General features: G+C 60.2%; 38 protein-coding genes and 1 pseudogene (2 of these 39 only partly in view). 10 read left to right on the plus strand and 29 right to left on the minus strand.

From position 1 onward, the window contains the following. The 4 genes from HDC30_RS00535 to HDC30_RS00550 form a co-directional block, all read right to left on the minus strand. Positions 1-427 carry the 5' portion of a hypothetical protein gene (locus HDC30_RS00535; protein ID WP_007967008.1) on the minus strand. 110 nt of this gene lie to the left of the window's left edge, so only the first 427 of its 537 coding nucleotides appear in the window; it begins with the start codon at positions 425-427; its stop codon lies off the left edge, out of view. A 66-nt stretch (positions 428-493) separates the two neighbouring features. Next, positions 494-2416 (minus strand): PAS domain-containing sensor histidine kinase, encoded by a 1923-nt coding sequence (locus HDC30_RS00540; RefSeq protein ID WP_183779877.1) that lies wholly within the window; start codon positions 2414-2416, stop codon positions 494-496. 76 nt (positions 2417-2492) lie between these two features. After that, positions 2493-4784, minus strand: a complete 2292-nt coding sequence (locus tag HDC30_RS00545; RefSeq protein WP_183779879.1) for an ATP-dependent DNA helicase — start codon at positions 4782-4784, stop codon at positions 2493-2495. Then, complete coding sequence (locus tag HDC30_RS00550) at positions 4781-6433, minus strand: VRR-NUC domain-containing protein (protein WP_183779881.1); 1653 nt, start codon at positions 6431-6433, stop codon at positions 4781-4783. Before HDC30_RS00550 ends, HDC30_RS00545 begins: the two co-directional genes overlap by 4 nt. Before the next feature lie 205 nt (positions 6434-6638). On the opposite strand from HDC30_RS00550, the gene HDC30_RS00555 reads away from it, so the two are divergent. Beyond that, positions 6639-6863, plus strand: coding sequence for a YgdI/YgdR family lipoprotein (locus HDC30_RS00555; protein ID WP_183779884.1), 225 nt, complete (start codon positions 6639-6641; stop codon positions 6861-6863). Between the two features lie 118 nt (positions 6864-6981). On the opposite strand, the gene HDC30_RS00560 is transcribed toward HDC30_RS00555, so the two are convergent. The 14 genes from HDC30_RS00560 to HDC30_RS00625 form a co-directional block, all read right to left on the minus strand. Then, positions 6982-7356: a hypothetical protein gene (locus HDC30_RS00560; protein ID WP_183779887.1), complete on the minus strand. Its 375-nt coding sequence runs from the start codon at positions 7354-7356 to the stop codon at positions 6982-6984. 256 nt (positions 7357-7612) lie between these two features. Beyond that, positions 7613-9466 carry a polyurethanase gene (locus HDC30_RS00565; protein ID WP_183779890.1) on the minus strand — a complete coding sequence of 618 codons (1854 nt, stop codon included), beginning with the start codon at positions 9464-9466 and terminating at the stop codon, positions 7613-7615. A 216-nt stretch (positions 9467-9682) separates the two neighbouring features. Continuing rightward, positions 9683-11371 (minus strand): polyurethanase, encoded by a 1689-nt coding sequence (locus HDC30_RS00570; RefSeq protein ID WP_183779893.1) that lies wholly within the window; start codon positions 11369-11371, stop codon positions 9683-9685. Between the two features lie 56 nt (positions 11372-11427). Beyond that, positions 11428-14514 (minus strand): autotransporter serine protease, encoded by a 3087-nt coding sequence (locus HDC30_RS00575; protein ID WP_183779911.1) that lies wholly within the window; start codon positions 14512-14514, stop codon positions 11428-11430. A 196-nt stretch (positions 14515-14710) separates the two neighbouring features. Continuing rightward, a complete protein-coding gene (locus HDC30_RS00580) occupies positions 14711-17662 on the minus strand; it encodes an autotransporter serine protease (RefSeq protein WP_183779913.1) in 2952 nt (983 codons plus the stop codon). A 190-nt stretch (positions 17663-17852) separates the two neighbouring features. Continuing rightward, the gene (locus HDC30_RS00585) at positions 17853-19223 is read right to left on the minus strand and encodes a TolC family outer membrane protein (protein WP_041064167.1); all 1371 of its coding nucleotides are present in this window, start codon (positions 19221-19223) and stop codon (positions 17853-17855) included. A 2-nt stretch (positions 19224-19225) separates the two neighbouring features. Continuing rightward, positions 19226-20575 (minus strand): HlyD family type I secretion periplasmic adaptor subunit, encoded by a 1350-nt coding sequence (locus HDC30_RS00590; RefSeq protein ID WP_183779915.1) that lies wholly within the window; start codon positions 20573-20575, stop codon positions 19226-19228. Continuing rightward, on the minus strand, positions 20572-22347 hold the full coding sequence (locus HDC30_RS00595; protein ID WP_027612782.1) for a type I secretion system permease/ATPase: 1776 nt from the start codon (positions 22345-22347) through the stop codon (positions 20572-20574). Before HDC30_RS00595 ends, HDC30_RS00590 begins: the two co-directional genes overlap by 4 nt. A gap of 172 nt (positions 22348-22519) precedes the next feature. Beyond that, positions 22520-22942, minus strand: a complete 423-nt coding sequence (locus tag HDC30_RS00600; protein WP_183781282.1) for an AprI/Inh family metalloprotease inhibitor — start codon at positions 22940-22942, stop codon at positions 22520-22522. Positions 22943-23034: 92 nt separating this feature from the next. After that, positions 23035-24498, minus strand: coding sequence for a serralysin family metalloprotease (locus tag HDC30_RS00605; RefSeq protein ID WP_183779918.1), 1464 nt, complete (start codon positions 24496-24498; stop codon positions 23035-23037). A gap of 461 nt (positions 24499-24959) precedes the next feature. Beyond that, a complete protein-coding gene (locus HDC30_RS00610; protein ID WP_103367035.1) occupies positions 24960-26045 on the minus strand; it encodes a polyamine ABC transporter substrate-binding protein in 1086 nt (361 codons plus the stop codon). A gap of 56 nt (positions 26046-26101) precedes the next feature. Then, positions 26102-26446 carry a cupin domain-containing protein gene (locus tag HDC30_RS00615; RefSeq protein ID WP_183779920.1) on the minus strand — a complete coding sequence of 115 codons (345 nt, stop codon included), beginning with the start codon at positions 26444-26446 and terminating at the stop codon, positions 26102-26104. Positions 26447-26477: 31 nt separating this feature from the next. Continuing rightward, complete coding sequence (locus HDC30_RS00620; protein WP_183779922.1) at positions 26478-27884, minus strand: FAD-binding oxidoreductase; 1407 nt, start codon at positions 27882-27884, stop codon at positions 26478-26480. Between the two features lie 52 nt (positions 27885-27936). Continuing rightward, entirely contained in the window at positions 27937-28752 is an 816-nt protein-coding gene (locus HDC30_RS00625; protein ID WP_183779924.1) for an AraC family transcriptional regulator, read from the minus strand. 263 nt (positions 28753-29015) lie between these two features. Here HDC30_RS00625 and HDC30_RS00630 point away from each other — a divergent pair, with 263 nt between their 5' ends. Next, on the plus strand, positions 29016-29288 hold the full coding sequence (locus HDC30_RS00630) for a DUF1652 domain-containing protein (RefSeq protein WP_025109621.1): 273 nt from the start codon (positions 29016-29018) through the stop codon (positions 29286-29288). Between the two features lie 59 nt (positions 29289-29347). Here the strand turns inward: HDC30_RS00630 and HDC30_RS00635 are convergent, their stop codons facing one another. After that, on the minus strand, positions 29348-31822 hold the full coding sequence (locus tag HDC30_RS00635; protein WP_183779928.1) for a UvrD-helicase domain-containing protein: 2475 nt from the start codon (positions 31820-31822) through the stop codon (positions 29348-29350). Positions 31823-32101: 279 nt separating this feature from the next. On the opposite strand from HDC30_RS00635, the gene HDC30_RS00640 reads away from it, so the two are divergent. Continuing rightward, positions 32102-32797: a pirin family protein gene (locus HDC30_RS00640; RefSeq protein ID WP_027612774.1), complete on the plus strand. Its 696-nt coding sequence runs from the start codon at positions 32102-32104 to the stop codon at positions 32795-32797. 183 nt (positions 32798-32980) lie between these two features. On the opposite strand, the gene pgm is transcribed toward HDC30_RS00640, so the two are convergent. The 4 genes and pseudogenes from pgm to HDC30_RS00660 form a co-directional block, all read right to left on the minus strand. Next, a complete protein-coding gene (gene pgm, locus HDC30_RS00645; RefSeq protein ID WP_183779931.1) occupies positions 32981-34627 on the minus strand; it encodes a phosphoglucomutase (alpha-D-glucose-1,6-bisphosphate-dependent) in 1647 nt (548 codons plus the stop codon). A 96-nt stretch (positions 34628-34723) separates the two neighbouring features. After that, positions 34724-36124: pseudogene (locus tag HDC30_RS00650) on the minus strand (PLP-dependent aminotransferase family protein). Between the two features lie 48 nt (positions 36125-36172). Next, positions 36173-37642, minus strand: coding sequence for a hypothetical protein (locus tag HDC30_RS00655; RefSeq protein WP_183779934.1), 1470 nt, complete (start codon positions 37640-37642; stop codon positions 36173-36175). 549 nt (positions 37643-38191) lie between these two features. Then, a complete protein-coding gene (locus tag HDC30_RS00660) occupies positions 38192-39214 on the minus strand; it encodes a zinc-dependent alcohol dehydrogenase family protein (RefSeq protein WP_027612770.1) in 1023 nt (340 codons plus the stop codon). Between the two features lie 269 nt (positions 39215-39483). Between HDC30_RS00660 and HDC30_RS00665 the strand changes: the two genes are divergently transcribed. Then, positions 39484-40413, plus strand: a complete 930-nt coding sequence (locus tag HDC30_RS00665) for a LysR family transcriptional regulator (protein WP_007963542.1) — start codon at positions 39484-39486, stop codon at positions 40411-40413. A 16-nt stretch (positions 40414-40429) separates the two neighbouring features. On the opposite strand, the gene HDC30_RS00670 is transcribed toward HDC30_RS00665, so the two are convergent. The 3 genes from HDC30_RS00670 to HDC30_RS00680 all read right to left on the minus strand — a co-directional run bounded on the left by HDC30_RS00670 (position 40430) and on the right by HDC30_RS00680 (position 44591). Next, positions 40430-41608 carry a sugar transporter gene (locus HDC30_RS00670; protein ID WP_183779937.1) on the minus strand — a complete coding sequence of 393 codons (1179 nt, stop codon included), beginning with the start codon at positions 41606-41608 and terminating at the stop codon, positions 40430-40432. Between the two features lie 245 nt (positions 41609-41853). Then, positions 41854-43182 (minus strand): hypothetical protein, encoded by a 1329-nt coding sequence (locus HDC30_RS00675; protein ID WP_183779940.1) that lies wholly within the window; start codon positions 43180-43182, stop codon positions 41854-41856. 2 nt (positions 43183-43184) lie between these two features. Beyond that, the gene (locus HDC30_RS00680) at positions 43185-44591 is read right to left on the minus strand and encodes an McrB family protein (protein ID WP_049827894.1); all 1407 of its coding nucleotides are present in this window, start codon (positions 44589-44591) and stop codon (positions 43185-43187) included. 295 nt (positions 44592-44886) lie between these two features. Between HDC30_RS00680 and mexE the strand changes: the two genes are divergently transcribed. The 3 genes from mexE to HDC30_RS00695 are packed head-to-tail and all read left to right on the plus strand — an operon-like array spanning position 44887 to position 50765. Next, complete coding sequence (mexE, locus tag HDC30_RS00685) at positions 44887-46140, plus strand: multidrug efflux RND transporter periplasmic adaptor subunit MexE (RefSeq protein ID WP_027612756.1); 1254 nt, start codon at positions 44887-44889, stop codon at positions 46138-46140. Positions 46141-46155: 15 nt separating this feature from the next. Beyond that, the gene (locus HDC30_RS00690; RefSeq protein ID WP_183779943.1) at positions 46156-49344 is read left to right on the plus strand and encodes an efflux RND transporter permease subunit; all 3189 of its coding nucleotides are present in this window, start codon (positions 46156-46158) and stop codon (positions 49342-49344) included. Next, complete coding sequence (locus HDC30_RS00695; RefSeq protein WP_027612754.1) at positions 49344-50765, plus strand: efflux transporter outer membrane subunit; 1422 nt, start codon at positions 49344-49346, stop codon at positions 50763-50765. Before HDC30_RS00690 ends, HDC30_RS00695 begins: the two co-directional genes overlap by 1 nt. 58 nt (positions 50766-50823) lie before the next feature. Here HDC30_RS00695 and HDC30_RS00700 read toward each other — a convergent pair whose 3' ends face one another. From HDC30_RS00700 to HDC30_RS00710, 3 genes are read right to left on the minus strand one after another with little or no spacing between them, the layout of a single operon-like run. Beyond that, on the minus strand, positions 50824-51804 hold the full coding sequence (locus HDC30_RS00700; RefSeq protein ID WP_027612753.1) for an HlyD family secretion protein: 981 nt from the start codon (positions 51802-51804) through the stop codon (positions 50824-50826). Between the two features lie 4 nt (positions 51805-51808). Beyond that, entirely contained in the window at positions 51809-52009 is a 201-nt protein-coding gene (locus HDC30_RS00705) for a DUF1656 domain-containing protein (protein WP_027612752.1), read from the minus strand. After that, a complete protein-coding gene (locus HDC30_RS00710) occupies positions 51999-54134 on the minus strand; it encodes an FUSC family protein (RefSeq protein ID WP_183781285.1) in 2136 nt (711 codons plus the stop codon). Before HDC30_RS00710 ends, HDC30_RS00705 begins: the two co-directional genes overlap by 11 nt. 172 nt (positions 54135-54306) lie before the next feature. Between HDC30_RS00710 and HDC30_RS00715 the strand changes: the two genes are divergently transcribed. The 3 genes from HDC30_RS00715 to HDC30_RS00725 all read left to right on the plus strand — a co-directional run. Next, the gene (locus HDC30_RS00715; protein WP_183779946.1) at positions 54307-55362 is read left to right on the plus strand and encodes a tetratricopeptide repeat protein; all 1056 of its coding nucleotides are present in this window, start codon (positions 54307-54309) and stop codon (positions 55360-55362) included. A gap of 140 nt (positions 55363-55502) precedes the next feature. Continuing rightward, positions 55503-57005: an ATPase domain-containing protein gene (locus HDC30_RS00720; protein WP_183779950.1), complete on the plus strand. Its 1503-nt coding sequence runs from the start codon at positions 55503-55505 to the stop codon at positions 57003-57005. Beyond that, positions 57002-57671: the start of an ATP-binding protein gene (locus tag HDC30_RS00725; protein WP_183779953.1), read on the plus strand. Its footprint extends 1001 nt past the window's final position; only the first 670 of its 1671 coding nucleotides appear in the window; the start codon lies at positions 57002-57004; its stop codon lies beyond the right edge, outside the window. The genes HDC30_RS00720 and HDC30_RS00725 overlap by 4 nt, the downstream gene beginning before the upstream one ends.

Below are 57671 nucleotides of genomic sequence, written 5' to 3' on the forward strand. Positions count from 1 at the left end.
AGCCCTTGTGGCTCGACTCCATTTCACTGAACAGCGGCGACTCGTCGTAAGCCATGCCCATGATCGGCTCGCTGCGTAACAACTCGCTCTGCTTGTAGTGCCAGTGATCGATGATGTCGTACGCCGCCCGTATCCCCGGCCAGGCGTTGAGCGAGCTGAGCAACCCGAGCAGCGCGAGAAACGGCGGCACCACCAGCGTGAACAATTTGCCCCATTCGGGGTTGAGGTTGGCCATGCACGAAGCAAAGGCAATCACCAGAAACGACTGCGCCGCCAGATAGGCATCGGTGCGGTTGGCGAGGATGCTGGTTTCGTACTGGATTTCCTTGCGATAGAAGTCCAGCCGTTCCTTGGGTGAGCCGAACATCTTGGCGTCGTGTTCAGTCAGGTGCTCTTCAGCGCTGGGCTCAGTCAGTATGCGAGGCAAGGGACGCGCACTCCGTGGCGGGGAAACCTTTTAGAAGGCCCTCGCCACGGACAAGTTCAGGCGGATTCACTTCATCGACTGCGCGATGATTTCCACCAGATTGAGCTGGGTGAACGGCTTGGGCAGACGCGGCAATTGCGCGGCAAAGCCTTCCAGACGTTCGGCGTAACCGGTGGCCAGAATGATCGGCAGATCCGGCTTGAGCAAACGCACCGCATGCGCCAGTTGCGCGCCGCTCATCTGCGGCATGGCCATGTCGGTGATCATCAGATCGATGACTTCGCCCTGCTCGAACAACGCCAGCGCCCTGGCACCGGACGTGGCGCTGATCACGCGATGGCCAAGGTCTTCGAGCAGCAGCGTGGTGCTGGTCATCACCAGCGAATCGTCGTCCACCACCAGAACGCTGAGGCGCGGCACCAACACCGGTTTGACCGCCGGGTAGAGGTTTTTTGCCGTCTCCCCGGCCAGCGCCACCGGTATCCACATTTCAGCGCGGGTGCCATGGCCTTTTTCGCTCTTGAGAATGAAACGGCCGCCCAGTTGCTCGATAAAGCCATGCACCATCGACAGGCCCAGCCCGGTGCCCTTGCCCACGCCCTTGGTGGTGAAAAACGGATCCCTGGCCGAACCCAGCGTGGCTTCGTCCATGCCCTCGCCCGTGTCGATCACGCTCAGGCACACATAGTGCCCGGCCGCCATTGACGAATGGCTTTGCTCAAGCACGACTTCCGGCTGCGCGGTAATGCACAGGCTGCCACCGTCGACCATGGCGTCGCGGGCGTTGGTCGCCAGATTGAGCAACGCCAGTTCCAGTTGGTTGCTGTCGGCCAGCACCGGTTGCAGATCCTCGGGAAAGCGTGTCTCGATGCGAATCCCCGGGCCTATCGAGCTGCGCAACAGTCCGGTGATGCCTTGCACCAGTAGCGGAATATCGACCGGCTCGGTCTTGAGTTCCTGACGGCGGGCGAACGCCAGCATGCGTTGGGTCAGCGATACGCCACGCAACGCACCCTGCGTGGCGTTTTCCAGCAGACGACTGTTTTTCGGGTCGTCACCGATGCGTTTTTGCAGAATCTCCAGATTGCCCAGAATCACCGTCAGCAGATTGTTGAAGTCATGGGCGATGCCGCCGCTGAGCTGACCGATGGCCTGCATCTTCTGCGCCTGAAACAGCGCTTCGCGGGTCTTTTCCAGCGCCACTTGCGACTCATGGGCTTCGGTGACATCGCGGGTGATCTTGGCAAACCCGAGCAGCGTGCCGGTTTCGCCGCGAATGGCATCGACCACCACGTGGGCCAGAAACCGCGTGCCATCCTTGCGCATGCGCCAGCTCTTGTTCTCGAAACGGCCCTCGCGGGTGGCAATCTCCAGTGCCCGTTGCGGTTCGCCGGCCACACGGTCTTCCGGGGTGTAGAAAATCGAAAAATGCTGGCCGATGATTTCTTCCGGCTGGTACCCCTTGATCCGCTGGGCGCCCTGATTCCAGTTGCTCACACGACCTTCGGGGCTGAGCATGTAGATCGCATAATCGGTGACACCCTGCACCAGCAGGCGAAACTGCTGTTCGCTTTGCTTGAGGGTTTCCTCAGCCATCTTGCGGTCGGTCAGGTCACGGGTGATCTTGGCATAGCCGAGCAGTTTGCCGTTGGGATCAATGATCGGATCGATGACTACATGGCACCAGAAGCTGGTGCCATCCTTGCGCACCCGCCAGCCCTCGCCTTCAAAGCGTCCTTCGCGCAGAGCCGTGTCGAGCGCGCGTTGCGGCAGGCCCGCCACACGATCATCGGCGGTATAGAAGCGCGAGAAATGCTCGCCGAGAATCTCCGCCTCTTCGTAGCCCTTGAAGCGTTTCGCGCCGGAGTTCCAGCTGGTGATGATGCCGTCTGGATCGATCATGTAAATCGCATAATCGACCACCGCATCGATCAGCAGACGAAAACGCATCTCCTCGATCGCGGCAGTTTTGCTCGGGTTGTCACTCATCAGGTTCACCGCTGGTTTTCATTAGCGCAAGTATGCGGCAATCCGGCGCCATGGGAAGGTGCAAACGCGCGTCAATTCACGACGTGAACAAAGTACTCGTTGCGCACGAGTCTGTATCGAGCGACCACCAGCGTGGCAGCAGTTGCTGAATGCGCGGTTCGGCGAAGCGGTCATCGATCAGCATCACCACGCCACGATCTTCACGGGTGCGGATCACCCGCCCGGCGGCCTGCACCACTTTCTGCACGCCCGGATACAGATAGGTGTAGTCGTAACCGGCGCCGAAAATCGCCGCCATGCGCCGTTTCAACTGTTCATTGACCGGGTTGAGCTGGGCCAGTCCCAGGGTCGCAATGAACGCGCCGATCAGCCGTGCTCCGGGCAGGTCGATGCCCTCGCCGAACGCACCGCCCAACACGGCGAAGCCGATGCCCTGGCTGTCGGCGGTGAACTGATCGAGAAAGGCCTGCCGCTGCCCTTCGGCCATGCCCCGGGACTGTTGCCACAGATTGATCTGCGGATGGCGTTCGGCGAGCAGCGTCAGCACTTGTTGCAGGTAATCGAAGCTGCTGAAGAACGCCAGGTAATTGCCCGGGCGCTCGCTGAACTGGCGGGCGATCAGCTCGACGATCGGTTCCAGCGACGCCTGGCGATGATTGAAACGCGTGGAGATACGGCTGACGATCTGCACTTGCAACTGTTCGGCGCTGAAGGGTGATTCGACGTCTATGCATACCGTGTCGGCGGGCGTGCCGAGCAGATCGGCGTAATAGCGCCGTGGGCTCAGCGTCGCCGAGAACAACACGCTGCTGCGCGCCGCTTTCAGCCGCGGGCCGATGAACGCCGCCGGCACCACGTTGCGCAGGCACAACTGCGACAGCGGCCGCTTGCGCTCAAGGTCGCGCTTACTGATGTCGAACAGGTAATGCTCGTCGAACAGCTCCGCCACCCGGCCGAACTGCAGCATGTCGAAATAGAAAGTTTGCAGCGCGCTGTCGAGTCCCTGCGGATGATCATTGAGGTAGTCGCCGATGGCCGCGCTGCACAGGGACACCGCTTGCAGCAGTTTCTCCGGGGCCTTGTCGTAGGCTTGATACGGCGCCAGTTGCGGCTGATGCAGCGCGTTCCACTCGCGGTTGACCCGTTGCAGGGATTTTTTCAGCACCTCGGGGGCCGTCTTGCGCACACTGGCCAGCGCGGCCTGATCGAGACTGGCGCTGTACATCGAACGCCCACGTTCGACCAGGTTGTGCGCTTCATCCGCCAGCACCGCAACCTTCCACTGATTGAGCTGGGCCAGACCGAACAGCAGCGCGCTGAAATCGAAGTAATAGTTGTAGTCCGCCACCACCACGTCGGCCCAGCGGGCCATTTCCTGGCTCAGGTAATACGGGCACACCGTGTGCTCACGGGCCACTTCACGCATCGCCGCCTGATCGAGCAGATTGATCCGGCTGGCCGCTTGGCGGGCGGCGGGCAGCCGATCATAAAAGCCCTGGGCCAACGGGCAGGACTCACCGTGACAGGCTTTGTCCGGGTGTTCGCAAGCCTTGTCGCGGGCGACCATCTCCAGCACCCGCAGCGGCAAGCGTTCAGACTGATCGAACAACACCTGACTGGCATCCAGCGCCAGTTTGCGCCCCGGGGTCTTGGCGGTCAGAAAGAACACCTTGTCCAGTTGCTGCGGCGCCAGTGCCTTGAGCATGGGGAACAGCGTGCCGAGGGTTTTACCGATCCCGGTGGGCGCCTGGGCCATCAGGCAGCGGCCGGTGCTGACCGCTTTGAACACCGATTCGGCCAGATGCCGCTGGCCGGGGCGAAAGTCGGCGTGGGGAAAGCTCAATTGCTGCGCGGCCAGATTGCGCGCCTCGCGATGGGCCATTTCCTGCTCGGCCCAGTCCAGAAACAACCGGCATTGTTGCTCGAAAAAGGCTTGCAAGTCGGGTGCATTGAAGGACTCGACCAGACAGGTTTCCTTTTCGCTGACGATGTCGAAATACACCAGTGCCAGATTGATCTGCTCAAGTTCAAGCTTGCGGCACATCAGCCAGCCGTAGATTTTCGCCTGCGCCCAATGCAACTGCCGATGGTTGGCCGGTTGCTTGCTCAGGTCACCGCGATAGGTTTTGACTTCTTCCAGACAGTTCTGCGCCGGGTCATAGCCGTCCGCCCTGCCCCTGACCTTCAACCGCAGAAACTCGCCTTCCAGTGCCACTTCGCTTTGGTATTTGTCGTTGCGCCGCGAGGCCACGGTGCGGTGCCCGAGCATGCCTTCGAGGGCTGTCGGCGAAGGGGTAAAACGCAGGTCGAGGTCGCCGGTCTTGGCGGTGAACTCGCATAGGGCACGGACGGCAATGCTGTAGCTCAAGCGCTCTGCTCCGCCCATTGCACGTAGCACACGGCGACCGGCATCTGGTGTTGGTGGCAAAATTCCAGCCAGCGCAGTTGGTTGTCCTGCAAGCGGTCACCGGGGCCTTTGACTTCGATCATCCGGTAGGTCTTGTGCTGCGGCCAGAACTGGATCAGATCCGGCATGCCGGCGCGATTGGCCTTGATGTCGAGCAGCAGGCGATTGAACCAGTGCTTGAGGTGTTCCGCCGGCAAACACGCCAGCGCCTGCTCCAGCAGTTGCTCATTCAACGCGCCCCAGAACACGAACGGCGACTGCACGCCCCATTTGGCGGCGAAGCGCTCACGAATGGTCGCCGCATAACGGCCGTCGTCGAGTTGGTCGAGGCAAGCCTGAAACAGTTCGGCGCGGCGTTGCTGAAAGTCTTCGTTGAGCAGATCCACCGGCCCGCGCTGGAACGGATGAAAGAACGCCCCCGGCAGCGGCGCAAAAATCGCCGGCCAGCACAACAGGCCGAACAGCGAGTTGATCAGGCTGTTCTCGACGTAGTGCACCGGGCCGCTGTCTTCGTGCAAATGCGCCTGCACATAGAACTCCACCGACAATCCCGGATCAGTGCGCGGCAGTTGCAGATCAAGGCGCTCGACCGGGCGTGGCGTTGCCCGTTTGAGCGGTGGCCCGCCGAGTTTGCGCCGCAGCCGTGGCAGCATCCGTTGCAGGCTCTGCTGTTCGGCGGCGCTTTCCGGCGCCTGTTCGGCGAGGCTGGCGAGCTCCAGCGCCAGTGCGTATTCGCCGCAGCGCTCCAGCACGCGGATCATTCGCTGACGGGCGCCGGGGTAGGCACAGTTGCGGTAAATACTCAGGGCCAGGGCAAACTCGGCGATGCGCTCGCAATACTGGCCGATCTGGAACAGCACCTTGCCGCGCCGCCGCTGCAGCCACGGGTTGTCGAACTGCAACGCGCGGACCTGCTCGACAATGGGCTCCAACGGTTCACCGGCTTCGAAACGCAGTTGGCACTGATGCAGGAACAGGCAGGCGTCAACGTCCTCTCGGCTGCGCAGGCCACGGGAGTCAGCGCAGAACTCGACTTTTTCGTAGGTAAAGATCCCGAGGTCGGCGAGGACGAATTCCGACCAGTCCTGATACAGGTTGCCGAAGAACATCAGACGCAGGCGGTCGCAGAGGTCCATGATGGTCAGGCTGAGCAAGCGCTCGCCGAGCGTCGGTGCCCAATCGTAGAGGCTGCGCGACTCGCTGAATTGCTCGGCGAGCGGCGGCAGCCAGTCGTCCTTGCGGCCCTTGGGTTGCTCGATAAAGCTGCCGAACGCCTGCAGCAGTTCAGCCTTGAGCAACACGTCGAACACTTCGGCCACGCTCAACAGAGCCTGATCGTCGAGCCAGCCGTGACGCAACAACGGCTGCGCGGCGTTGCTGATGTCCCCAATTTCCGGGTAGTTGAGTTTGCCGAGGCGGAAATGCACGCCCTTGCGCATTATCATGCGCACCAGCAAACCCTGCGAAGCGCGTGGCAAGGCCTTGAAGTCGCGAATAAAGCCGTGCTCGGATTCGCTCATCACATCGGCATAGCGAAGTTCAAGCCAATCAAGCACTTGCCAGAAGTTGTTGAGGTAATAGAACGGATCGTCGAGCGGGTTGGCAGTCACGGGAATTCAGGGCCATGGCGAGCGAATACTGGTTATGCGTACAGATACCAGCTCTGCCCTGTCTCCTGCAAACGGAAAAAGATCAGTGGCAGCGGCAATCGGGATTTTTTCAGGGTGCCATCGAACTTTTCCCGGTTCGACGGCACCAACCGCGTTAGAGACCGGATACGGTCAATTGATATGGAATGAGGTATTTGAGGTGGGTATGAACATCAAGACTCTGGGTCTTTCCCTGGCGGTAGCAGCCTTCCTGGCATTGGGCGGCTGCTCGACACCGACCGTGGTGACCTTGCAGAACGGTACTCAGTATTTGACCAAGGACATGCCGAAAACCAAGAACAAGGACGGGTTCTATGAATTCGAGGATATTTCCGGGACCAAGGTGAAGGTCCGCTCTGACGAAGTCGCGACGGTACGCAAGGAAGACTGACCCCCGCTGTACGTGTAGGAGCTGCCGCAGGCTGCGATCTTTTGATTTTGATTTTAAAAACAAGATCAAAAGATCGCAGCCTGCGGCAGCTCCTACAGGGGAAGTGTTACCGCCTGGGTTATTCGAAAGCAGGCAAACCCATAATGCTGTGATCACAGCTGAAATACTGCTCACCGCGCCGCGCCAGCTCGGCTTGCAGTCGCCGGCAGCGCTCCAGATCCTGCTGGGTCATGCGGTCGATGCTCAGGTTACCGGTGGCTTGCGCATGTTTGTCGTCACCCCGCCGAAACGTCACGAACGGCTGTTCGGGCTGGATCTGAAACAGGCTTTTCTCTTCGACCGGCTCGGCTGCTTCGGTCTTCGCCGGTTTCGGCAATTGGTCACTGCTGATGCCGTAGCGGCTCAGAATCGAGGTTTGAGGCAGATCGGCCCAGGCATTGGCCGATAACAGTGCCAGTCCGACAATCCCGACATACCCCTTGAACCTTTTCACGTGTGCATCTCCTGTACTCAATGGCGGCTGGCTATAGAACGTGTGTGCACGTGCTGGCTTTAGGCCGCTTCTGCTGTTTGCAGAGCTTTTGAGTCAGGGTGTGGCTGTTGAGTCACTTTCTATACCGAGTAATCCTTCAATCGCGGGCAAGCCCGCTCCCACAGGTTAAAGGCCGTTCACAAAGCTTGTGTACGCCGCAAAACCCTGTGGGAGCGGGCTTGCCCGCGATGGCGTCCTTACAGACGCCCCTTCACCATCAGGCGATCACAATTCCATCGGCACTGAGGCTATTCAGCGCCACTCCAACCAGCGTCACCGAATCACCACCAAACTTCAGCACCGTATCCTGCCCCACCATCGAGGCATGCGCGCGGAAGTCATCATTGGGCAATACACCCTGCACGCCAAGGAACACCAGTTTGTCGTTGGCCGTAAAGCCAACCACCCGATCCTGACCGAACGCGCCGTTGAACAGGAACGTATCCGCCCCGCCCCCGGACTCCATCAGGTCATTGCCGGCGCCACCGACAAACACGTCGTTGCCCGCGCCACCAATCAAGTGGTCGTTGCCGTCCAGGCCGAACAGCCAGTCACCGCCGGCATGCGCCTTGAGCGTATCGGCGCCATTGGTGCCTTTGACACTGGACTCATACTGGGTGACGTTGCTGCCGACCTTCAGACCGCTGGCCGTGACGCTGTGGATCACGTCGTCCTTGAACAGCCCCCAGAGAAACCCCGGCTCCTTGGTGACGATGCTGCCGATGTCGCGGGTGATGCTGATCCCGCCGTTGGCGTCGCGCACGTACAGATTGCCGGCGCCATCGTTGGCGAAGTCGAAGCTGTTCACCGATTTCTGCAACTCGAGGGTGTTGTTGCCAGCGCCACCGAGGATGACGTTGTAGCCGCCAGCGTCGCGGAAGGTGTCATTGCCGGCGCGACCTTCGAGGTAGTCGTTGCCGCTGCCGCCCTGGATCAGGTCATTACTGTCGCTGCCGATGATGAACGTGCTGCCCTTGTGGGTTTCGGCGTTGCGGTTCAGATCCTGCACCCAGGTGTTGGCCCGCGCCGGATCCGACAGGTTGGCGACGATGATCGTCGAGTCCTTGCTGGTCAGGTCGTAGAACTTCGACTCGATAATGCGGTTCATGCCGTCGCCGTAAGCGGTCGGCAGGTGCGAGATCCAGGTCGGGATGTTGAGGATAGAGAACGGCAGCAGATTCCACGCGGTCGCGGCGTAGTGATCGTTGAAGCTGACGATGTTGTCGGTGGCCGATTCCTTGGGCGCGTCGTGCACGCCGACCGAGGCGCCGGTGAAGGTCGAGCCGTCGAGGGCGCGGAACACCGGATCGTTTTCGTAACCGACGTTGAGCACTTTGTCGGTACTGCTCTGGGTCGGCGAGGCGTAGGCGATGTAGTTGGAATCGGCGAAGAATCCGCCCCACTTGCCGCCACTCAGATCGGCCATGCTGTTGACCGCCAGCCCGCCGAGGCTGTGGCCGCTGACCAGCACATCCTTGCCGGTCAGGCCGTTGGCCTTGGCGAACGCCACCACGTCATTGAGCAGATTGCCGAACGCTTCGCCGACGTAATTCTTGGCGTAGTCCTTGGGACCGAACGCTGCCAGCAGGTCGTTGATCACGTCGCCGATCGAGTCGAGGATCAGGTTTTCCCGCGGGCCACTGGTGCCGCGAAAGGCGATACCGATTTCCGTGAGATGGCCCTGGGCGTCGTACTTGCCGAGGATCTCCACCTGGGCGGTGGTGTAACCGGCCTTCTCGCCGAAGAAGGTTCCGCGCGCGTCGGTCTTGCCGTCGTAGCCCAGCTGCGAGGCGGTGATTGGTGTCCAGCCAGCCTTTTTCACGGCGTCGAGGGCGAGTTTTTCCGAGTCGGGATTCCACGGAATACCGGGAATCACCCCTTGCGAATCAGTACCGCCGAGCAGCGCGGTGACCAGCGTGGCGGGCAGGCCGAGGCCGAAGCCGTTGTGCTGATAACCGGCGGCAAAGCCGTTATCGAGGTTGTGGTAGGAATACAGCGTGATCGCCATGGCATCGCTGAACAGCGCCTTGGAATCGGCTGTGCCGAAGTTCTTGTAGTCATACACACCCATTGCTATTGCCTCTCTTTTGTTGGAATTGTCAGAGATAGCTCACAGCCAGGGCGCCCCTCGCGGGCACGCCCCGGAGCATTTCAGTACTACTTGCATTGCTTTTAACTGTAGGAGTGAGCCTGCTCGCGATGAGACCGTGTCAGGCAACATGGATGGAGACTGACTCACCGCGATCGCGAGCAGGCTCACTCCTACAGGGTTTGTCTTAACAAGGAGCTAGGCGAACACGAACGCCGAGTCCGACAGGTTAGCCACTCCCACCCCGACCAGGGTCACGGCATATTCGCCAATCTTCAGCACGGTATCGGCCCCCGACTGCACAGCATGCTGCTTGTAGTCGTAGCCCTGCCCCGCGCCTTCGACGCCCATGAACACCAGTTTGTCGCTGCCCTGGTAGCCGTTGATCGCGTCGAAACCGAACGCGCCGCTGAACAGGAAGGTGTTGTTGCCACCCACCGCCGTCATCACGTCGTTGCCGGTGCCGCCGACGAAGGTCACGTGGCCCTTGTCGCTGATCAGCTTGTCATCGCCACCCAGCCCGAACAGCCAGTCACCCTCGGCGCTGGCGTGTAGTGCGTTGCCATACGCATCGCCGTTGAGCGAATGGGTGTACTGGGTCAGTTCGCTGCCATTGGTCAAACCCTTGGCCGTGACGCCCCAGGTGATTTCCTTGCTGCCCCACCACGAACCCGACTCCTTGCTCACCAGCGCGCCGATGTCGCGGGTCATGCTGATGCCGCCGTAGGCGTCGCGCACGTACAGCGTGCCGTCACCGTCGTTGGCGAAGCTGAAGTTCTGCAGCGGTTTCTGCAGCTCGAAGGTGTTGTGGCCCTGACCACCGAGGAGGATGTTGAAACCACCGTCATCGCGGAAGCGGTCATCGCCGCCCAGGCCTTCGAGGAAGTCGTTACCCGCCCCGCCCTTGAGCCAGTCGTTGCTCTGCGTACCGATGATGAAGGTGCTGCCGGTGTGCGGCTCGCCGCTGCGCCCCAGATCCTCGACCCAGGTCTTGCCCCGGGACGATTCCTCAAGGTTGGAGACGATGAGGGTCGAGTCCTTGTGCGTGAGGTTGTAGAACTTCGAATCGATCACCCGGTTCAAGCCATCGGCATACCCGAGCGAGCTGTGGGCCGACCAGTTCAGCGGATTGACGATGCTGAATGGCACCAGGTTCTGCGCGGTGGACGCATAGTTGTCGGTGAAGTTGACGATGTTGTCGGTGGTCGACTCATGCGCCCCGTCGTGCTTGCCCAGCGAACCGCTGCTGAAGGTGGTGCCGTCCAGCGCACGGAACACCGGATCGTTTTCGTAACCGATGTTCAGCACGTTGTTGCCGGTGCTGCTCTGGGTCGGCGAAGCGAACGCAATGTAGTTGGCGTCCTTGAAGTACCCGTCCCAATTACTGCCGCTCAACTCGGCCACACTGTTGACCCCGAGGCCACCGAGGCTGTGGCCGCTGAACAGCACGTCCTTGGCGGCGATGCCGTTGGCGATGGCAAACGCGGCAACGGACTTGAGCAGGTTGTCGAAGGCATTTTTCGCGTAGTTGCTCGCGTAATCCGATGGCCCAATGGCGGCCAGCAGGTTGTTTTTCATGTCGCCGAAGGTGTCGCTGTAACCCAGCCCGCCAGTGCCGCGAAAGGCCACGCCGATGCCGATCAGCTTGCCGCCGGCGTCGTACTTGCCGAGCACCTCGGCCTCGGCGCTGGTGAAGCCGTCCTTCTCGCCGAAGAAGGTGCCTTGGGCGCCGACCTTGCCCTGATAACCCAGCGCCGTGGCGCTGAGCGGTTTCCAGGCGGTGGCCGGCAACGGCTGGCCGGTTGGCGTGTAGGCATACAGCGTCAGCGCGATGGCGTCGCTGTACAACGCTTTGCCGTCGGCATTTTTATAATCGAACAATCCCATGTTGTGCTCTCTCTTCCTTCAAAACCGGCAGCCCCCAAGGGACTGCCGGCACGCTTTTAGAACTGCCAGTCGAGGGTCAGCCCCACACCGTGGTCTTTCTCGTTGTTACCGATCAGTCCGTTGTAGTCCAGGTTGACCCGGACATCGCGATTGAGCGCCAGCCCGGCACGGACGCCGACCACTGCCGCATCACGATCCATCGACACACTCTGCACGGTGAACGCGCTGTTGCCATTGGCGAAGGCCAGGTGGCTGTCAGCATCGACACTGCTCAGGTTGTGCTGCCAGCCGAGGGTCGCGCCCAGTTCCAGCTGATGTTTGTCCGACAGCGCGAAGCTGCGCTTGGCGCGTACGCCAAGAGTCGACAGCACCACATCGCGGTTGTCTTCAGAGCTCTTGAGCGCCGCCGCATCACCCTTCTCGGTGAAGCTGTCGGTGTTCAAGTGCACGTACGACAGGTTGGCGAACGGCTCCAGATTCATCGGTTGCAGACGCAGATCGTAAGCCGCTTCGGTGAACACCTGAGTGGTCGCCGCATCGTGCTTGGTTTTCTCTTTGCCATTGACGCCCGCGAACTGCAGATCACGCTTCACGTCCACGCGATGCCAGCTGTAAGCCGCACCGGCGGTCAGACGCAACGCATCGATCTGATGCCCGAGGTACGCGCCCAAATGGTAGCTGTCGACCGAGGCCGAAGAATGCGTACCGCCGCCCATGTTCAACGAACTGTCGCTATAACCGGTAACGAAACCCAGACGGGTATCTTCAGCAATCAGGCCGTCGACACCGGCCAGCAGCCCGCCGATGGAGCTGTTGGAGTCGGCGTTTTCGTGGCCGCCATCGCTCTTGCCCCACGACCCCAGCACCTTGACCCAGGCATTGCTGCGGTCGTCGGTCGGTGCGTCGGCATTGAACAGATCACGCTCGCGCAGACGTTCGCCCACCGCTTCACGCAGGTAGCGGCTGTCGTTGATCAGCAGCGTGCCGATGGCCGGGTGGATCTCACCGGATAACTGTTGGAACGCCTGCTGCGCCGACGCCGCATTCGGCGACAACAGCAGGGTTTCGTACAGCGCATTGCCCGCACCCAGCCCTTCGGCAGCCGCACCAACCGCACGTTGGTTCGGCGTCAGACCGACACTGGCGAACGATGCGCCGTTGCGCCCGACGTCCAGTTGCACGCCGTTTGCCGAGTACGCCAGGGTGCCGCCGAGAAACGCGTAGTTCGGCAGCACTTGCCCGAACTGGCCTTGGATGCCACCGGCCGCTTGCAGGATGTTGAACTGCGAACCGAGCAGGCTCTTCACTTCAGTCGTCGTCAGCAAGGTCGGGCTGTTTTCCAGCGACAGACTGACCGTGGCGCCATCAATCACCGCTTTGCCACCAGCAATGATCTTGTCGCTGCTGGTCGGTGAGACTTCCACCGCGTAGGTCGAACCGCGCTCGAAGGTCACGTCACCGGCGACGTTCAGCGTGCCGATCGAGTTGCCTGGGGCGACGGTACCGCCGCTTTTCGCGGTCAGTGCACCGATGCGGCCGTTACCGCCGAGGATGCCGCTGTCGTTGACCGTGACCGCCGAAGCCAGCGAGCCATTGATCGCCAGACGTCCCTGATTGACCAGAGTCGGGCCGCTGTAGGTGTTGTTGCCGGTCAGCACCAGCGTGCCGATGCCCTGCTTGGTCAGCCCGCCGTGACCGGAAATGTCGTTGCGCCAGGTGTCGAGGCCGCAAGTGATGTCGGTGCACAGGCGCTCGGTGGGTTTGCCCTTGTCGATGATCGCGCCGATGCCCGGCAAGTCCGCGACGAACTGCCCGGAACCGTAGGCACCCTGGATGCGGAATTCTTCCGGGATGTCCTGCTCGGTGACGAACATCGCCGGGCCATCAATGCCCTTACGCAGGTTGATCATGCCCCAGCCGTACAAGGCGTCGATGCCCGGTGCGCCGAGGTCGGTCGCGGTGGTACGCAGTACCGTGGCTACCTGATCGCCAGTCATGTACGGGAAGCGCTCCATCAGTACCGCCATCGAGCCGGCCACGTGCGGCGCGGCCATTGAGGTGCCGTTGTAGTTTTTGTAGCCGGTGGTCAGGTTGTCGGCATTGGTGCCGCTGATGATCGAGCTATAGATCTGCGTGCCCGGCGCCGAGACGCAGAAGCTCGCGGTGTAGCCGCAGCGCGAGGAAAACGTACTCATGATGTACGGATTGGCGCTGGCCTGGTCCGGGTTCCTCTGCAACGCGGCGACGGTGATCCAGTTCGGCGCGATGTCCGGCACAAAGTAACCGAGGCCGGCGATGGCGTCCGGGTTGTTCAGGTTGTAATCGTTACCGGCGGCGAAGATCGTCACGATGCCGCTGCGGGCGGCGGCGATGGCGCCGTCGTAGGCGCCGCCGGGCTTGGTGCCGAGCAGCGTGCGGATTTCGTTGAACTGCAATTGCGCGTCGTTGACGGTGAAGTGCGGATACGCCGGGTCGCGGCCGCCGAGGTCGAAACGGTCAGTGATGCCGATGCCCCAGCTGTTGTTGATGATCCGCGCGCCACTGGCGATCAGCGCATCCCAACCGGCCTTGTACACCGCGCCGTCGTTGCCACGGACGATGCCGTCTTCCGGGCCCGGGTCGCCGTTGTCGGCGCTGATGATCTGCGCACCGAACGCCACGCCGTGCATCGGCCCGCCGTCACGGCTGCCGGCAGCGATGCCACCGACGTGGGTGCCGTGGGCACCGAGCTTGCCGTCGGAACCGACCGAAGGTGAACCGTCATAACGGAACGCATCGCCGGCTTTGACCGGGATATACGGGTCGGTGTATTCGCGGATGCCGCTGGTGACCAGGGTGATGACTTTGTTGGTGCCGGAAAACTCCGGGTGCGCGGCATACACCGGCTGGTCGAAGATCCCCAGTTTCACGCCTTTACCGGTGTAACCGGCGGCGTAGGCGTGATCCGCGCCAATGGCGCCCAGGCCCCAGTCAGCCTTGAATTCGGCACTGCGCCAACTGGCGGAATCGCCGCTGCGGCCGCTTTCCACATAAGGCGCCGCGTGCGCGGTGCCCCAGGTGGTCAGCGCACAAATCACGGCGCAATTGAGGGTTTTCATGGCGAAGCGACCGCCCGTTTGCGCGGGGGTATTGTTGTTATTCATCCAGCGACCTTCCTTAGTGTTGTTGCGAAAAATCCGTGTACCAGGCCCACACCCGGGCCTGGGAAATAACGCTTGTGGCGAGGGGATTTATCCCCGATCAACTGCGCAGCAGTCGCACGCCCGGACGACTATCGGGGCCGCCTCGCGTCCCATCGGGGATGAATCCCCTCACCACAGGGGACGTATTCACCCTCCGTCAGAACTGCCAGTTCAGGCTCAGCCCCACGCCGTGGCTCTTCTCGCGGTTGGCCAGTTGTCCGTTGTAATCGAGGTTGACTCGCACGTCATTGCTCAACGCCAGGCTGGCTTGTACGCCGACCAGCGCCGCGTCACGCACCAGTGCCGAACTCTCGACCGAATACGGTGTGCTGCCGCTGGCGAAACGCAGATGCTGTTCGGCGTCGATGTCGCTCAGGCTGTGCTGCCAGCCGAGGTGGCCGCTGACGTCCAGTGCCTGTTGCGTCGGCAGGTTGAAGCGCTTGACCGCGCGCACACCGAGGGTGCTGAGGACCGCATCACGTTGGTCGCCGGAGCTTTTCAGCGCCGCTGCGTCGCCCTTCTCGGTGAAGCCTTCGGTATCCAGATGCACATAAGCGAGGTTGGCGAACGGCTCCAGTGCCAGCGGTTGCAGGTTCAGCCGGTAAGCCGCTTCACCGAAGACCTGCGTGGTCGCCGCATCAACCTTGGCTTTCTGTTTGGCGCTGACGTCGCCGTATTGCAGATCGCGCTTCACATCGGCGCGATGCCAGCTGTAAGCCGCGCCGGTGCTCAGGCGCCAAGCGCCGATGTCATGACCGGCGTAAGCGCCGAGGTGATAGCTGTCGACCTTGGCCGACGAGTGCGTGTCCGAACCCATGTTCAGCGAGCTGTCGCTGTAACCGGTGACCAGACCGATGCGCGTCTGCTCGTCCAGCGCGCCGTCGACACCGGCGAGCAAACCGCCGATCGAGGTGCTGTAGCGCGAAGTGTCGTTACCGGAGTTGGTCGAACCCCAGGCGCCGAGGGCCTTGATCCAGCCATTGCTTTGCGTGGCGTTGGCATCGTGCAGACGTTCGCCGACCGCGTCGCGCAACTGGCGGCTGTCATTGATCAGCATCGAGCCGAGCGCCGGGTAGATTTCGCCGCTCAATTGCTGGAAGGCTTGCTGCGCCGATGCAGCAGACGCCGACAGCAGCAGACTTTCGTACACCGAATTGCCGGCACCGAGGCCTTCGACGGCGGCCGCCACCGCACGCTGGTTCGGGGTTTGCCCGACACTGGCGAACGAGGTGGCGTTGCGCTGGATGTCGAGCTGAATGGCGTTGCCCGTGTAGTCGAGGTTGCCGCCGATGAACAGGTAATCCGGCAGCACCGCGCCGAACCGGCCCTGAATGCCGCCGGCCGCTTGCAGAATGTCGTACGAATGGCCGAGCAGGCTGCGGGTTTCAGTGGTGCTGAGCAGGGTCGGACTGTTTTCCAGCGACAGGCTGACCGTGGCACCGCTGATGCTCGCGCTGCCGCCAGCGACGATGCGGTCGCTGCTGGTCGGCGACAGCTCGACCGCGTAGGTCGAACCGGGGGCAAAGGTCACGTCACCGGCCACGTTCAAGGTACCGATGGAGTTGCCCGGCGCCACGCGGCCGCCGCTGTTGGCGATCAGCGCGCCGATGCGCCCCGAACCGCCGAGGGTGCCGCTGTCGTTGACGGTCACCGCCGAGGCCAGCGAGCCGTTGACGCTGAGCAAGCCGCCATTGACCGTGGTCGGGCCGCGGAAAGTGTTGTCGCCGGTCAGCAGCAAGCGCCCTGCCCCGGATTTGATCAGGCTGCCCTGATAGACCCGCGTCGCCGCTGCCGCATCTCGCGCCATACCGACGGCGTAGTCAGTCTGATCCTGCTGACTGGCGCCGGCCGGGACACCGTTCTGCCAGCCCTTGTTTTGCAGGGTCTGCTGCCAGGCGCCGTGTTCGGCGAGGTCTTCGCGCTGGCGCTGAATCAGTGCCTTATCGGAGATGTCATTGCTCCACACATCGCTCTGCCCGGCGGCCAGATTGGCATCGAACGCGCCGAGCAATTGTCCCGGCCCGTGCATCGCCCGATTGAGGTTGGCTACGCCCCAGCCGACCCGCTCGGTCGGTGCATCGGTGACCGAGCCGTCGAGTTGCGTGGCGGTGGTCAGCAACACTTCGAGCGCTTGCTGGTTGTTCATGTACGGGTAGCGTTCCATCACCAGCGCCAGTGCCCCGGTGGCGTGCGGCGCGGCCATCGAGGTGCCGGACTTGATCGCGTAACCACCACCCGGAATGGTGCTGTCGATCTTCGCCCCCGGCGTGGTGATGCACCAGTATTTGGCGATGCCGCACTGGTTGTACTTCTGCTGATTGCTCTGATCCAGCCCGGAGACCGCCAGCCAGTGGCCTTCGAGATCCGGCTGAAAATACGGCAACGCCGAGCGCACGCTGGCGTTCGGGTAGCCGCTGTTGCCGGCGCTGAACACGTTGATCACGCCACGGCGCGAGACGTCCGCCGCCGCGTCGAGCCAGGTGCCCTGATTCCAGTGCTGAGCGTACGCGGCGTGCAGATCGGCCAGGGTGCGATAGCTGACATCCGGCGGCTGGCTGCCCCAACTGTTGTTGATCGCCCGTACGCCGGCAGCGGCCAGCGCGTCATAGGCCGCTTTGAAATAGCGCGGATCGGGTTTGGGGCCGAAGAGGAAGCTGTCGTTGTTGTTGGTGTTGCCGACGTAGATTTGCGCGTTGTACGCCACGCCGTGCATGCCGGTGCCATCACGGCTCGCGCCCATGGTGCCGACCACGTGGGTGCCGTGGGAATCGTTGTTGGGGTTGAGGGTGCCGTTAACGTTGAACAGCGAACCGTCGACGTAACTGCCGGAGGCCATTACCGGGTGATAGCGCTCGCTGGCGAACTCGGGGTGGGCGGCATCGAAGCCGGAGTCGAGGGCGCCGATCTTCACACCTTTGCCGGTGATGCCGGCAGCGTAGGCCTGATCGGCCTGCATTCGCGCCAGGCCCCAGTCGCGCTGGAATTCGCCGTTGCGCCAACTGGCGGGATCGCCGGGCTTGCCGGTTTCAAGGTACTGCGCATGGGCTTGCGCGATGGAAACTGCGAGCAACAGGGTGCCGACCGCTGCCGGCTTGATGCGTACTTCCATGTTCACCACTCACTTTTCTTATGTTTTTGTTATGACCCGTTTCGCCGGGCGAGCACTTCTTGAAATATCGAGCGAGTCTATTTGTGGCGAGGGAGCTTGCTCCCGCTGGCTGCGCAGCAGCCCAAAATCTTGTGAGCGCTACGCACTCAAGCGGGAGCAAGCTCCCTCGCCACAGGTTCGGTGCCAAGCATTAACGCGAGTTGCTTTTCGGGCCTTGTCCGAACGCCTCATCTACCCGTGCCAGATCCTGTTCGTTCAACGTCCCCGCGTAGTAATGCAGCTTGGTCCAGGCCATCAAGTAGTCGTAGCGCGCCTGCGCCAGATCGCGGCGGGTGGTAAACAGTTGCTGTTCGGCGTTCAGCGCATCGAGGTTAGTCCGTTCACCACCGAGAATGCTTTGCTTGGTCGATACCACCAGCGCTTCAGCCGAAGCCAGGGCCTTCTGGTAGGCGCGCAGTTTGTTGACGCCCGACAGGCAGGCGCTGAACTGGCGGCGCAGTTCGATCAGCGTCTCGCGGGTCTTGCCGTCGAGTTCGTATTCCGCCTGCTCCATGGTGCGGCTGGCCTGACGGGTCGAGGCCGATACCCCGCCACCGGCATACAGTGGCACGTTGACTTCAAAGCCGATGGTGTTGGTGTCATAGCGCTGGTTATAGGTGTTGCCGCTGTCCGATTCGGTCTTGCGGATCGACGCATAGGCACTGACTTTCGGCAGGTGCCCGGCGCGGTTGCGCTCAACTTCATACTTGGCCACTTCCACCGCCTGACGCTGCGACGCCAGATTGGGGTTGTTGCTGATCGCCAGCTCATGCCAGGTGTCGTAGTTGGCGGGCATCAGCGCGAAAGTCTGGAAGTTCTGATCCAGCGGCGCCAGCTCGCTAATATCCACCGTCTGCACGCCGACCAGCGCCCCCAATTCACGCAGCGCCGCGTCCTGCTCATTGCGCGCCTCGATCTCCTCGGCGGTCGCCAGCTCATAGCGCGACTCGGCTTCGAGAATGTCGGTGCGCGTGCCCTCGCCCTGCTTGAACATGTGTTCGTTCTGCTGGAACTGCTGCTCGTAAGCCTTCTTCTTGGCCTGGGCGATGTCGATCTGATCCTGGGCGAACAAGGCTTTGGTGTAGTTATCCAGCACCCGCACCAGCAGTTCCTGACTCTTGCCGCGAAACGCCTCGTCGGCGAACAGCGACTGCGCCACGCCTTTGCGATACGCCGCGTAGGCTTCGTAGTCGAGCAACGGTTGCTGCAAGGTCAGGGTCGAGCCATAGCTGTTGTAGTTGCGGTCTTCGGTGAGGTTGCCGCGAGCGGTCAGTTGCGTGGCCTTGGAGGTGTTGTGACCCCGGTTGTAGTTGTAACCCAGTCTCGGCAACAGCCCGGCGCGGCCGATGGTGCGGTTTTCCAGGCCCGCGTCGCGCTCCTTGATCGCGCCGAGGAACACCGGATCGTTGCGCAATGCCTGTTCGTAGACTTCGAATGGCCCCATGGCCGCCAGCGCGCTGTTTCCTGCGAGCAGCGCGAACGCTGCTCCCAACATCGAAAGCTTATTCATACAGCCGAACATCCTTATTCTTCAGTCAACGCAGAGCCAGCGCGATCGAGCAATGGTTTGAACAGGTAGTTGAGCAGTGACCGTTCGCCCGTGCGCACGAACATTTCCGCCGGCATACCGGGCTTGATCACCAGGCCATGGAGTTTTTCCATCGCCTGATCACTGACGCTGCTGCGCAACACGTAGTACGGCACGCCGGTTTTCTCATCGACCATCTGGTCGGCGGAAATCAGGCTGACCTCACCCGGTACACGCGGGGTCTTGCTCTGGTTGAACGCGGTGAACAGGATATCCACCGGCAGATGCGTGCCGACCTTGTCGATCAGGTTGATCGGCAAGTGCCCTTCGACTTCCAGGGTGGTGCCTTGCGGGACGATCTCCAGCAGGGTTTCGCCCTGACGCACCACCGCGCCTTCGGTGTGCACGCCAAGGTTGACCGCCACGCCGTCGGCGGTGGCGAGGATCTCGCTGTGTTGCAGGTCGAAACCGGCCGAGGTCAGTTGCTCCGACAGGGTCACGCTTTTGAGCTGCGCGTCGGCCAGTTGCGTGCGCACTTCCTTCTGGTATTCCTCGCCATGCTGTTGCAGTTTCAGGCGCGATTCGAGGATGCCCTGCTCCACCCGGCCGCTTTCACCGGTGTTTTCCGCCAGCTGCTGCTGCACTTGCGACAGCTGCCGCTGGTACTCCATCAAACGGTTGCGCGGGATGTAGCCGTTGTCCGCCAGTGGCTGCAGGTTGCTCAGCTGCTGTTGCAGCGAATCGGCCTGGGCGTTGAGGTCGGTGCGGGCGCGGCGCATGCCCGCCAGCTGCGCGGTGGCGCCTTCAATGCTGGCGCGCAGACCGGCCTGCTCGCGGTAGAACGCTTCGCGACGGCTGCTGAACAGTTGACGCTGGCCTTCAAGAACCAGCGCCAGACGCGGATCCGGGTCGTTACTCAGTTCGGCAGGAAAGGTGATCTCTTTGCGGTTGTCGCGCTCGGCCTGCCAGCGTGCGAGGCTGGCCCAGGCCATGCGGTATTGCGCCTGCAACGACTGCACATCGGCGGCGACCTGGGTCTGATCGAGGCGGAACAACGGTTGCCCCTGCTTCACGATTTCGCCTTCACTTACCAGAATCCGGCTGACCACGCCGCTGCTCATCGACTGCACAGCCTTGCGCTTGCCCGAGACCACCACGGTGCCTTGCACCGGAATCCCCTGATCCAGCGGCGCCAGTGCGGCCCAGGTGAAGAAACTGCCGGCGCCGACGATGGCCAGAATCCAGCCCATGCGGGCGAAGAATTTCGCATCGCGCTCCGGGCGCTCGGTGACGTACGCGTGTTCCATGGAGGCTTCGTTTTCAGTGTTCATGCTGGCGCTGCTCATACACCCGAATTCCTTGTCGAGGGCTGGTACTGCCGGCTCATGCTGAGCCCGCCCGGTGCCTGCGCGGATTTTTCCCGTTGTTGTTCCTGAGCGCCGGACAGCGCCTTGAGCACTTCCTGACTGGCGCCGAACGCCTGCAAGCGGCCATCGTTGAGCACCAGCAGTTTGTCCGCCTGAGCCAGTACCGAAGAGCGATGCGTCACCAGCACCACGGTGGTGCCCTTGGCCTTGAGCTGGGCGATGGCGCTGGCCAGCGCAGCTTCACCAACAGTGTCGAGGTTGGAGTTCGGCTCATCGAGCACCACCAGGCTCGGATCGCCATACATCGCACGGGCCAGGGCCACACGCTGCTTTTGACCGCCGGACAGGCCACTGCCGTCCTCGCCCAGTTGCGTGTCGTAGCCTTGCGGCAGGCGCAGAATCATCTCGTGGACGCCGGCCTGTTGCGCGGCGGCCACGACCTTCTCCGGGTTGGCTTCGCTGAAACGGGCAATGTTTTCGGCGATGCTGCCGCTGAACAGTTCGATGTCTTGTGGCAGGTAGCCGATGTACGGGCCGAGCTCGTCGCGGTTCCAGCGATGGATGTCGGCACTGTCTAGGCGCACCGTGCCGCCGAGGGTCGGCCACACACCGACCAGCACACGGGCCAGGGTCGACTTGCCGGAACCGGAAGCACCGAGCACGCCGAGCACTTCGCCAGCGCCCAGATTGAAATTGATCATCTGCAGGGTTGCCGCGCGCTGCCCGGGAGGGCCGGCACTGACTTGCTCGAAGGTGATCTGGCCTTTCGGCGCCGGCAGCGCCATGGCGTCATCACTCGGCGGGAACGCCTGCAACAAAGAGTCCAGACGACGATAGGCCAGCTTCGCCCCGCTCCACTGTTTCCACACGGCGATCAACTGGTCGATCGGGCTCAGCACGCGGCCCATCAGGATCGAACCGGCAATCATCATCCCGGCGGTCATGTCGCCCTTGATCACCAGCAACGCACCGAGGCCCAGCACCAGCGATTGCAGGCACAGACGCAGGGTTTTACTGATCGAGCTGATCACCGCACCGGTGTCGCTGGCCTGATTCTGCAGGCCGAGGAAACGCGAGTGCACACCGAACCAGCGCTTGCGCAACGCGCCGAGCATGCCCATGGCCTGAATGGTTTCGGCGTTGTGCAGGTGGCTGGTCGCCAGTTGGCTGGACTTCTGCGAGTAACCGGCGGCTTCGCCCAGCGGTTTTTTGGTCATGTATTCGTTGAGGCAGGCCAGCGCAATCAGCAGCAGCGCGCCGGCCGTGGCGAGCACGCCCAGCCAGACGTTGAACAGGTAGATGACAAACAGATAGACCGGAAACCACGGCGCGTCGAAAAACGCGAACAGGGCCGGGCCGGTGACGAATTGGCGAATGTGGGTCAGGTCGCCCAGCGATTGCCCGGCGTTGCCCTCGCCCTTGAACAGGTTGCGTTCGAACGCCGCCTGATACACCCGCAGGTTGAAGCGGCGCTCCAGTTGGCTGCCGATGCGGATCACGATGAAGCTGCGGATCACCTCCAGCATGCCGATGAAGGCAAAGAAGCCAACCACCATCAATGACAGCATCGCCAACGTCGTTTCGTTCTGCGAAGACAGTACGCGGTCGTAGACCTGCAGCATGTAAATGGAGGGCACCAGCATCAGCACGTTAATCAGTGCGGTAAAGCACCCGACGCTGATCAGAATGCTTTTATAGTCACCCAAAGCCTTGAACAAGGGAGCGGTGGCTGGGGCCTTCGCCATCTTCATTGTTTCTTCCTGAAATGATAGATCCCGCCAGACTTCGACGAGCGCTCAATTAATGTTCCGCCTACCTGCGAAAGATGTTTTGCAAGTACTCGCTTACCATTCAACAACAACTGCGACGATCACTTATAACGTTCAAGCACTGCCATATATTCGAACTGGATTAGTTGAGCGTTTATTTCGTCGCGCGTACGAGTGTAACAATCAGGCCCGACTTCAAAGTGCTGGAATAGAGCCCGTCACGTTGTCGGCTGAAAAACACGATTCTTGAACCTTCCTTGCCGGTGATCGAAATTCCGTCGGGTTCCGGAAACCAGCCGGTAGGCGAATCTTCCAGCCATGCACCAAGGCATTCGGCGCCCTTGCCGACGGTCTGATTGACTTGCAGTTCGAGGGCACAGGTGTTCGACGGTTTATCCTGCAGCTTTTGCGCTTCGGGCGCGTCATTTTCAGTGCTCAACGTCGCCTGCCATTGCCCGGCAAAAACCGAGGGATCTTCAAGTCTGAGGCTGCTTGCCATGGTTGTTTCTCCAGAAATCATGATCAGCGCCGCCGAAAGCCACGCTATTGCCTTGTAGGTAAAAACTTTACAGATCATCAGAAAATTCGCTCCAGCACCTAGCCTTGCCCAGCCATCAACACGATGCAAGCAAAGAAAGCGGCGCATCAAGCGCCGCTTCCCGTTTCACATCACGCCACGATGTCGCTGGTCGCTGCCTGGCCCACGGTGCTGACCTGGAAGTCCGCCACGCCGTGCCCGGAGAAGTCCACCGACAACAGGCTGTTGCCACCCGACGAGGTCAGGATCGCGTCGCCGGCCGAACCGGTGAAGCTGCTGACAAAGTGCAGGCCGGAACCGTTGGTGATGGCGCTCAGGTCGATTTTGTCCAGACCGCTGACGAAATCGAGGATCTGATCGATTGCACCCGGCTTGGAGTCGGAGCTGGAGGCGAACACGAAAGTGTCCGAACCCGCACCGCCCCACAGTTTGTCCGCACCACCAGCGCCGTAGATGATGTCGTTGCCGGCACCGCCCTTCAGCTCGTTGGACGCACTGTTACCGATCAGCAGGTCGTTGCCCGAACCACCAATGGCGTTCTCGATGGTCACGCCCTTGGCGATGGACACGTTACCGATCATGCCGCCAACGTCGGAGAACGAGGCTTCGTTGAGATTGATCTTCTGATTCTGGGTGAAACCCGAGAAGTCGAAGGTGTCCTTGCCGCCCGCGTCCCAGACCGAGAACACCAGCTTGTCGCTCGACGACGAGGCGCTGAGGAAATCGCGACCGGCGTTGGAGTTGAAGCCGTAGGTGGTGTCACCGGTACGGGTGGTCAGGTTGGCGCCGTACAGCTTCTGGATCGCTGCAATGTCGTCCATCAGCGGGCCGGAAGCATAGGCTTCCACACCACCCTTACTGAAGTTCTGGGCGGTGTTGCTTTCGCTCCAGTAACTCATGAGGCTGTAACCGCGGGTGTCTTGCCCGTAGGAAGCATCCTTGTAAGTCGGATTGCCTTCGCCGGCGTTGTAGTCGCCAGGGTGAGACAGGCCCAGGGTGTGGCCGATTTCGTGGGTCAGGGTTTGACGCCCGTAATTGTTCAGACCCGGGGTTTTGTTGACGTCGTAGCCACTGCCGGTCAGGTACCAGGACTGACCGTCATAGCCTGGCTCGGTGCCTGGCAGGAACGCAAACGCCGCTGCGCCTTCCTGGCCGCCGCGGTAGTTACCGAAGGTCATGTGACCGTCGCCACCACGGGCCGACTCGGTGAACGTCACGTTGGCGACATCCGCCCAGGATTGCATGGCGAGCACGGCCTGGGCTTTCTGCAGGGAGCTGAACTGACTGAAACCGGTGACGCCCAGGCCGCTGAAGTTAGCGGTTTTGGCGGTCAGAAAGGTGTAGGTCAGTTCGATCTTGCCACTGTTGTCCAGGTCGTGCCAGGAGGCACCGTCGCGCAACAGTTGAGTGGCGGCTTGATCCACCGAGAAGGACGGTTTGCCATTGACCGTGAGGTTGCCGCCACGATCGTATTGATGGCTGAAGCTATTGATCTGGTTCCAGGCAGAGCTGGTCGCAGCCAGAGATTGCGCTGCGCCGACAGGCACGAATGTGTCTGCGGTGATATCAATAGCGTTCGCTTTTACTTTCGACATAAACACACTTCCTTGTTTAGCAATGGAACAGTTTTTGTCAGATAGCGACGATCCCTGGCGAGATCGTCCTATCACTCGCCCAATGAAGGCGTAAGAAACCTGACACAATTTGAAATCTGTCGTCTAGCGTTTTTTTGAGATCAAAACCGACTGTTCCGTCAAATGCCCGTAAACAATGACTGCGGGGTCGAAAGATTGTTATGAGGTGTTTGTTCTCGCCTAATTGTCTGACGATTTTCTATTTAAATATTAAATATCGGTAAGTTGCTTTTTGATAGATACGTCTCACTTTGCTGCACTCTATTAGTGCGATGCCAGTGTAGTGATATCAATCAAATCAGCGTGCTAAAACACTTGTGGGAGCGGGCTTGCTCGCGAATGCTATTTATCTGCCAACCTGTTTGCTGACTGATCGAACGCATTCGCGAGCAAGCCCGCTCCCACAGGAGGGGTGATGTGGTTTAGCTACCGGTACGGATCTTGTTCCACACCCGTGTGCGGATCCGGTCAATGTTCAGCGGCATTGCCTCCAGCGCAAACAGCTTGCCCATCATTTCCGGGCTCGGATAGACCTTGGTGTCACCCTTGATTGCCGGATCGATCAGGCTGTCGGCCTGCTGGTTGCCATTGGCGTAGTGCACGTAATTGCTGATGCCGGCCATCACGTCCGGGCGCAGCAGGTAGTTCATGAACGCGTAACCGGCCTTCTCGTCCGGCGCATCGGCGGGCATGGCGACCATGTCGAACCAGATGGCGGCGCCTTCCTTGGGAATCGCGTAACCGATGTCGATGCCGTTCTTCGCTTCCTTGGCGCGGTTTTCCGCCTGCAGGATGTCACCGGAGAAACCGACCGCCACGCAGATATCGCCATTGGCCAGGTCGCTGGTGTACTTCGAGGAATGGAAGTAGCTGACATACGGCCGCACTTTCATCAGCAATGCTTCGGCTTTCTTGTAGTCCTCGGGGTTCTTGCTGTGGGGCGGCAAGCCCAGGTAATTGAGGGCTGCCGGCAGCAATTCCGGGCCGTTATCGAGGATCGCCACGCCGCACTTCTGCAGTTTTTCCATGTATTCGGGCTTGAAGATCAGATCCCAGGAATCCACTGGCGCGTTATCACCCAGCACCGCCTTGACCTTGGCGACGTTGTAGCCGATGCCGGTGCTGCCCCACAGATACGGAAAGCCGTGCTCGTTGTTCGGGTCGTTGACCTGCAAGGCCTTGAGCAACATCGGGTTGAGGTTCTTCCAGTTCGGCAACTGGCTCTTGTCGAGCTTCTTCAGCGCCCCGCCCTGGATCTGCCGCGCCATGAAATGGTTGGACGGGAACACCACGTCATAACCGGATTTGCCGGTCATCAACTTGCCGTCCAGGGTTTCGTTACTGTCATAGACGTCATAGGTGACGCCGATGCCGGTGTCCGTCTGGAAGTTTTTCGTGGTGTCCGGCGCGATGTAGTCCGACCAGTTGTAAATTTTCACCGTTTCGGCGGCATGACTAATGGAGGCGGCCAGCAGCAGCGGCGCCAGAGCGAGGGTTTTCTGGATCATGGGGTCGATTCCTGTAGTGGCTATTTTTGTTGGCAGGCAATCAAAGGATCAAACAATCAGAAAATAAGGACGTAGCTCTTGCGCACGGTCTCCTGGATATCCCAGATGCCGAGCGTGTTGGCCGGCAACATCAGTGCGTCGCCACCTTGTATGTGCAGGGTTTCGCCGCCGTCGTTCGGGGTGAACGTGCAACGGCCGGAGATGAAGTGGCAGAACTCCTGTGCGGTGATCTGCCGGCGCCAGCGCCCCGGGGTGCATTCCCAGACGCCGGTTTCAACGCCGTCATCGCGCTCGACGCTGGTGGTCGAGGCAATGGCGACCGGCTCGCCGAGTGGCACGGCCACCGGGTTGGATTCATCCAGTTGCAGGCTGGCGGTGTTCTTGAACTGCGTAATGCTCATGGTGAGACCTGTCTTGTGAAGAAAACGGCGGTTAGTGCATGAAACCTTCCATGAAGCCCGCGACCTGACTGGCCAGCTTGCGCCGCCACGGGGCGCTGGCCGGGTTGGCCAGGGTCTGGTCTTCGTGGACGAAACTTTTGATGATCGCGTTGTAGCCAAGCCAGCGGCACGGCTCCGGCTCCCAGGCGCGTAGCGCATGAATTCCGCCGTCCGGCAGCACCCACGGCTGATGCACCAGTTCGGTATCGCGCTCAAGAATCAGATCGGCCAGGGTGCGGCCGCCAAGGTTGCTGGCACCCACACCCTCCCCGCCATAACCGCCGGACAGCGCAATGCCATTGGCGCGATCGCAGAGCATGTGCGGCTTGAAATGCCGGGACATGCCGAGGTTGCCGCCCCAGGCGTGGGTGATCTGCACGTTTTTCAACTGCGGAAACAGCTCGCCGAACAGATAGCGCCGCAGCTCGACTTCATCACGGGTCAGATCGAAGTTGTGGCGCAACTTCCCGGCGAACTGGTAACCGCCGCGGGCGCCAAAGACCAGACGATTGTCGGCACTGCGCTGGCCATAGGTGACCTGACGGCTGAACTCGCTGAAGGCCTGGCCACGGTTGAGGCCGATTTCATCCCAGGTCGCTGCCGACAACGGTTCAGTGGCGACAATCAGACTCTGCACCGGCAACTGATAGCGACCCAGCGGTGGGAGCGTGACCGAATAACCTTCGACCGCCGGCACAATCCAGCGACTGCGCACACTGGCCCTGGCCGTGCGCAAACTGCCGGACTGCCAATGCGTCACGGGGCTATTTTCGTAGATCTTCACGCCCATGCTCTGCACGGTGCGCGCCAGACCGCGCACCAGTTTCGCCGGGTGAATGGTCGCCACGTGCGGCGCATAAATGCCGCCGTAGGGTTTCGCCACACGAATCTGTTGCGCCAGTTGCTCGGGGTTCAGCCAGCGGTAATCGTTGTCGGTCAGGCCTTGGGCGTGCAGTTTGTAGAGGTATTCGCGCAGGCTGGCTTCCTGCTCCGGGTAACGGGCGGCGCAGTACAGCACCCCGCCCTTGCGGTAATCGCAGTGGATGCCCTCACGTTCGAGGACAACTTCCACCTCATCGGGAATGCTGTGCAGCAGATCAAACGATGCGCGGCGTTGTTGTGGCGAGAGGCCGGCGAGCAGCCGATCCTCGCCCAGCAGATTGCCCATCAGCCAGCCGCCATTGCGCCCGGACGCACCGAAACCGGCGGTTTGCGCCTCGACGATGGCGATATCGAGACCGGGGGCGAGTTTTTTCAGGTAGTACGCGGTCCACAGCCCGGTGTAACCGGCGCCGATGATCGCCACGTCGACGTCCAGATCCTGCTCAAGCGCCGGCCGCGCAATCAGCGGCTCGTCGAGTTGATCCATCCACAAACTGATAGTGCGCCACGCCGGCATGCAAGACTCCGCCACTGAAAACCTTCGATGGCGTCGATCCTAGTGCGTGACTTCAATCACTGTCTTGCGCGCGTGCCCGCAAAGAAATTTGTTTGGCGTAGGCCTTCGGCGACTGGCCGGTGTGTTGGCGGAAACAACTGTAGAACGCTGACAGCGAGTTGAAACCGGCAGCAAACGCCAGCTCATCGATACGCAGCGGTGGCGTGGCCTGATCCAGCGTCTTGAGCAAGTGCTGCAGGCGGGCCTGGTTGACGTAGCGATAGAAGCTCTGGCCGAGCACCTGATTGAGCAGGTAGGAAATCTGATTGCGGCTGTAGCCGCACTCCTTCGCCACCCGTTGCAGATCCAGTTCCGGATCGAGATACGGTTGCTGGCGTTCGAAATATTGCTGCAGATCCTCGGCCATGAAACTGATCTGGCGCGGCGACAGCCCCAAGCGACTGACCGCCGGGCGCTGACTGGGTGCGACAGCGCCGTTGTTTTGCGTGCGGACCAGCGAGGCGTATTCGTTGACCCGCCAGATCAGGCCGTCCTTGACCGTGATCGCTTCGCTGGATCGGAACGACACCAGCCCGTCGCCACCGCGCAAAGTCACTTCGTATTGAATGAACGCGGTGTTGCCATCCACGCGAATCCGGTCGCAATGCTCGAGCGCTTCGTCGGATTCTCGCGGCATGCTCACGCGCACGTACTCGCGCAATTCGTCGAGGCCGAGGACCCGGTTCTGAAAGAAATCGTTGTATTGGACGTCCGGGTGATACAGCGCCATGACGCTGTCCAGATCGCGGTGTTTCCAGCTCAGGTGGTAGCGCATGACCGTGGCGGCCGTGGCCGGGGTCTGTTCGGGGCCGTCATCGTCGGCGTGCATAAAGGGCTCGGCGCAAAAGAACCGAGCTTGCCCAAGTTCGACAAAACGATCAACGAGCAAACCGTAGTGGCCATTTGGCGATGACTGATCCCGACGTGACTTACATCAAAAAACGCGCAGCAATCGCAAAATGAACTGAAAAATCTCACGGAAAATTCACATGCGGGTGCTACTTTTAACGTCACTGACCGGTTGAGCCAATGAAGGCTCTTCCCACCTAACATGAGCAAAAGGAAGCGCTCGATGAAGAAGGCGGGCAACACATGAATAAAGGCTCCAGTAAAGTCACGTTTCCCAATGCGTGCCAACTGATGCGTTGGCACTTTCATCCCATGGGCTTTGAGGCAACGATGGATGCGCCGGGCAGCATGATTGCCCGTCTGTTTGATCGTGCCAGCGGTGAAACCATGATCGCCATCGCCGGTATTCCTTGTGCGACGGTGATGAACGCGGCCGATGTCGAGCGCATCATTGAGGCTGTGGAAGACGAACTGGAGGCTTTCATTCCTCCGGAATCTCTCAAGAGTTACGCATAATCTATTGTTTTATATAAAAAAGCCCGCCAGTTCAGGCGGGCTTTTTTTGTGCTTGCGTGCTACGCGTTTTGCGGCTGTTTCCGGCGATCAGCGAAGAACGCCTTGCCTTGGGTAACTCGATCGGACGCCCTTGGCATGTTCACCGCTTGGGTATCCTGCGGCTCGACGTACCAGTAGCAATGGCTGACCGCCCGCGTGATACCAACGTAGGCCAGCCGCAGAATCTCGTCCTTCTGCGCCGTGTCATAAGGCTCACTGTCGCCAGCCTTGCCCAAGCCGGCCATGCGATACACCTGGTTCTTGTAGGGCGAACTGGTCAGGTGCTGGCAGTCACCGAGCAGGAACACCGCATCAGCCTGCAGCCCCTTGGCGCTGTGGTAAGTCAGCTGTTTCAGCCGTCGCGCTTCGTAAGGCAAGCTCGAATCAACATTAACTACCGGCTGAATATGTTGCTCTATCAATAACTTATCGCTGCTTTTTCGATAGAGCATCAAGATCGAATCACCACGATTGTAATGTTCAGCCAAGCGCTGCCCCAGGGCCTGGTCATCACGCTCCAGCACATTGACCGGCTGCACCGGCTTGGGTGCGCCGCTGGCCTTGGCCTTCTTGCCGGGAATTGCCGGCGCGGCGCGAACGATGTGCTCGGCAGCATCGATGATGTGTTGATGGCTGCGATAGTTGTCGCTGAGCATCACCCGCGTGGTGCTCGGTGACGGGAATTCCTTGTTGAACTCCATGAAGTAACTCGGCGAACTGCCGCGCCAGCCGTAGATCGACTGCCAATCGTCGCCGACGCAGAGCAATGATGAGCGCTGCGCGCCCCGCCCGACATGCATGGCCGGACCGCGACTGCGGATTTCCGCGAGGCTGGCGCGGATCCACGAGACGATCTGCGGCGATACGTCCTGAAATTCGTCGATCATCAGGTGCGACATCGGTCGCAGCAGCTCATCACTCAGCAGCTTCAGGTTCTCCGGCGAGTGTTCGCTGAACAGCGCGAACATCCGGTTGTAGGTCATCACCGGCGGCTTCTGATCGAGCAGATGATCTTCAAGGGCACGCCAGAACAGGCTCAGCGCCTCGAAGAAAAACCGATCCGGATCATCCTTGGCAAAACTCATACGACCGACAGCATCCGGCACGTCCAGCCCGAGGTTTTCGATGAAGCCGGCCGCCGCGACAAAACAGTCGAGCAGCGGCGCCGAGACCAGCTCACCTTTGACCTTGTAGTCGAAGCCTGGACCGGCGCTCGCGTCGCCGGCCAAGGTCGCCAAAACCCGCCTTGATGCTTCGTAGCTATCCAACCAAATCAATGGCTTACGACAGAAAGCTTGAAACAGAGTGCGTTTCACGGCCCATTCAGCGCGCAGGCTGAGCTTGGCATTGGGACGGCAGATTTGCGGGTTTTCCCGGGGATCGAAGCCGAGCACCACCCAGGCATCGAGGCTGGGAATGTAGCCGTGGCAGTGAAAGGTCGAACCGTTGATCTCGAACGTCTGCCGACTGGGCTCAATGCCCTTGATCGGCCAGGCACCGGCGCGAAACCACAGGTCTTCGATGGCATCGCACAGTTCTTCGTCGCGTTTGGCCGCCAGCTCGGTCACCGCCATGCGCTTTTGCACGTCCGGGTGATCGCGCTCAAGCTCCTTGAGCTGCAAGGCAGCCTTGGCCAGTGGTTGAATCAACTGGCGGAAACGTTGGTCCTGATTGAATAACCGGTGGTAGCACGCGTTGAGCTGCTGGCGCTGGGCATCATTGATTCGCAGATCGAACGGGTTGCTGTCGACCTCCTCGTCAGCGCCTTGTGGCCGATTGCTGAGATTTTCAAACGCCTGCAAGCGTTCGAACCCCGGTAGGCTGCGTACCATCGGCAAAATGCGTGAGTGAAAGGTGCGCACCAGTTCCCGCGCCTGTTGCAGGCTCAATGGCTGGCCCCAGAGCGCGAACATCTCGATAAGCTTATTGATGAAGTCCTTGCGCGACTCACGGGTGAAGGTCACCACGGTCATTGAATCCAGCTCAAAGCCCAGATAATGCGTGAGCAGCAGAATACGCAGCACCAACGTGGTCGACTTGCCTGCCCCGGCTCCGGCGATCACCGAGGTCGAAGAAGTGTCACTGAAAATCATCTTCCATTGTGCGAGGCTTGGCTGGGCATGCGCGGGCAGCAGGCGCGCCACATCGGCTTTCATGCGCTTCTTCAGCTCGGCGCTGAGCGGCAGACTCCAGTCGTCGAACAGATGATTATCGACGCTCGGCGGACGATGCTCGGTGCTGCGACTGTCACGAATCAACAGCACCTGCCGGCCTTCTTCCAGGCCTTCGAGTTTCCCCTCCTTGAAGCCGTACTCCACGCCAGCGGTGTGTCCGCTGCGAAAACCGTCCGCCTGGCCGTGCAGCCACGACGCACGGTGTTGAGCGCGCAAGCGTGTCAGGCCATGGCCGAAGAAACGCGCGGCCAGACGCTTGAACCATGGCATTTCGGCCAGTGGACGGAGTTCGGGAGGCAGATCGGGAGTGTGTTGCGCCACGCTGAGGGGCTCCAGTGTGTGAGGCTGTTGGGGGCTATGGTGGCTTTATTTGCTCATGAGTTCTAGCGAAATGCTTACAGCTCATTGGTTTAGGCGATGAACTGAAAGTTGCGTGAGATTATTTTGAGCCGGTTTCCCATCAACGGATTCGATGAGAATGCCGCACTTTTTACGCTTTTTCTCGATGGTTGACTGATGGATGATGCCCGTCATTAACCGACGGTCTCGCTTCGTGGCTCTGGCGTTACGCCCCATGACGAACCTTTTCAGGAGACGATCATGCTTGAACTCAGACCTTTCAATACACTGGGCGGCGCTCACCACGGCTGGTTGGATGCCCATCACCACTTTTCGTTCGCCGAATACTACGACCCGCAACGCATGAACTGGGGCAATCTGCGGGTGTGGAACGATGACGTGATCGCCGCCGGCACCGGATTCCCGCTGCACCCGCACCGCGACATGGAAATCATCACTTACGTGCGTGAAGGTGCGATTACCCACCAGGACAACCTTGGCAACAAGGGCCGTACTGAAGCAGGCGACGTGCAGGTCATGAGCGCCGGCACCGGCATCGCACACAGCGAATACAACCTGGAAGACAAGGAAACCCGAATCTTTCAGATCTGGATTCTGCCGACGGAAACTGGCGCGCCGCCATCGTGGGGTGCCAAACCGTTCCCCAAAGGCCAGCGCGAAGGCTTTGTGACCCTCGCCAGCGGCAAGGACGGCGACGATCAGAGCCTGCGCATTCGCGGTGATGCGCGGTTGGTCGCGGCCAACCTCAAGGCTGGCGAAACTGCTGAATATCAGCTGGATGCCGGACGTCGAGCGTATCTGGTACCCGCCACCGGTCTGATTGAAGTCAATGGCTTGCGCGCACAAGCTCGAGACGGTGTTGCCGTCGAGCATGAGTCAATACTGACTGTGACGGCGCTCGAAGACAGCGAAATCGTATTGGTGGATCTGGCTTGATCGCCTGATATGCAGGTAAAAAAAGGGGCGACCGTCATGGTCGCCCCTTTTTTGCAGCTTTTGTGGTGAGGGGATTCATCCCCGATAGGCCGCAAAGCGGCCTTCTTTTCAATGGAGCGGACTGCTACGCAGTCCATCGGGGATAAATCCCCTCACCACAGGAAGAACTCACCTCCCTGAAGATCACTTGGTGCTGATTGCGCCATCCACCAGCGTTTGCGCTTCAGCCACCAGTTGCTTGAGGTGGTCATCGCCAATGAAGCTTTCGGCGTAGATCTTGTAGATGTCTTCGGTGCCCGAAGGACGTGCGGCGAACCAGCCGTTTTCGGTCATCACCTTCAGACCACCAATGGCCTGATCGTTGCCCGGCGCATGGCTGAGAATGCTCTGAATCTTCTCGCCTGCCAGCTCGGTCGACGTCACTTGCTCCGGCGACAGTTTGCTCAACAGCGCTTTCTGCTCAGGGTTGGCCTTGGCGTCTACGCGCACCGAGAACGGCTCGCCCAGCTCATCGGTCAGGGCGCGATAAGCCTGGCTTGGATCACGCCCGGTACGAGCAGTCATTTCCGCCGCCAGCAGGGCTGGAATCAGGCCGTCCTTGTCGGTGCTCCACACGCCGCCATCCTTGCGCAGGAACGAAGCGCCAGCACTCTCCTCGCCACCAAAACCCAGCGAACCATCGAACAGGCCATCGGCAAACCATTTGAAACCGACCGGCACTTCGTACAGACGACGTCCCAGACGCTTGGCCACACGATCGATCAGGCCACTGCTGACCACGGTTTTACCTACGGCGGCGTCGGCGCGCCATTGCGGACGGTTCTGGAACAGGTAATCGATGGACACCGCCAGATAGTTGTTCGGTGCCAGCAGACCACCCGACGGGGTGACGATGCCATGGCGATCGTGATCCGGGTCGCAGGCGAACGCTACGTCGTAACGTTCCTTGAGACCGATCAAACCTTGCATGGCATGGCTGGACGATGGGTCCATACGGATCTGTCCATCCCAGTCGACCGTCATGAAGCGGAAAGTCGGATCGACCTGCTTGTTCACCACATCCAGATCAAGACGGTAATGCTCGGCAATCGCCGACCAGTAGCGCACCCCTGCTCCGCCCAACGGATCTACACCCAGACGCAGCTTGGCGTCACGGATGGCATCGAAGTCGATCACGTTGATGAGGTCAGCGACGTAGGTGTTGAGGTAGTCGTGACGGTGTGTGGTGCTGGCCTTGAGCGCCTGCTCGTAGCTGATGCGTTTGACGCCTGCCAGCTCGTTGGCCAGCAGTTCGTTGGCCTTGGCTTCGATCCACTTGGTGATGTGGGTGTCGGCCGGGCCGCCGTTGGTAGGGTTGTATTTGTAGCCCCCGCTTTGTGGCGGATTGTGCGACGGCGTAATCACGATGCCATCGGCCAGGCCCGAGGTGCGGCCACGGTTGTAGCAGAGGATTGCATGCGAAACCGCCGGTGTCGGCGTGTATTCGTCACCTTCGGCGATCATTACGGTCACGCCGTTGGCCGCCAGCACTTCCAGCGCACTGGCCCCGGCCGGGGTCGACAGCGCATGGGTGTCGATACCGACGAACAACGGGCCGTCGATGCCCTGGGCTTCGCGATACAGGCAGATCGCCTGGCTGATTGCCAGAACGTGCCATTCATTGAAACTCAGGTCGAAGGAGCTGCCGCGGTGCCCGGAAGTACCGAACGCAACACGCTGGGTGGCAATCGAAGCGTCCGGTTGGCCGGTGTAATAAGCCGTTACCAGTCGCGGGATGTCGACCAACAATTCTGCTGGTGCCGGTTTGCCCGCAAAAGGACTGATAGTCATGCAAAACCTCTGAAATAGAGTGGTTCAGGAAATACAGCGCAGTTTACTGACAGTTCGACCGCAGCGCGACGGGATCTATCCGACAGATTTCAACGTTCATTCCAGCGGCGCCAAGCGCAACGCCTCTCCCAACCTCTCGAGCGCTCCGCCCAAGCCGCTCTCACCGTGATCCAGCAGGTTCAGGCGCAGATGCCGACGGTGCAATCCCTGCAAGCTGAACAGTTCGCCCGGCGCAATCAACACCTGTTGCCTGAGCAGGCGCTGAAACACATCGCGCATGTCCACCGGCCGCCGTGCCCGCACCCAGACCGTCGCCCCACCTTGTGGCTCGACAACCTGCAGCGCTTCGCCCAGACGTTCGCGCAACAAGTCGATCATTGGCGTACGGCGTTCCTTGAGGCGCCGGCGAAGTACGTGCAGATGTTGATCGACCCGACCGTTTCCTTACAGCCGGGCAATGGCTTTCTGGCGAACGGGCGACAACCGGAACGAGCGCATCAGAAAATGCCGCTGCATTTCGTGCTTCCATTGGCGCGACAACACGTACCCGTAAGGCGCTTCGATACCGATGAATTTCTCGAACGTGGAGAAGACCAGCAGTCGGTCAGGGTCCAGTTGATCACGCAGACGCTCGACGCCCGTTGCCTCGCCCAGTTCACCGTAGCAGTCGTTTTCCAGCACCCAGGTGCCGTGCTCGCCAAGCAGGCCGGCGATCACGTTGCGGTTATCCGCTGGAACCTGTGTACCGCGCGGCATGCACAGGCCCGAGGACAGCAGAATCAGCCGCACGTCTTCGGTCTTGAGCAGTGTTTCCAGCCGCTGCAGCTCCAGCCCGCCACAGGCCTGCAACGGCAGTTCGATTACACGCACCTCAGCCGCCTGCAGCAACCGCAGTATCACCCAGTCACAGGGCGACTCGACCAGAATGGTTGTGTGCCTGAGCTGCAGAACGGCCACCAGGATCTCCAGCACCCCGCGCATATCCGCGCCGATGTAAACATCCTCGGCGTGCCAGCACTGCTTTGGCGAGGTGGTATAGCGGGCCGCCAGGACGGCGCGTAATTCCAGTTCACCACAAGGCTGGTCGAGCAACGGCGGCTGGCGGGGATACTGGCGCAGCAGCTCACGCTCCAACAACAGCAATGGACTGTCCAGTGATTGCAGCGAAACCGGATCATCAGCATTCAACAAACGCATACCCGGGTGCCGCGCGTTGACATAGAGCGTTTCGAGCAGATCATTGCTCATGGCAGGTGGCGTCCCCCCCGAAACCGCCCTGGCGTAATACCCGGACTTGGCCACTGAATAGATCCGCCCTTCCTTTTCGAGCAACGAGTAAGCGTATTGAATGGTCGAGATCGACACGTTCAAGCGATCTGCCAACTGACGCAGCGATGGCAGCCTTGAATTGCCATCGCAAGCCGACTCGGCCATCAAGCGCATCAGGTATCGATAGACTGCCTGGTAGGCGAAACCGGATTCCCGTGCAGCCTTCATGAGACGGACACCATAACCGTTGGTGCGCCCAAGGATCGCTCGCTCACTTCATCGTTCCACTGACCGGTCACCCACGCCGGAGCCATCGAGGCCTGCCGCGTCGAGTGCGGTCTCCAGTGTTTGCCGGGCCGCACCGTGCGCAGGCAAGGGTTCCATGGCGTAGAGGTGGCCGATGAGCCGAACCGGTAAACCGCTGACGTCCATCATCCACTGCATTACCTGCTCCGGGCCGTGCAGCCCCTGCATGGCCCGATGCAAATCAGGCAGCGCCACCAACATGCCGGGATGACAGCTGCGCAGGAACCGCTCGAGCCCGGCTCCACGCTCGATGAACGGCGTGAACAGCAGGCAGACCCATTGTGCTTCGTTCAGACCGTAAGTCTGGTGCAGCCAGCTCGACGCCGCTTCGCGCAGTTCTTCCGTAGTCTGCCGTTGCCCCAGTCTTGCGATCATCTGCTCGCAGACCGGTTCCGGCACCCGCTGCAGCTGCATGTTCGCCAGCATGCGCTGGACGTGTTCCGAAAACCCCGCTTCATAGCTGCGATCGCTGAGGAACTCGGCTTCCAGGCCGCGTAAATGGGCCTCGATCAAAGGGTCGGCGTATTCGCCCTCACCCTGGTGAAACACCCATTCCTCTGCCTCGAACCCCAGAAACTCGCTCAGTAGCGGCCAGCGTTCTTCAAGATTGCCGACCGCCATGTCATGAATGTCGACAAATGTCGTGCGACGACATGACTCGAAGCCACCCTCGGGACGCCAGCATTGCCGCTCCGATTCGGAGTAAAAACCGCGATACAAATCCCCTCCCAATCCGTCCAGCAAAGCGAACAGCTCATCGAACGTCCCGGAATTCGGCGTCAGCGCCCCGATACCGGCCTTCTGCACAGCCCGGTCCAGGTCTTCGACAAACTGCTTCTGACGACGCGGCGATTCGCTGGCCAGCCAGGCATCCACGCCGTTACTCCAGCGAGCAATCTGGCCGTAAAATTCGGCCCAGGCCAGGCAGGCGTCGTCCCGCCACTCAAGCTTCTCGCCCCTGGCACGTCGATGCCCCATCATCAGCAGATTGGTGCGATGGGCGTCCGCGCTGTCCATTCCGAGTGGCGCCAGATGGTTGAACGGCAACACTTGTCGATGTTCCACCATGAGCAACTCGACACGGGGGTCGTCATACAGAAACAAGGCAGCGAAGCTGCGGTGCATGTTGTTCAGCGCCGCCGTCCCCGATTCGCTGCGGCGCAAGGTGGCCACACGTAACTGGAACGTGGCGGGGGCGCGGCCGGCAATACTCAACTGGGCGGCGCGCAGCAGCGCCAGCATGTAGCAACTGTCACGGGTACCGGATGGCGTCACCATGACCTTGTATTCACCCATGCGCTCCATTCCGCCGGCGGCGACCACCAGACGCTGCATCAGCAACTGCAGCGCTGTGCGCTCGGCTCTGGAAAAGAAACTCAGCAGGCGTTGCAATACTTGCTGGTAGACATAGTTCATTGCCTGATCATGGATCGTGCTCATCAGTACTTTACCCGGCATAAAAAATTCATATCGCGCATCAGCGATGACGCTGGCGCAATAAATTCATCAATAAGTAATAGACGATCAAATACTAACACTTATGATTTTGAAGTTATTTGAAACACTTGACGCAAGGAAGTCAGCAATCCCACCGCCTCAGACATCGTAAACCACTGTCAGCATTGAGTTTTTTTCTGATCGTGAAATATCTGAGGAAACTTCTTACAGCGTCCCACGAACATTGAGTACAACAAAAGCAGAACAACAATAGGAAATGCCCTACAGTCATTAAACAAAAACCGCTATATCGCCCACGAGGGGAAACGTTAAACGCGAAATGAAAAACAGAATGCACAGACATGGCTCATTCCTTGAGATGAAAGTAATCATTCAATTATCAGGGCTTATATGGCGAATAGAAGATACAGATGGCAGACAAAAACCGGTTCAGATGCACAACCGGCCACGCACCATGCTTGGTCTGTCTGATTATTTGCGAGAGGTAAAAACGCAAGAGTCCGTGGGGCCACGGACTCTGTTCGGAAGGAGTTACGCGGGTTCGACCTGCAGGGCGACCCGTTCGCGGCATGGGCATTCGTCCATGTAGCGATGTGCTTCGACGAACTCGTTGAACGGGAAGACCCGGGTCTTGAGTGGCAGCAGCACACGGTCCGCCGTCAGCTGATTGATATCACGCAGGGCACGTTGCAAGGCGACTTGATCCTGAACAATGCCCAACTCGGGTTTACCGGTGAAATTACCGATGCAGTGCACAAAGAACTGGATGTTTTTCTGGAACGCCGCACAGGCCGGAAATGGTGTCTGGTTGCCACCCTGAAGACCATACAGGACCAGGCTGCCACGCGGTGCGAGGACATCGCCGAGCAACGACATCTGCGGGCCGCCAAGACCGTCGAACACCACATCGACGCCACGGTTGTCGGTGATCTTGTTGATTCGCATCAACAAGTCTTCTTCCTCGGTGACGATGACTTTCTCGGCACCCAGCGACAGCAGGTACTCACGCTCATCAGCGGTTTTCGTCGCGGCAATCACCCGCACGCCCATGGCCTTGCCCAACTGGACAAAGGACGGACCGGCGCAATGGCTGGCATCAGTGACCAAGGCAAACTGCCCTGGTTTGACCCGCGCCAGATCCGCATAGGCGAAGTAGGCGATCAACAACGGCGTGTAATGCACGCTGGCCTCAACCGGGCTGAGCACATCCGGATAACGGGTCAGCGCGGTACGTGGCAGCACGATCTGCTCGCCATACACCGGGTAATCGTTCGGGCTTTCGGCCGGGAAACTGGCCACCTTGTCGCCGACCGACAGATCGTCCACACCGTCACCGACGGCGGTGACCACACCGGCCATTTCATGGCCGAGACCGGACGGCAGGCGTGCCTGGGACGAGGCCAGGTTCTGACGCCAGAGAATGTCGTACCAGCTGATGCCGATTGCCTCGACACGCACCTGCACTTCGCCAGGACCTGGCTGAGCGGCCGCATGCTCTTCGCATTTGAGCACCTCGGCCGGACCAAACTTGTGAAAACGGATCGTGCGGGACATCGCAAACCTCGTCAAAGTAACCTCTAATGCCCTGAACTCTATCTGGGCTTTTGACCCAAGACTATCAGTGGCTATTAATAGTCGACATGCCTGTCATTGATTCCGCAGTATGAACGGCATTGGCAAAATTGATGAAAAAATGCCGCCACCGGCCCGGTAAAGCTGAATTTAGCGGTGCAGAGTACCAGCCTTTCCCCGTAATATTCATGCCGGCCATTGTTCTCATATGGTCGCTCTCGTCAAGCTTGATGACTCTGCCAGGACTCCAGATGAATCGTAATGACCTGCGTCGTGTCGACCTGAACCTGTTGATCGTATTCGAAACATTGATGCACGAACGCAGCGTGACCCGCGCCGCCGAGAAGCTGTTTCTAGGCCAGCCGGCGATCAGTGCGGCGCTCTCGCGCCTGCGCAGCCTGTTCGATGACCCGTTGTTCGTGCGCACCGGACGCAGCATGGAACCGTCCGCCCGCGCGGTGGAAATCTTCGCCCTGCTCTCCCCGGCGCTCGACTCGATTTCAACGGCTGTCAGCCGCGCGGCGGAATTCGACCCCGCCACCAGCACTTCGGTATTTCGCATCGGCCTGTCCGACGACGTCGAATTCGCCCTGCTGCCGATGCTGCTCAAACGCCTGCGCGCCGAAGCACCGGGCATCGTCCTCGTCGTGCGCCGAGTCAACTACATATTGATGCCGGGCCTGCTGGCCTCCGGCGAAATCTCCATCGGCGTCAGCTACACCACCGACCTGCCGGCCAACGCCAAGCGCAAGGTGCTGCGCCGCAGCCAGCCGAAACTGCTGCGCGCCGACACCGTGCCCGGCCCGCTTAGTCTGGATGACTACTGCGCGCGTCCGCATGCACTGGTGTCGTTCGCCGGTGACCTCAGTGGCTTTATTGATGAAGAGCTGGAGAAACTCGGGCGCAAGCGCCACGTGGTGCTGGCCGTGCCGCAGTTCAATGGCTTGAGTACGTTGCTCGCCGGCACTGACATTGTTGCGACCGTGCCGGACTACACCGCGGATGCGCTGACGGCTGCCGGCGGCGTGCGGGCGGAGGATCCACCGTTGCCGACGCGCACGTTCGAACTGCATATGGCGTGGCGTGGGTCGCAGGATAACGATCCGGGGGAGCGTTGGTTGCGGTCGCGGATTCAGATGTTCTTTGGCGATCCGGACAGTCTCGAGCTGCCTGCGCATTAACCAGGCAGCCAGCGACTCAAGCCCCAGCCCGGCTGTTGCGATAAATCGACAGGCAGTAAAACGCCAGCGCTGCCGCCGCCAGCATTCCGCCCACCACCCCGATGTAAGCAAAACCAAACTGGCTGCCCACCCAACTGCCCACCAGTGCCCCGCCGCCGATACCGATGTTGTAGATGCCTGAAAACAGCGCCATCGCCACATCGGTGGCGTCCGGCGCCAGTACCAGGACTTTGGACTGTAACGCCAGCCCGAAGCCCATGATCGCCATACCCCAGAACACACTCAGCACGCCGAGGTAGGAGACGTTGCCGCTCAACGGCAACAGCAAAGCCAGGCACAAGGCGAGCACCGATACGCAGATGATCAGAAAGCGCTGTGGGTTATAGCTGTGCAGGTAACTGAACAGCAGAGAGCCGAAAATACCGGCGCCGCCGAATAACAACAGCAGGAGTGTCACCACATCGCCGCTCATGTTGGCCACGGTCAGTACGAACGGTTCGATGTAGCTGTAAGCGGTGAACTGTGCCGTCACCACCAGAGCCGTCAGAACATAGACGGCCACCAGCGCCGGTCGCTTGAGCAATATCGGCAGACTCTTGAGCGAGCCTGAGTTCTGGCTGGGCAGCAGCGGCAGTACCTTCGCCAGGCAGAACACCAGCGCCGCGGCAAAGCCTGCAATCACCATGAACGTGGTGCGCCAGCCCATGGCCTCGCCCAGCAAGCGGCCGAGGGGAATCCCCAGCACCATCGCCAGCGAAGTACCGGTTGCCAGCAAGCCCAAGGCCTGAACCTGTTTGCCCGGCGGTGCCAGGCGCACGGCCAGAGACGCGGTGATCGACCAGAACAACGCATGCGACAACGCCACACCGATCCGGCTCACCAGCAGTACACCGAAGCTGGTCGCCAGACTCGACAGAATGTGACTGGCGATAAACATCCCGAACAGCACAATCAGCAATTTCCGCCGCTCGACGTTGCGCGTCAGCAGCATGATCGGCAGCGACGTCAAAGACACCACCCACGCATAGATGGTCAACATGAGGCCGACCTGCGCGGTCGACATGTCGAAGCTGCTGCCAATCGAACTCAACAGACCGACCGGGACGAACTCGGTGGTGTTGAACACGAACGCAGCCAGTGCCAAGGCAATGACTGCGTACCAGTTGCCGTTGTTTGTCGCCGTAGAATCACTCATTTAAACGTCGTATTACTCTTTGATGATCGCGCGTAATTGTACGCAAGCGATCTGTGCCCATCTGTCGGTGTCTTGATACCGATTGCCGAATGTGTCGACGTTCAGGGGACGCACCATCAGTGAGCCAGGCCACACTAATCTGGTCCAGTCGGCTTGATGAATCAATCTGCCGTTTCATTGAGCAGCAAAAGGCCTGCGTAGCGTGCGGCCATGGCGAAAGAACAAGAGCGCCCACAGTGACGGAATCAGGGCCTTGCCGAGGACTCGTATCGATCGGCATATGCCTTGATCAACTCGGTCGTCACCAGCGTTCGCATTCGCAGAGGCGGATCCCATGCCGGTTCGCCAACGAACTCGAACCATGCCTCTCGCTCGCCCGGCAACCACATTTCCAGTCCTACCTTGTGCTCGCTCAATCCCTCTTTGGCCAGATGGTTATGCAGCAGTAGCCCGTAGGCTTCCAGATTCAGAAAGTCTCGCTCCTCCTTGGCGATTTCTGCATTCTTGCTCCACTTGGGGCGCTGGAAAGTCGCCCGCTCATAGTATTTGAAATCCACTACCGTCCAGTTTTTACCGTCCTGCCTCACCAGATCAGGGCGCCGTTTGATGTGGTTGCGCGCAAAAATCTTTCGACGCTGCTGTTGCCAGCGAGACTGTATAGCCGTGCTGGCTATCCCGTGAGGCAGATGCTGGTCGTCGCACGTCTGGAAGCGTTCCAGCCCTCCCTCGCCTTCGCTCAATCCATGACAAAGACAGACTGACTCCCAGACAGCCCAGAACTTTTCCACGCCCCATATCAGTCCCGTGTCCAGGTCGCTTTGTGTACCCGCATGCAGGTAGCGCTTCAGAGCATCGTGCAACTGATAATAGTGAGCGTCGCGCGGGGCCGCACAGCGGTCGATACTCTGCAGCAGGTGCCGCAGATGGCTCAGGCTGCGCTGACGCGACTGGACATTGCCAAAATAGAGCGAGTCCTCAGCGCTGAGGTAACGATGCTGGAAGTCTTGCGCCAGCGCTTCGCCTTCACCCACGAAGCTGCCCCAGGCACATCGAGGATCTACCTGCAGAAAACCCCGATAGAAATCCACTGCCAAAAAACAATAGAGGCCTACGATATCCGCCTTGCCAAACTGACCGACCCGACGATCCTGCGCGACCGACTCAAAGTAAGCAGCGCCCCGTTGATCAAACAGCGCACGATGCAGATGTCGATCAAAACGGCGATAGGGGTCGTCGACACTGCGACCGCGGCGCTCACACATTGAAAGCAGACTGCGTGGGTCGACGCGGTCGAACAACTCGTCCAGCGCCAGCGCATCGTGAAATGCAAGTCCGTCGCCAACACGCTCCTTGCCCTTGCCGTGGGCCTCGACGCCATCACGGGCCGTCAGCACCTCAGGCTCGCGTCGTGTCCGGCGAAATACCACGAAACACCGGTAAAGCAGCGACAACGCTTCTGCACCGCTCATTGCCCCCATGCCATAGGGCACCTTCAACAGGTAACGCCCATCCGCTTCACGAACCAGTCCCACCTCGCCGTCGCTTTCTACTCGTTCGATTTCGTCGAGCTGCATTATCAGGCCTCGCCGGATGTCGTCAGTCCGTCATCTTCCGAGTTGAATGCGGCATCAGCAAACGCGGCGCTCAGCAGTTCGTGAATATCAGGAGGCGGGCACAGACAAGTAATAAATTCATCGGCGCGTTTGGCAAACTGACCGAAGGTGCGCAGCTCACGCGGTTCGATTTCAAGCAGCGAACACAGGGGGGTTCGGTCACGATCAAAGACGTTGTCCCACAGATACAGGAACAACTTGCCGACGATATCGGCGCGCTGAATATGGTGGACTTCGAAGCGCAATTTGAACTTGGCGAGCTGCTCCAGGTAATCCTCGATAATGAGACCCTTGGTGTCCGACTTGAACTTCTTGGGAGAGGTCTTTGAGCAATAGTATTGATTGGCGTGGCCCGAATTAGAGCGGATTCGCTTGAACTTGAGCTCGGCGTCTGGTTCATGCCCTCCCTCATCGAGCAGTCGCTTGCGGTTGGCTTTGGACATTTTGGTCGCCAATTCCAACAGGTCATCATCGAATGCCCTGCTTTGTTTAACACCGCTGGCGGGATCTCCGATCATGCTGGTAGTGGCGACGAGTCTGGCCAATTCGCCCGGATAAACTTCAGCCAGGGTTTTGTCAGGCTCCCGCCTGGCCTTGATAAACCATGGCCCGACCAGCTTGTCATCGAGCCTCGGGGCTGTGCACCGATCACGAATGAACTGGTTGAGCGCTGTGACGAATGTCTCCCAGGTCAAATGATGAGTTGATGGCATCAACGCCTTGCTCTGGCTGGTCGGCACCTCATCGTTAAACGCTTCCGCACAAAACTCGAAATGCCAGCGCCGCTTGAACGCCGAATCCATGAAAAACACCGATTCGTCGCTGGTATTCATGGTGCCGATCATGAACAGGTTAGGTGGCAGGCATAACTGACGCTGCTTCAGCGCATCGGCCAGTCGCCGATTCAGATCGGGAAAAGGGCTGATGTGGCCAAGCAGCGCGAGCTCGGCCTCAAGGGCATCGATCACCAGATCGGAAACACTGATCGCGTAGCTGGACCAACCCTCGTCATCACGATCAAGCAACTGAAACACATCGCCAAAAATTTCCGCGCAATTACCACGGTTGATCTCATCGACCAGCAGCAGTACGTTCTGCGCTTCCTGAGCGTTATCTTCCTGAGGCTGATGACTGTATGACAGTGCCAGCGCCCGCAGTAATGGCCCGGCATGCACGCGATACTCGATCTGGTTTTCCCGGGTTCTTGGCATCAACCGCGCGACAAACTCGCCATAACTGTAATCCGGGTGGAAGGCCACAGGAACGATCTGGGTACTGTTAACGCCCAGAACCCTGGCCTTTGTTGTCCGGGCCCGATGGCTCTTGCTGGTGCCGGGCGGGCCGAAAAGGATCAACTGATGCTCAACCATGAGTGCTCTTTCTCCTTGAGCCAATGAAACAGAATAAAGTTCGCGAAAAATAGCATCATAAAGCCACTATTCAAATGGAATACCGCTTTTACTTGGCCAAGCGACCTTTGCACTCGACGCAACAAACATTTGTCATCAAACCAATTGATAGCACCCTAACGAAAGGTGCATGCTAGAGGGCTCGAATCGGTCTTATATCATTCCGAATGATAGTTACCTTTGCTTCATTCGATTCGTGCCATCACAGCCTGCCGAGCATCATCCGCCCATCTTCAATACATTGGCGGATGATTCCATGGAACAGTCACTCAAACATTTGCGCTTCCCCTTGGCCATGCTGGCCGTGCTGGTGATGAGCGCTTGCGGCAAGACTCCGGAGACTGCCGCCACCCTGCCCGCTGCCAAAGTCAGCGTGGCCAAGGTGCTGGAACAACCGGTCAACGAGTGGGACGAATTCACCGGGCGCCTCGAAGCGCCGGAAACTGTTGAAATTCGTCCTCGGGTCTCTGGCCAGATCGACGAGGTGGCGTTCACCGAAGGTGCGCTGGTCAAGAAAGGTGACCTGCTGTTCCAGATCGATCCGCGTCCTTTCCAGGCTGAGGTGCGCCGCCTCGAAGCCTTGGTAGCCCAGGCCCGCGCCAATGCCACTCGCAGTGAAAACGAAGCCGGGCGTGGCGAACGTCTGCGTGCGAGCAACGCGATTTCCGCTGAGCTGGCCGACTCGCGCACCAGCGCCGCCCAGGAAGCCCGCGCCGCCGTCGGCGCCCTGCAGGCGCAACTGGACCTGGCCAAGCTGAACCTGAGCTTCACCCGCGTCACCGCGCCCATCAGCGGTCGCGTCAGCCGTGCCGAGATCACCGCCGGTAACCTGGTGACTGCCGACACCACCCCGCTGACTAGCGTGGTCTCCACCGACAAGGTCTACGCCTACTTCGACGCCGACGAGCGTGTGTTCCTCAAATACACCCAGCTCGCCCGCAACGGCCAACGTGGCGCCACCACCCCGGTGTACATGGGCCTGTCCAATGAGGACGGCAATCCGCACCTCGGTCAGATGAACTTCGTCGACAACCAGGTCAACCCGAAAACCGGCACCATCCGTGGTCGTGCGGTGTTCGACAACAGCGACGGCACCTACACCCCTGGCCTGTATGCACGTCTGAAACTGGTCGGCAGCGGCACCTACAACGCCATGCTGATCAACGACGAAGCGGTCGGTACCGACCTCGGCAAGAAGTTTGTGCTGGTGATGGATGCGGACAACAAGACCGCTTACCGCGCCGTCGAACTGGGGCCGAAGATCGAAGGCCTGCGCATTGTGCGCACAGGTCTGAACAAGGACGACACGATCATCGTCAAGGGTCTGCAACGGGTGCGTCCGGGTTCGCCGGTGACGCCTGAAGTGATCCCGATGGCCAGCGAGCAGACCATTGCCGCTCTGGCTCAACAACGTCAAGCGCTGGAAGCCAGCAACCTGCCCAAAGTCGCACCCGCCAAAGGTGCACAGGGTACGGCTGTGAAGCTGGCCGCTACGACCCCACGCGGTTAAGGGACGACAACTCCGATGAATTTTTCCCAATTCTTCATTTCACGGCCGATCTTCGCAGCGGTGCTCTCGCTGTTGATCCTGATCGCCGGTGCGATCTCGCTGTTCCAGCTGCCGATCAGCGAATACCCGGAAGTCGTGCCACCGACCGTGGTGGTGCGTGCCAACTTCCCGGGCGCCAACCCCAAAGTCATCGGTGAAACCGTGGCCGCTCCGCTGGAGCAAGCCATCACCGGCGTCGAGAACATGCTGTACATGTCCTCGCAGTCCACCGCCGACGGCAAGATCACCCTGACCATCACCTTCGCTCTGGGCACCGACCTGGACAACGCGCAGGTGCAGGTGCAGAACCGGGTGACCCGGACCGAGCCGAAACTTCCCGAAGAAGTGACGCGCATCGGTATCACCGTCGACAAGGCCTCGCCCGACCTGACCATGGTTGTGCACTTGACCTCGCCGGACAAACGTTACGACATGCTCTACCTGTCCAACTACGCGATCCTCAACATCAAGGATGAGCTGGCGCGTCTGGGTGGTGTCGGTGACGTGCAGCTGTTCGGTATGGGCGACTACTCGCTGCGGGTCTGGCTCGATCCGAACAAGACTGCTTCGCGCAATCTGACCGCCACCGACGTGGTGACCGCGATTCGTGAGCAGAACCGTCAGGTCGCTGCCGGTCAACTCGGTGCGCCCCCTGCCCCGAATGCCCAGAGCTTCCAGCTGTCGGTCAACACTCAGGGCCGTCTGGTCACTGAAGAAGAGTTCGAGAACATCATCATTCGCGCAGGCGATAACGGTGAAATCACTCGTCTGAAGGACATCGCGCGCGTCGAGCTGGGTTCCAGCCAGTACGCCCTGCGTTCGCTGCTGAACAACCAGCCCGCTGTAGCGATCCCGATCTTCCAGCGTCCAGGCTCCAACGCCATCGATATCTCGAACGAAGTTCGCGGCAAGATGGAAGAGCTGAAGAAAGGCTTCCCGCAAGGCATGGACTACAGCATCGTCTATGACCCGACGATCTTCGTACGCGGCTCGATCGAGGCGGTGGTTCACACCCTCTTCGAAGCATTGATCCTCGTGGTGCTGGTGGTGATCCTGTTCCTGCAGACCTGGCGCGCCTCGATCATTCCATTGGTGGCGGTGCCGGTATCGTTGATCGGTACGTTTGCAGTCATGCACCTGTTCGGCTTCTCGCTCAACGCCCTTTCTCTGTTCGGCCTGGTACTGGCGATCGGTATCGTAGTCGACGACGCCATCGTTGTGGTGGAGAACGTCGAGCGTAATATTGAACTGGGGCTCAACCCGTTCGATGCGACCAAAAAGGCCATGGGTGAAGTGACCGGCCCGATCATCGCGACGGCACTGGTGCTGTGTGCGGTGTTCGTTCCGGCGGCGTTCATCTCCGGCCTCACCGGGCAGTTCTACAAGCAGTTTGCGTTGACCATTGCGATATCGACCGTGATCTCCGCGTTCAACTCGCTGACCCTGTCGCCAGCGCTGGCCGCTGTGCTGCTGAAAAGTCATGACGCGCCGAAAGACCGCTTCTCCAAAGTGCTCGACAAGATCTTTGGTGGCTGGTTGTTCCGTCCGTTCAACCGCTTCTTTGAAAAGGCCAGTCACGGTTACGTCGGTACAGTGCGCCGAGTCATCCGTGGCAGCGGCATCGCCCTCTTCCTGTACGCAGGCCTGATGGTGCTGACGTTCTTCGGTTTCTCCAGCACGCCGACCGGTTTCGTACCTGGCCAGGACAAGCAATACCTGGTGGCCTTCGCGCAACTGCCGGACGCCGCGAGCCTGGATCGCACCGAAGACGTGATCAAGCGCATGTCCGACCTGGCGCTGAAACAGCCGGGCGTGGAAAGCGCCGTAGCGTTCCCGGGCCTGTCGATCAACGGCTTCACCAACAGCCCGAACGCCGGCATCGTGTTCGTGACCCTGAAACCGTTCGACGAACGTAAAGACCCGAGCATGTCCGCCGGTGCAATCGCCGGAGCCTTGAACGGTCAGTACGCGAACATTCAGGAAGCGTACATGGCGATCTTCCCGCCTCCGCCGGTACAAGGTCTGGGCACCATTGGCGGTTTCCGTCTGCAAATCGAAGACCGGGGCAACCTGGGCTACGACGAGCTGTACAAAGAGACGATGAACATCATCACCAAGAGCCACAGCGTGCCTGAGCTTGCGGGGCTGTTCACCAGCTACACCGTGAACGTACCCCAGGTCGATGCCGCCATCGACCGCGAAAAAGCCAAGACCCACGGCGTGGCCGTCAGCGACATCTTCGACACCCTGCAGATTTACCTGGGTTCGCTGTATGCCAACGACTTCAACCGTTTCGGACGCACCTATCAGGTCAACGTTCAGGCTGAGCAACAGTTCCGCCTCGAATCCGACCAGATCGGCCAGCTGAAAGTACGCAACAACAAGGGCGAAATGATCCCGCTGGCGACCTTCATCAAGGTCAGCGACACCTCGGGCCCGGATCGCGTGATGCACTACAACGGCTTCATCACTGCGGAAATCAACGGTGCGGCAGCCCCCGGCTACAGCTCCGGCCAGGCCGAAAAAGCCATCGAGAAACTGCTCAAGGATGAATTGCCGAACGGCATGACCTACGAGTGGACCGACCTGACCTACCAGCAGATTCTGTCCGGTAACACCGCGCTGTTCGTGTTCCCGCTCTGCGTATTGCTGGCGTTCCTGGTGCTCGCGGCGCAGTACGAAAGCTGGAGCCTGCCACTGGCGGTGATCCTGATCGTACCGATGACCCTGCTGTCGGCCATCACCGGGGTGATTGTCTCCGGCGGCGACAACAACATCTTCACCCAGATCGGCCTGATCGTACTGGTGGGCCTGGCGTGCAAGAACGCGATTCTGATCGTCGAATTCGCCAAGGATAAACAGCTGGAAGGTCTCGATCCGTTGGCTGCGGTACTGGAAGCCTGCCGTCTGCGTCTGCGGCCGATCCTGATGACCTCCTTCGCGTTCATCATGGGTGTGGTGCCACTGGTGTTCTCCAGCGGTGCCGGTGCCGAGATGCGTCACGCGATGGGTGTGGCGGTGTTCTCCGGGATGCTCGGGGTAACCTTCTTCGGTCTGTTGCTGACGCCAGTGTTCTACGTGTTGATCCGTAATTTCGTCGAGCGTGGCGAAGCCCGCAAAGCGGCCAAGGCGCAAGCTCTTCAAAAGCCACTGGAGGCGCAATAATGAGTCTGAAAGTCTTCCTGCCGAGTCTGCTGGTGCTGGCATTGAGCGCCTGCGCCGTCGGCCCTGACTACAAGACCCCGGCGACGGAGGCGGCCAACATCACGACCGCCACCGACGGCGCCGCCGGGCAAAAGAACTTTGACCGTTCGAAATTCGAAGGCATCTGGTGGCAGCAATTCGACGACCCGACCCTCAACCAGTTGGTGACGCAATCGCTGCAAGGCAACCGTGAACTGCGCGTGGCGTTCGCCCGTTGGAAAGCCGCCCGGGCGATCCGCGACGACGTCAGCAACGATGCGATGCCGACCATCACCAGCCGTGCGAGCAGTGATCTGGCCAAGGGGCAAATCCCCGGCCAGACCACCAAACGGGTCAACAGCGAACGCTACGATCTGGGCCTGGACATGGCCTGGGAACTCGATCTGTTCGGGCGCATCCAGCGCAATCTGGAAGCCAGCGACGCAGACCAGCAGGCGGCCGAAGCCGATCTGTACCAACTGCAAGTCACCATGATTGCCGAACTGGTGGACGCCTACGGTCAACTGCGCGGTGCGCAATTGCGCGAGAAGATCGCCGTGGCCAACCTGGAAAACCAGCAGGAGTCGCGCAAGATCACCATCAGCCTGCGTGACGCCGGCGTGGGCGATCAGCTCGACGTCGAACGTGCCGATGCGCGTCTGGCCTCGGTCGAAGCCAGCGTGCCGCAATTGCAGGCGGAACAGGTTCGGCAGAAAAACCGCATCGCGACCCTGCTGGGTGAACGTCCCGACAAACTGACCGTGGATCTGAGCCCGAAAGACTTGCCGGCGATTGCCAAGGCCCTGCCGATCGGCGATCCGGGTGAACTGCTGCAACGCCGGCCGGACATCCTCAGCGCCGAACGCAAACTGGCCTCGGCCACCGCGCGAATCGGTGTGGCGAAGGCTGATCTGTTTCCACGGGTCAGCCTCAGCGGGTTCCTCGGCTGGACGGCTGGGCGTGGTTCGCAGATCGGCTCCTCGGCGGCCAACGCCTGGGCACTCGGCCCGAGCATCACCTGGGCGGCGTTCGATCTGGGCAGCGTGCGCGCGCGTCTGCGCGGCGCCGATGCCGACGCCGAAGGCGCACTCGCCACCTACGAGCAACAGGTGTTGCTGGCGCTGGAAGAATCGGAAAACGCCTTCAGCGATTACGGCAAGCGTCAGCAACGGCTGATCTCGCTGATTCGTCAGAGTGAATCGAGCCGCAAGGCTGCCGATCTGGCGGAAATCCGCTACCGCGAAGGCACCACCGACTTCCTCGTACTGCTCGATGCTCAGCGCGAACGCCTGAATGCCGAAGACAGCCAGGCACAGGCCGAAGTTGATCTGTATCGCGGCATCGTCGCGATCTACAAGGCCTTGGGTGGTGGCTGGCAGCCGGAAACCGTCGCCAGTAAGTAATAGTTGTTAAAGAGCTCCTTTGGTTGGCCGCAACCAACCAATTTTTTTGCCCCGCGTATCATTCGGTCGCGGGGCTTTTTTTGGCCTGATGGTTTTGCGCTTCCAGAACAGTGACAGTGGCTGTCGTACCGGCCCTTAATCGATTCTTGCCGGCATAGTCACCATCAATGCCGATGCGCACCGGCACCCGCTGCGCCAGCTTCACCCAGGTGTAACTCGGATTGATATTGGCCAGCAGTCGGCCACCCGTGGCGTTTTCCCGGTCGGCGATGGCAAAGGCGATGCTCTGGACCGTGCCACCAAAGGTTTCTCCGCTCATCAACTGCACGCGCACGCGGTCCCCCTCCTCGATTCGCGGCAATTTGGTCTCTTCAAAGTAACCGCTGACGTAGAACGAATCGCTGTCGACCAGTGCCAGCAGTGCACCACCCGCAACCGCGTAATCACCCTGTCGGGTCAGCAGATTAGTGACGTAACCGCTGACCGGCGATTCGACACGAGTACGCTGCAAGTCCAGTTCCGCCTGAGTCAGTGCAGCAATCGCCAATTGCACATTGGCCTCGGCCAGCCCGAGATTGGCCTGATTGCGCAACAGATCAGCCTGAGCCACCGCCACATCGGTATTGGACTTCTCCCATTCTTCCCCGGAAATTGCAAAACCCTGCTTGAGCGTACGCCGGCGCCGCTCTTCGCTCTGGCGTTGTTTGAGCAGCGCTTCACTGGCGACGATGGATGCCTGTGATTGCCCCAGCGTCGCCTTCGCCACCTCGACCGAACGCCGCGCATGCTCGACTGCCAGGCTATAGCGCGCCGGATCGATCTCCATGAGCAATTGCCCCTTGTCGACATGCTGGTTGTCCTGCACCACGAGGCTGACGATACGCCCGGAAACATCGGCTGATAGCGTCACCACATCCGCCCTCACCCGCGCATCCCGCGTCCAGGGCGCACGGGTGTAATGCTCCCAGGCAAACCAGCCAAGCACGATGGCCAGCAACACCACCGCTAATGTCGTTGTTCGAGCGAGTAACACTTTCAAGGCATCAGGCTCCCATCAGCAAAATCAGCGAGGCACAAACGCATGCATACAAGGCGCCCTCAAACAGCGCCTCGTGCCAGACCAGTCGCAACACACCCAGACGTCGCAAACACCAGTCCAGGAGCATAAATATCGGTATCGCCAGCAATAGGGCCTGGGCAATGGGTGGCAGATAAACGCCACCCATTTCGAAATCAATGGGCAAGGGCCGGTTCTCCTTCCGAGACTTTACGTTGCAGGTATTCGCCGTGGCGTTTCAGGAAAGACACGACGATCAACAGCGCCACGCGCATGCGAAACACCGACCACAAATGTTCGTGGCTGGCGACGTGCAACTCGTCCAGCTCATCACCCAATAGCTGGAGCGAGGTCAACAACGCTTGCAATTGCACGTCCTGGCGCCCGGCCACAAAACGGCCGGTCTTGCGCAGCGCCGAAGCCAATTGCTGGCTGAACGCGTCCGTCAGCAGTGCATTGTTCTGTGCCTGCTGCCGGAGTTGATGCATTGCTACGCCCAATGCGACGCACGCCAGACTGATTTCATAGAGCTGCTGCATGGCGCGCTCGCTCACGGCCGGCAGCAAGCCAAGCATGCTGGTCAGTCGGTCGACCATACGGCTTTCGAAAGCGAATTGCTGTTCATCGGTGGCCGGTTTTTTGGTCAGTTCATAAACCTGCTCACGCGCCTCGTTATAAAAGCGGCGGAGACGCAATGCCGGACGGAACGGGAAAATCCATGCGTAGACCATCAAAGCGAGCATCGCCGCGCTGACATAGGCGCCGGCGAATTCGAACCATTGAATTGCAGTGTTCTGCCCGGTGCCGACATTCTGTGGGCCGAGCAGGAGGAAACTCGACAACCCCAGGCCCATACCAATGCCCGCGGTCGTCGGGCTCGCCAAACCGACAGCGATCACGTACAGCAGCGGTGCCAGCATCAACGCCAATGGCTCGAAATCACTGATGGTCGGCACCAGCATGAATTGATAGAACGCCGAGACCACCAGTGCCAGTCCCAACCCACGCGCGTAACTCTGCGCGGCCATCAGTGGCCGCGGGAATGTCGCCATCAGCGAACAGAGAATCCCCACCAGAATCATCCCGCCCCGCGCGCCATCCCAGGCGGTTTCGATCCAGATCAACCCGGCTACCAGTAATGCGGTAAAGGCGCGGATGGCGTTCATTGAAGCCAGTGTGAAATCCAGATGCAACGGGCTGGCCTGACCGCGATACAGACAACTGGCTTCGCGCCCTTCCTGAATGGCATCACTCAACTCCAGAATCTGCTCCAGTTGCTGCAACAGCCGCGCCTGCTCCCAGCGTAACGCCCACGCCAGCGAGCGCAGGATAGCGCTCATGTCTTCGGTCAGTTGTTCGGCCTCATACGCCAAGGCTTCAAACTGCTGCTGCAGCGTGATGAATTGATGCCGCCGCTCGGCGGGCAGCGCTCGGCCCAGCTGCGCCAACTGGTCGAGAAGTGCGAGCTCTTCTGCACGCAAGCGCTGTACGTCCAGAGGAAGATCGCCCTCCCAACGTTCGGTGAGCAATTCGCGCTGATGACGTAATGCAGTCAAACGCGAGGTCAGCAACATCAGTTGATTACCCAACAGCAGCACCAGATTGTCGGCACCGCGCAACCGTGGGGCATCGAAATACAGATGGCGGCGCAACCCTTCGAGCGCGCTGATTTCGCTGAGCAACTGCATCTGACGGCGCTGAAAGTCGGCTTCACTTTCTTCTGTTCGAATCACCGCAGCGGAGTGACTGGCAGCCAGTTTGATCACCTGATCGACCTTGGCGAAGTAACCTTTGGCAACTGCTTCTGGACGCGCAGTGAGCAGGCTGACCACGCAGACGCACGCTACGGCCAGCAAGGTTTCGGTAACGCGGGTGACAGCCAGCAGAAAGGTGCCATCCTGGTCGGGAATGGCCAGCAATGCCACCACCACGGCGGTATAACCACTGAGCACAAACGCCTGAGAACTGGTATAGCGCAGCAACGTGCCGCCCGCGGTGCAGAGCGCCAGCCACAGTGCCAGCGTTGTGATGAACGGAAGCGGTGCCTGCGGGAATATCGCCATGATCAACACCGCCACCGCAGCACCCAGCGTTGTGCCAATCACTTGACCGAAACTACGCGCCAGCGCCATGCCGGCCAACGGCTGGCTGACAATCACGACGGCCATGATCGACCACTTGGGTTGGTCGAGATCGAACAAAAACGCCAGATACAGCGTCAACAGCCCGGCGGCAATGGTGCGCAGGGCGAACAGCAGGACAGCCTGACCGGGATGGATCACGACATGAAAATAATTGCGCAGGGCTTGCATGGGGGCTCTCATCGAAGCGACTCCTGCAAGCGTAGACTCTGCATCGAATGCCTGATGGGTAACTGAATCGACAGATGTTGTAGGGCGATTCGCATGCACGGGGTTTGACTCACGGCCCTCGCTGGTCGAAGCTTGCCCCTCTGCTATAGAACGCCAGTTCACGGAAATCTGCATGCCTCAGTCCCGCCGCTACCTGCTTATCAGCCTTGGCCTTGTGCTGCTCGTCGTCATTGCCTGGTTATCCCTGCGCTCCACCGCCCCGGTGGTGCCGGAAGCGATCAAGCGCGGCTACAGCGAAGCCCTGACGGCCGCCCGTTCCGGTCAGCCGGGAGCCGCGCGGCAGTTGTATCAGCAATTGGGTCGCCCGGACCTGTCGGTCAAACGCAGTGTCTGGCTGCTGGCCGAGCTGCCCAACTATCCGAGCCCGCAAGCGCTGAAACTGGCCGACGCCCACCTGCAGAATGAAGCCCCCGAAGTGCGGCTGGCGGCGATTCAAAGTGTGGTCGGACTGGTGCCCGGCGGGCAACGCAGTCTGCTGCTCGGGCCGATGCTCGAGGATGAAGACCAAAACGTACGGTTCGCTGCGATCAACGCCCTGCTCGGCCTGACGCCGGATGAACTCGGTCTGTATTTCGCCCCGCTGCAGCAAGCGATCGATGGCTGGGAACAAACGCTCAAGGGTCAGCCGGAAAGCGCCGCCACCTATGCACAACTGGCGCGCCTGTATCTGCACAACGCCGAACTCAAACAGGCCCAACAAGCGCTGGACAACACCCTGCGGCTGGAACCGGGCAACCTGCCGGCACTGGTGATGCAGATCGATGTCCTCGACCGCCAGGGTCAGAGCGACGCCGCCCGCCAGTTGCTCGCCAAACAGTTGCAGGCGCAACCGGATTCCGCCTACCTGCAACACGCGCTCGGGCTGTGGCTATTGCACCACGGCCAGCGCGAATTCGCCCTGCTCGGCTTGTCCAAAGCGGTGGAGCTGGAGCCGGACAACAAGGATTACCGCTACGACCTCGCCACCACCCTGCACGCCGCCGAAGAACTGGAAGCGGCGCAAAAGCAGTTGCAGGAAGTCGTCCAGCGTCACCCCGCCGACCGCAAGGCGCGAGTGCTGCTGATCAATTACTGGAAGGAAAGCGGCCAGTTGCAGAACGTGCAGATTCTGCTCGCGCAACTGGAGCAGATGAACCCTGATGACCCGGCGTTACAGCAGGGACTCTGAGCCTTTACCCGCTGATTCAATGACATTTTGATATCGAAACCTCGGAACCGTCATGACTGGCAGCGGTCAAGTAATCAGGTAGAGCACAACGGCTGATACAGCCTGCTGCCTCGATTCCCCTAGTCATGAGAGGGCATTCTTTGTCTACGTCCAACGAGTTGATCAGTGCAAAAGCCGCCACCGGCATCATTGGCCTGGATGACATCCTCGCCGGTGGTCTGTCCCGAGGGCATGTGTTTTTGCTCGAGGGTGAACCCGGTACAGGCAAAACCACCGTCGCGTTGCATTTCCTGATGGCGGGCGCCCGTGCCGGCGAACGCTGTCTGTACATCACGCTGTCGGAAACCGAGCGTGAATTGCGTCAAGGCGCGGCCTCCCACGGCTGGGAGCTGAACGAGAACATTGAAATCTTCGAGCTGACGCCACCCGAAAGCCTGCTCAACGCCGAGCATCAGCAAAGCCTGCTGTACTCGTCCGACCTTGAACTGGGCGAAGCCACCAAGCAGATTTTCGAAGTGGTCGAGCGCTTCAAGCCGACCCGCGTGGTGCTCGACAGCCTGTCGGAGATCCGCCTGCTGGCGCAGAGTTCGCTGCGCTACCGCCGGCAGATTCTGGCGATCAAACATTACTTCGTGCGTTACGACGCCACCGTCCTGCTGCTTGACGACCTGACCACCGAGTCTCTCGACAAGACCGTGCACAGCGTCGCCCACGGGGTGATCCGCCTCGAAGAACTGACGCCAAATTACGGTGCCGAGCGCCGCCGCGTGCGCATCGTCAAGTATCGCGGCCAGAAATACCGTGGCGGTTACCACGACTTCACCATCATGGGCGACGGCGTCCATGTGTTCCCACGACTGGTCGCCGCCGAACACCGCAGCGACTACCCGCGCCTGCAATTGACCAGCGGCATCAAAGAAATGGACGCCCTGCTCGGCGGCGGGGTCGAAACCGGCTCCAGCACGCTGATTCTTGGCCCGGCCGGTACCGGCAAATCGCTGATTTCGATGATCTTCGCCGCCGCTGCCGTAGCACGCGGCGAAAAAGCGGCGCTGTTCATTTTTGATGAAGAGCTGGGCTTGCTGTTCGAGCGCATGAAAAATATCGGCATCGACCTCAAGGCCTTGCAAGCCACCGGCAACCTGCTGATCGATCAAGTGGATGCCGCCGAGCTGTCCCCCGGCGAGTTCTCGCATCGGGTGCGTCGCTGCGTAGATGAAGGCAATATCAAGACCGTGGTGATCGACAGCATCAACGGCTATCAGGCCGCGATGCCGGAAGAAAACGCGCTGGTGCTGCACATGCACGAGCTGCTGCTGTACCTCAACCGCAAAGGCGCGGCAACCTTCATGACCGTTGCCCAGCATGGCCTGGTCGGCGACATGCAGGCGCCGGTCGACATCACTTACCTGGCCGACACGGTGATCCTGCTGCGCTACTTCGAAGCCATCGGCAAAGTTCGCCGAGCCATTTCCATCATCAAGAAACGTACCGGCAGCCACGAGTCGACCATTCGTGAATACCGCATTTCGGGCCAGGGCATGACCATCGGCGAACCGCTGGAAGCGTTCCAGGGCGTGCTGCGTGGCGTGCCGACTTACCTCGGCGCGAGTAATCCGCTGTTGCGGGAAGAAACCTTGTGACAGCCTCCGTATCACTGCCGGAACGGGCGCTGATCCTGGCGCCCATGGGTCGGGACAGCCAAGTGGCGCTGATGATCCTCAATGAGGCCGGTTACGGCGGCGTCATCACCCCGGATCTGGGTGCACTGTGCGCAGAACTGGAGCCTGGCGCCGGACTCTTGTTGATTGCCACCGAAGCCCTGCGCGGCCCCGAGCTGGAAAATCTTCTGCATTTTCTGGAACAACAGCCGGCCTGGTCGGATCTGCCGATCGTCTTGCTGACCCACCATGGCGGCCCGGAACCGGGCCCCTCCTCGCGTCTGAGCAAACTGCTGGGCAACGTCACGTTCCTTGAGCGCCCGTTTCATCCGGCGACCCTGGTCAGTCTGGTCTCCACCGCCCTGCGCGGGCGACGACGACAGTACGAAGCCCGCGACCGCCTGATCGATTTGAGTGAAAGCGAACGCCGACTGCAATCGACCCTGGAAACCCTTGAGCAACAGGTCGAGGAACGCACCGCGCAACTGCGCCACAACGAAGAAGCCCTGCGCCAGTCACAGAAAATGGAAGCGGTCGGTCAGTTGACCGGCGGCATCGCTCACGACTTCAACAACATGCTCACCGGGATTATCGGCAGCCTTGAACTGCTGCGCCGGCGGCTGGCTCGCGGACGCCTTGATGACCTCG

This window comes from Pseudomonas sp. JAI115, from assembly GCF_014200835.1.
Lineage (GTDB): Bacteria > Pseudomonadota > Gammaproteobacteria > Pseudomonadales > Pseudomonadaceae > Aquipseudomonas > Aquipseudomonas putida_A.

Excerpts from the sequence above, each read along its gene's own strand:
- mexE (WP_027612756.1), top strand. The coding sequence starts at position 44,887 with ATGGAACAGTCACTCAAACATTTGCGCTTCCCCTTGGCCATGCTGGCC.
- HDC30_RS00625 (WP_183779924.1), bottom strand. The coding sequence starts at position 28,752 with ATGCACGCCGACGATGACGGCCCCGAACAGACCCCGGCCACGGCCGCC.
- HDC30_RS00715 (WP_183779946.1), top strand. The coding sequence starts at position 54,307 with ATGCCTCAGTCCCGCCGCTACCTGCTTATCAGCCTTGGCCTTGTGCTG.
- HDC30_RS00595 (WP_027612782.1), bottom strand. The coding sequence starts at position 22,347 with ATGAAGATGGCGAAGGCCCCAGCCACCGCTCCCTTGTTCAAGGCTTTG.
- HDC30_RS00540 (WP_183779877.1), bottom strand. The coding sequence starts at position 2,416 with ATGAGTGACAACCCGAGCAAAACTGCCGCGATCGAGGAGATGCGTTTT.
- HDC30_RS00580 (WP_183779913.1), bottom strand. The coding sequence starts at position 17,662 with ATGGAAGTACGCATCAAGCCGGCAGCGGTCGGCACCCTGTTGCTCGCA.
- HDC30_RS00575 (WP_183779911.1), bottom strand. The coding sequence starts at position 14,514 with ATGAATAACAACAATACCCCCGCGCAAACGGGCGGTCGCTTCGCCATG.
- HDC30_RS00665 (WP_007963542.1), top strand. The coding sequence starts at position 39,484 with ATGAATCGTAATGACCTGCGTCGTGTCGACCTGAACCTGTTGATCGTA.
- HDC30_RS00585 (WP_041064167.1), bottom strand. The coding sequence starts at position 19,223 with ATGTTCGGCTGTATGAATAAGCTTTCGATGTTGGGAGCAGCGTTCGCG.
- HDC30_RS00610 (WP_103367035.1), bottom strand. The coding sequence starts at position 26,045 with ATGATCCAGAAAACCCTCGCTCTGGCGCCGCTGCTGCTGGCCGCCTCC.
- HDC30_RS00670 (WP_183779937.1), bottom strand. The coding sequence starts at position 41,608 with ATGAGTGATTCTACGGCGACAAACAACGGCAACTGGTACGCAGTCATT.
- HDC30_RS00680 (WP_049827894.1), bottom strand. The coding sequence starts at position 44,591 with ATGGTTGAGCATCAGTTGATCCTTTTCGGCCCGCCCGGCACCAGCAAG.
- HDC30_RS00640 (WP_027612774.1), top strand. The coding sequence starts at position 32,102 with ATGCTTGAACTCAGACCTTTCAATACACTGGGCGGCGCTCACCACGGC.
- HDC30_RS00710 (WP_183781285.1), bottom strand. The coding sequence starts at position 54,134 with ATGCAAGCCCTGCGCAATTATTTTCATGTCGTGATCCATCCCGGTCAG.
- HDC30_RS00555 (WP_183779884.1), top strand. The coding sequence starts at position 6,639 with ATGAACATCAAGACTCTGGGTCTTTCCCTGGCGGTAGCAGCCTTCCTG.
- HDC30_RS00590 (WP_183779915.1), bottom strand. The coding sequence starts at position 20,575 with ATGAGCAGCGCCAGCATGAACACTGAAAACGAAGCCTCCATGGAACAC.
- HDC30_RS00655 (WP_183779934.1), bottom strand. The coding sequence starts at position 37,642 with ATGAGCACGATCCATGATCAGGCAATGAACTATGTCTACCAGCAAGTA.
- HDC30_RS00690 (WP_183779943.1), top strand. The coding sequence starts at position 46,156 with ATGAATTTTTCCCAATTCTTCATTTCACGGCCGATCTTCGCAGCGGTG.
- HDC30_RS00675 (WP_183779940.1), bottom strand. The coding sequence starts at position 43,182 with ATGCAGCTCGACGAAATCGAACGAGTAGAAAGCGACGGCGAGGTGGGA.
- HDC30_RS00660 (WP_027612770.1), bottom strand. The coding sequence starts at position 39,214 with ATGTCCCGCACGATCCGTTTTCACAAGTTTGGTCCGGCCGAGGTGCTC.
- HDC30_RS00615 (WP_183779920.1), bottom strand. The coding sequence starts at position 26,446 with ATGAGCATTACGCAGTTCAAGAACACCGCCAGCCTGCAACTGGATGAA.
- HDC30_RS00565 (WP_183779890.1), bottom strand. The coding sequence starts at position 9,466 with ATGGGTGTGTATGACTACAAGAACTTCGGCACAGCCGATTCCAAGGCG.
- HDC30_RS00570 (WP_183779893.1), bottom strand. The coding sequence starts at position 11,371 with ATGGGATTGTTCGATTATAAAAATGCCGACGGCAAAGCGTTGTACAGC.
- HDC30_RS00600 (WP_183781282.1), bottom strand. The coding sequence starts at position 22,942 with ATGATCTGTAAAGTTTTTACCTACAAGGCAATAGCGTGGCTTTCGGCG.
- HDC30_RS00695 (WP_027612754.1), top strand. The coding sequence starts at position 49,344 with ATGAGTCTGAAAGTCTTCCTGCCGAGTCTGCTGGTGCTGGCATTGAGC.
- HDC30_RS00620 (WP_183779922.1), bottom strand. The coding sequence starts at position 27,884 with ATGCCGGCGTGGCGCACTATCAGTTTGTGGATGGATCAACTCGACGAG.
- pgm (WP_183779931.1), bottom strand. The coding sequence starts at position 34,627 with ATGACTATCAGTCCTTTTGCGGGCAAACCGGCACCAGCAGAATTGTTG.
- HDC30_RS00605 (WP_183779918.1), bottom strand. The coding sequence starts at position 24,498 with ATGTCGAAAGTAAAAGCGAACGCTATTGATATCACCGCAGACACATTC.
- HDC30_RS00630 (WP_025109621.1), top strand. The coding sequence starts at position 29,016 with ATGAATAAAGGCTCCAGTAAAGTCACGTTTCCCAATGCGTGCCAACTG.